This window comes from Microcoleus sp. BR0-C5 (genome assembly GCF_036705045.1).
Classification (GTDB): domain Bacteria; phylum Cyanobacteriota; class Cyanobacteriia; order Cyanobacteriales; family Microcoleaceae; genus Microcoleus.
The window spans coordinates 3,883-52,930 of record NZ_JAUBTR010000050.1 but is presented as its reverse complement, the minus strand read 5'-3'; the positions used below and the strand labels follow the sequence as shown (position 1 = coordinate 52,930).

The window sequence follows — 49,048 nt, the reverse complement described above, 5'->3', positions numbered from 1 at the left end:
CGTGCTTGGATGGCTCCGACTGACCAACCCCACGAAAACTTCATCTTCCCTGAAGAAGTTCTGCCTCGCGGTAACGCTCTGTAATCAGCGCGAAATATCAAAATTTCCAACATTTTAAAAGGGTAAGATAAAGCAGTTTAGGCTTTACCCTTAATGCTTAAAAAGCTCCCGCCACCAGGCAGGAGCTTTTTATTTCCAGGATTTGATCGAATTAGCGCCCTAAAAAAGTTGATTTTTTACAAAAACCAACTCTGCCTGTAGCTAGAACAACTCGTGTCTATATATGGTGAACTCTCCATCTGGCAAGAAATCGATCGACCTTTCCCCGCCGCCAGAGTGGCCATGCACCTGATAACCGCACAGCCAGGATTCTGAAGAACATATGGGCAAATGGCTGAAACTGCGATCGCCCGATTGCTGTAGAGATCGATCGAAGACCTTGCTGCTGCAGTAATTTCCCCTGATCTCACAAAAATCTCTATTTGCATCCCCCACTTCTAATTCCTTGTGTTATTCTAATAATTGTGAATACTAGAACGATACTCAGAACGCAAGTTCTTCTGGTAACGCTGGCAATGGCTAGCGCACAAATCATCACCTTAAATCTTGTATTTAGGTGATGTGCGTTCCAATATTAAGCCATTTAGCTAAACCTGGAGGTGATGCCCATGATAGAAAGTAGTAAACGCATGGGTCATCAGATTGGAAACTACCGGCTGTGCGCCGGGGCCGCTCACTAGCAGTCAGCCGTCGTCTCCAACGGGAAACGACTTCCACGGGGAACCAGGCTGAGCTAGGGATTCTCCCGGCAGTCAGGTTCTAATCTGAAGACCCGCTAGACCGCTCTCACCTCAAATAGTGCTAAATCTTGAGTATTAAAACTTGAGACTAAACGCTATTGGTGAGAGCGGATAGTTTTTGGTCAGGGTTTCTACAGGTGGGCAGTTAATCTGCCATTGCTAATTCCAAAGAACAAAATTATGGCTGACCTACTTAACAATACTGAAATTCAAGAGCGCGCCAGTCAATTGTCAGGCTGGACAATTGAAGGCAAACAACTGCGTTGTACGCGTTTATTTAAAGATTTTATCGAAGCGATAGCCTTTGTGAATAAGTTGGTCGCCCCCTCAGAAGCCGCAGCACATCACCCAGATATAGAAATTTCCTACAACAAAGTTACACTTAACTTGACAACTCACGATGCCGGAGGCTTAACTGAGAAAGACTTTGCGCTAGCCCAAGAGATTTCTACGCTAGATTAAAAGAGTGTCGGCTGGCCCAATAAGAGTCCCCGCTAGAGAAAAGCTCGCAAATAAAAAATCGACTTGGGGTTAGAATCGGGTGCTAAAAAGTCGAGAGGCCAAACGTTCAATGTATAAAAGGCTATTCCCCATCATCCGACCATGATCGTATTTGAAAAGCCAGAGTTCAAGAACGAGTCTGCTGCCGAAAAAACCCATCTGATAGAAAAGCTTTTAGATATTGGCGCGGCTCTGTCGAGCGCCCAAGATTTGGGCGACTTGTTAAACTTAATTTTATCCAAAAGTAGAGAAATTACCTACAGCGATGCTGGCAGTGTTTACTTAGTAGATCACAGCGACGAAAAATCTAAGCTGCTGTTCAAGGTAGCCCAAAACGCTTCTAAACCCAGCCTGTCGTTTAAAGAGTTTGCCCTGCCACTGACAGACAAAAGCTTGGCGGGATACGTGGCAATTACCGGTCAAAGTTTGAACCTGTCTGATGCCTACGACTTACCCCCGGGCGTACCCTATCGGCTAGATACCAGTTTTGACAGGGATATTGATTACCGCACTTGCTCCGTAATGGTACTGCCGATGCAAAACCGACAGGGAGAGACAATAGGTGTACTGCAACTGATCAACCGCAAAACAAAGGCAGATACGGTGCTGACAGCAGACAATGCCTGGGAATCGACGCAGCAGTATTCGGAGTGGGAAGAAAGGATAGTTCGATCGCTCGCTTCTCAAGCAGCAATCTCGATCGAGCGCAATCAACTTCAAGACAGCATAGAAAATTTGTTCGAGGGCTTCGTCAAAGCCTCGGTGCAAGTCATAGAAGCCAGAGACCCCTGTACCTACGGCCATTCAGAACGAGTAGCAGCCCTCACAGTACGCCTTTCAGAAGAAGTAAACACCGTCACCAGCGGAGGACTGCGCTCTATTTACTTTAATAACCGCCAAATTCAAGAACTTCGCTACGCCGCCCTGCTGCACGATTTTGGCAAAATTGGAGTGCCCGAAGCAGTTTTGACCAAACAGAAAAAGCTCTACCCCGCACAGCTAGAAATCATTCGCCACCGCTTTGGCTTAGCTCAGCGGACGATGGAAATGGAATGCGTCCAGTCTAAATATAAATACTTGCTGGAGCATTCGGCTTACCGAAAACACCCGAGCCAGGAGCCAGAGTGCGCTCAATGCCAGGAAATCGAACAGCTAGACACTAAGCTAGCAGAGGCGAAAACCCGATTAGCAGAATACTGGGAAGTGCTGCTAGAGGCAAACGAGCCTCACATTTTGGCAGCAGAACCCCTAGCTCAACTGCGAGAGATTGCTCGACAAACTTACAGAGATATAGATGGGGCAAAGAAACCCCTGCTCAACCCAGACGAGATCTTGCAATTGATGGTGTCGAGGGGCAACCTGACGCCGGAAGAACGATCGGCAATAGAATTTCACGTAACTCACACTTACGAGTTTCTGAAACAAATTCCTTGGACAAAGGATTTAAAAAATGTTCCAGACATTGCCTACGGACATCACGAAAAACTCGATGGCACAGGCTATCCGCGAGGTTTAAACAAGTCAGAAATTCCAATTCAAGCGCAATTGATGACGATCGCAGATATTTACGACGCCCTGACAGCAGGCGATCGCCCCTACAAGCGAGCTCTGCGAACAGAGGCAGCCATGAAAATTTTGCGGCAAGAAGCAGCTCACAACAAAATCAACGGTGATTTGTTAGAATTGTTCGATCATCGCCAAGTCTTTAGCGTCCTCGGACACAGCTTGGAGGTTAAAGTCGAATCAGCCTAGACGAGTCGGGCGTGCTGTGCTAAAAAGTAAATAGGCGATCGGGTGCTATCAATTGTCATCAGTAAAATCAATCGACAGCCCAAGCCTGGTATGGTTTTGACGCAGTTGAGTACAGGTTAAAAAACAGGCTCTCTGCAGCCGTCAGTCACATCTACCTACTCGGTCAGCCCGAAAGAATCAAAAGAAAAAGTGAATTTTAGGTCTCTTTTTAGAGTATGCTAGTGGAGCAACGACTGACCACATAGAAGACTAGAAAAGTTTCTCTGTAATCGGTGTGAGGATGAGAGTGAATATGTCGAAATTTTTGTGGAGTTACTTACTAATCAGCCCAGCAGTCTTAGGAGCTACCCTAGTAGTTTCTTCGAGCGCGATGGCAGCAGACGCTCAGCAGGCTGCTGATGCGCTCAATCCCGCTGTCGCCAAAGCTGAAACCGCTGAAACCTCCGAAGCGAAACTAAATGCTTTAGCTGCTGTTTCTGAAACAACTGCTGCCTCCGAGCCAGTAGAAGAAATTTCCCAAGTCGCTGGCAGCGAAACCCACGCAGCGATTGAAGATTCGGCCACGACTGCAACTGAAAGTGCGATCGTTGGAGCCAACACAGCCCCTGCTGAGGCAGATCCCCAAGCGGCATCACAACCTACAAGTGAATCTTTAGCCGCAGTTGAGCCAACAGTCGCTCAACCAGTAGAAAATTCTGCCCCGGCTGCCCAACTAGAAACTCCAGCCCCGGCAGCTACCGCTCTCCCAGAGCAAATCGGTGCAGTTCAATTAGAAACTCCAGCCCCGGCAGTGGCCGAGTCGGCAGAACAAAGTTTGCCACAACCGGCTGAATCTTTAGCGCAAACTGCCGCACCACAAGAGCAAAACCCAGCCGCCACATTAGAACAGCTCAACCAGTACACCACCGAAGGTACTGTCGGCAGCGAAACTGAAGGTCAAGTCACCTCTGTTTCCCAACTTTCCGACGTGCGGCCCACAGACTGGGCCTTCCAAGCACTGCAATCCCTAGTCGAGCGCTACGGCTGTATTGCCGGTTATCCCGACGGCACATTCCGCGGCAACCGGGCAATGACTCGCTACGAATTCGCAGCCGGTTTAAATGCTTGCTTAGACAAGGTGAGCGAGCTAATTAGAGGCGGCACGGGCAACTTCGCTACGAGAGATGACTTGGCGGCCCTCCAACGGCTCCAAGAAGAATTTGCAGCGGAACTGGCAACCCTGCGCGGTCGCGTTGATGCTCTGGAAGCTCGGACAGCCGAACTCGAAGCCAACCAATTCTCCACCACTACCAAGCTGACTGGGGAAGCAATTTTTGCCCTCAGCGATGACTTTAGTAGCGACGTTAGCGTTTTTGGCAGAGACGGCGAAAGAATCGGCAGCAACAATAATGAAACTGTCTTCCAACAGCGGGTGCGTCTCAATTTAAACACTAGCTTCACCGGCAGAGACTTGCTGCTGACCAGGCTTCAAGTCGGCAACGGTCAAAGATTTAACCTTGGGGCTACCAGCGAAGGCACTCAAACTTGGAATGTTGTCGGCAGAACCGACAACGTTGTGGCCCTCGATACCTTGCTGTACAAGTTCCCCGTCGGTCAGCGACTGAACGTTAGCCTGATAGCCAACGCTGGCGTTTGGGACGACATTATGCCGACTGTCAACCCTTATTTTGAAGACTTTGACGGCGGCAACGGGTCATTGAGCACCTTTGGACAGCGGAACCCGATTTATCGCTTGGGCGGTGGCGCAGGTATCGGCTTTGACTATGCCTTCGGTGGCCGAGGCTTGCTGGGCGGCGTGTTCGGCCCGACTTCTCTGTCCTTCGGTTATTTGGCGTCAAATGCAGCCAGTCCGGCTAGGGGTGCAGGCTTGACAAACGGCGACTACGCGGCGATGGGTCAGTTGACTTTTACCCCCGGACGCAACTTGCAAGTTGCATTCAACTACAACCACGGTTACTTTAGCAGAGGTAACTTTGGGTTTGACAATGGTTTATCGAATGGGCCAGGCAGTCTCGGCGGTTTCACAGGTACCGGCGTAGCTAATTCTCTCAACGGTTTGAGCGAAGGCTTTGATGGCTTCAATGCTCGCAAAGTTGTCAGCAACTCCTACGGTGCTCAGGCTTCGTTACGACTGAGCCCGAGATTTATCCTTGGTGGCTGGGCTGGTTTAACCAATGCCCGCATTCTCGGCATCGGCGATGCGAGAATCTGGAACTACGCTGTCACCTTGGCTTTGCCTGATTTAGGGAAAGAAGGCAACTTGCTAGGGTTCGTGGTAGGTCGTGAGCCTTACTTGGATAAACTTGAAGCTTCGAGGAGTTTGCGGAGCTTCCGCAACGATGATTCCTATCACGTTGAAGGTTTCTACAAGTTTCAGCTCTCGGACAACATTTCTGTTACTCCGGGCGTGATTTGGGTGACAAATCCTAATCAAGATGACCGTAATGATGACATCATCATTGGTACTCTGAGAACTACTTTCACGTTCTAAGAGCGGGTTAGAAGAGGCAGGGAGGTTATACCCTCTCTGCTGGCCACTCTAAAGGCCAAGTTTAGCCCTGCCTAGCGCAGGGCTTTTTTGTTTGCGGGACGAAGGGTGCGCCAAGAATATATTAAAAATTAAAAATTATCAGTCATAAAGGCAGACAACCCGTTTCTGGAGGTAAGGCTGTGGTGGAAGCGGAGGGAGTCGAAACGAGAAACTGGGTTTGTTGGGTTCAGATTGCCGATCGTTCCAAGGATGCAGTGATGAAAGTCGCTCAAGTTCAGTGGAAAACCGGGGTATAATAAAGGGTAAAGTTAGGAGTTAGAATTTGGAACTCAACATTGATGAGAATTTTAACATCTGACTTAGGAGTTGATAATTCTGATATTTGAAGCAATTATGGTAGAACTCTCCTGTAAAAGCGAATACGCAATCTTAGCTTTGCTGGAGCTTGCCGATTGCTACGAAGAAGGCGAGCCTCTGCAAATTCGCCAGATAGCGGCTCAGCAAAATATTCCCGATCGATATTTAGAGCAGTTGCTGGCTACCATGAGACGCTGCGGGCTGATTCGCAGCCAGCGAGGAGCTAAGGGAGGTTATATATTGGCGAGGGAACCCTGGAAAATTACCCTCCTAGAAATTATCAACTGTCTCGAAGGCTCAGAGTTCGATCGCTCTGAAAAAGACTCGCCCGCTCAAACTGTAGAAAGTGCGGTGATTTGGGAAGTTTGGCAAGAAGCTCGATCGATTGCCAACTCAGTTTTGCAAAAATATACGCTACAGGATCTGTGCGAAAAGCGCAATGGCAGACGGCAGCTCGATATCATGTATTACATCTAGTTAATATTGCCAACTAGGAATTAACATTTACTTTCAACCACAAACTGACAAAGATTATGCGTATTGCTGGCGACATTACAGAATTGGTAGGGCGGACGCCCTTGGTGCAACTCAACCGCATTCCCCAAGCCGAAGGCTGCTTGGCTCGGATTGTGGTAAAACTCGAAGGCATGAACCCGGCAGCATCGGTAAAAGACCGGATCGGTGTGAATATGGTCAATCAAGCCGAGGCCGAAGGGCTGATTGCTCCGGGAAAAACGGTTTTAGTGGAACCGACTTCTGGCAATACCGGAATTGCTCTGGCAATGGTGGCGGCGGCTAAGGGCTACCAGTTGATTTTGACGATGCCGGATACGATGAGCACGGAACGCCGATCGATGCTGCGAGCTTACGGGGCCCAACTAGAACTGACTCCCGGAATTGAGGGCATGAGTGGCTGCATCCGCCGCGCTCAAGAGATTGTGGACAAAACTCCCAATGCGTATATGTTGCAGCAGTTTCGGAATCCAGCAAACCCGCAGGTTCACCGTTCGACAACGGCTGAGGAAATTTGGGAAGATACAGACGGCGAAGTGGATTTCCTGATTTCTGGGGTTGGGACTGGCGGTACGATTACGGGTATCTCGGAGGTGATTAAGTCCCGGAAACCCGAGTTTAAGGCGATCGCCGTTGAGCCGGCCAATAGTCAGATACTGTCGGGCGGAAAGCCTGGGCCTCACAAAATTCAAGGTATCGGTGCTGGTTTTGTGCCGCCGGTGCTGAATGTGGATTCGATCGACGAAATTATAGTTGTTACCGATGACGAGGCGATCGCCTACGGCCGTCGCTTGGCCAGAGAAGAAGGACTTTTGTCCGGTATTTCCAGCGGTGCGGCACTATATGCAGCGGTGAAAGTCGGCAAGCGTCCCGAAAATGCAGGGAAATTGATTGTGATGATTCAGCCTAGCTTCGGCGAACGCTATCTCAGCACTCCCTTGTTCCAAGATCCAGAACTCAATCTGGCGATGGCCCTCAACTAAGCTAGCCTCCGGCCCAAGTCGCAAAAATAGAGAGCAGGGCGTACAGTTTACGCCCTGCTTGGCTTTTTAGTAGATTAAAAAATGACGATAGATTGTAGCTCCCTCGATCGCGATCGATATCGTTTCCGGTTGCATCGGAATGATTTAACCGCAGAGGGCGCAGAGAACGCAGAGGGAGAGAATACAGAGAGGAATAATTCCGATGCTACCGGATTTGATATGATGCCGAATTTCTGAAGGAGCTTTTTTTTGAACTAACCGCTTTCGGCGTGTTAGCGAAGCGGGCGCTGAGCGCTTTTGTGGCGAAGGAAGAGCAAAGAAAAGAAGGGCTAACTGTTGGCGGGAGCAGCGCTATAGGAGTCCTCAATCTCGATCGGCTTACCACTTCCAAAGCCTCAATGTTTTTCTAAAATAGATTTATGATAAGTTGAAAACTGAGGTTTTTTACTGGCAATTATTGACATTTATATCAGATAAAAAATTAAAATATTAGCAAGAAATGATATTTTTGTCAAGCACTTTCTCACAGATAATCCAGATTTCAAGGAAATAACAGCGTGTCTTCCGTTATCAATCACTACAAAACCCTAAAGATTAGCCCAACCGCAACACAAGCCGAGATTAAACAAGCATACCGCCGTTTAGTCAAATTATTTCATCCAGACAGCCGCAGCGACACAGCGGGTCACGAAGAGATTGTCCGCCTCAATGCAGCCTATGAAATATTAGGAGACGCCCAGCACAGACAATCTTACGATCGCCAACTTTCCCCACAAAGCGAAGAATTGCGATCGCCCAGCGCGTCCAACTTCAGCCGCCAGCGACAACAAACAGCGCGGGATGCCGACGAACAAATGGAACAGTGGCTGATTAAAGTATATAAACCAGTCAATCGAATGCTCAACAACATTTTGAAGCCGCTGAAAAAGGAAATAAACGAATTGTCAGCAGATCCGTTTGATGACGAACTGATAGAAAAGTTTCAACTTTATATCGAAACCAGCCGCGAGTTCCTTGAAAAAGCTCATAACTTTCTCAGATCGATGCCCAATCCATCTAATGTAGCCGGAGTTGCTGCCCATCTCTACTACTGTATCAATCAAGTCGGCGATGGCATAGAAGAATTGCATTTATTTACCCTCAATTATGACGATCGGCACTTGCACACCGGTCAAGAACTGTTTAGAATTGCCGCTAGACTGCGGCGGGAAGCACAGGATGAATTAAAAATTAAAAGTTAGTTAGTCAAGGAGAGGGGGAGAGGCAGGGCGGTTTCATTCTTGGTAGGGGCCGTGCCAAGAGTGCCGGCCCTTTTGGCCTGAAACCCCCATTCGATGGTTGGTGGCGGGGGTAGGCACTCTTAGCACTACCCCTACAAAAACCTCGTTTTTGGTGAGAATGAAACAGCCCTGGGGGGAGAGGGGGAGAGCGGAGAGTGGGAGAGTGGGAGAATTGCCCAATGCCCAATGCCCAATGCCCTCAGCATTCATCCGTTAAATCCGTTAAATCCCGTACACTGCGCGTTGCCGAACTTCCTTCTTTCAAATTCCAAAAAGAACTTGAATGCGCTTGCGAATTTTAATAAAAGGAGTTTGTTCCAGAGATTCGCCATCTAACAATCCCAAATTTCTCAAAGCTTGCTGGCGTTCCGACAATTTTTGAGCAATCTGATCGGCTAAATTGGGTTGTTCTCTTAAAAGTTTTTGTAAATCGTGGCGTTCCACCACAAACAAAATTGCATCTTCGCTAGTTTTAACAGTCGCCGTTCTTGGAGTTCCCAATAGCAAAGATATTTCCCCAAAAAACTCGCCCTCATGAAGCGTAGCAATATACTGACCAGCTTTTTGAGAAAGAACTTCTACATTACCGGAAAGAATAATATAAAAAGAGTCGCCAGGGTCATTTTCTTTACATACAACCTGTCCCGCTGGAAACAGTTGTCGGTAGCCGTATTCAATTAACTGTCGCAGTTCTAAATCCGTACACTGTTCAAAATAAGTTACTCGCCGCAACAAATCTCGCAGCGTCCAATTATTAGGGGATTTAGGCCCTGGATTTTTATGTTCAGAAACGGGGAGATTAGATTTGAGGTCGGCTGAATGTTTGGCATTTTGCGGAAAAACTTGGCCGTTGGAATTATTGTCTTTGTTATTGTGAAAAAGTTGAGTTAACTCTTGCGGATTTCGCAGCCACAAATCCCGCTGGGGAAAAGGAATTTCGATATTTCGGTGGCGAAATTCGTAATCTATTAAAAAATTCACTGCACTTTTAATAGCATCGCTTTCCTGCGGCTGATCAATCCAAACTAAAAGTTCAAAATTTAAAGCGTTATCTCCAAAACCGCAAAACCATACTTTAGGAGAAGGGTGGGACAAGACATTCGATTCCATCCGGGCCGCAATTAGCAGCGCTTCCGTAACTATTACTGGGTCAGAGCCGTAAGCAACGCCGACGGGGATGTGGAGGCGACATCGGGGGTCTCTGTAACTCCAGTTAATAATGTTAGTTTCGACAAACTTAATATTTGGTATAATTACAAATAGTCCGTCAATTGTTTTAATAATTGTAGAACGGATCGAAATTGTTTCTACTGTTCCTAATAAATTGTCTATTTCAATAAAGTCTCCTACTCTAATTTGGTGTTCAAATAGCAGGGTGAGACCACTGATAAAGTTGCTGGCTAGATTTTGCAATCCGAAGCCGAAACCAATGCCGACAACGCCCGCTAAAACGGTGAGAGAACTGAGGTTGATGCCGGCACCTTGCAGGACGAATATACAGCCAAGCGTTGCTAAAATATAGCTAATGATGGTGGAAATTGCTTCTCGACTACCGCGATCCAATCCCATCCGAACTAGCAGGCTGCGCTTGATTCCTTCACTGATAATCTTAGCTATAATCAAGGCAAATATAGCTAAAACTATCAGTTTGACGATCGCACTGAGGGACAGATGAGTGTCCCCGATATAGAAGAGGGGGGTTGTCATCGCACCCGACCAATTTTCAAAAAAGCGATCGGCTCGTGCAGTAATCCAATTCATTAATATTTGGTAATGGGTAATGGGTGATTAGTTTTGAGCGCAACTGAACCGCAAATTGTTAACTATTGCAGAGCTTAGGCGAAAAACTCGAACTGTGGAGTGTCCTGTGTGGCAAAAAGGTCGATTCCCTACCGCAACGGGCCCGCTTCGCGAACGGGATAGATCCGCTTCAGGCACTTTCTCAAATGCTCGTAACTGATGAGTTAGCAACTGATGGCGAGAAACTGTTTTGTAGCGGTATTTTCTGCCGGATATCTGTGTTGTGGCGTAAAATGGGCCCTGGAGCTCGAACAGCGACTTGTTGCCAATATCTGGAAAATTGGTAGAAATTCATTGACAGCACCCTCAAATTATTGAAAAATTCCAGCAAAAATTAGTTTATCCTTAAGAAGCGAGTCCTTTACAGAACTTAACAAGCTTACCCTACTTGACTTTTATGCAGTGCATCATCAATCGTCGGGCACAGTTTTCGGCGAGTCACCGGTACTGGCTGCCGGAGTTGAGCGAAGCCGAGAACTTTGAGCGGTTTGGCCCAACTGCCCGCGCACCGGGACACGGACACAATTACGTCCTTTACGTTTCCATGATAGGAGAACTCGACGAGTACGGCATGGTGCTCAACCTGTCTGATGTCAAGCACGTCATCAAGCGGGAAGTTACCAAGGAGCTCGATTTTTCCTTTCTCAACGAAGCGTGGCCGGAATTTGAGCAGACTCTGCCAACTACCGAAAACATAGCACGGCAAATTTGGCGGAGGCTAGCCCCTCATTTACCTGTGAGCAAAATTCAATTGTTTGAACATCCCGAACTTTGGGCTGAATATTTAGGAAACGGAATGGAAGCTTATTTAACTTTGTCTACTCATTTTAGCGCGGCCCATCGGTTGGCTCGTCCCGATTTGAGCTTTGAAGAAAACTCGGAAATTTACGGCAAATGTGCTCGTCCCAACGGTCACGGTCACAACTATCATTTAGAGGTGACTGTTAAAGGAGAAATTGAGGCGCGGACTGGCATGATTGCTGATTTGGGAGCTTTACAAAAAGCCGTTGACGATTATGTTGTTGAACCTTTCGATCACACTTTTTTAAATAAGGATATTGCTTATTTTGAGAATGTTGTGCCGACTGCGGAGAATATTGCTGTTCGGATCGGCCAATTATTACGATCGCCCGTTCGGGAATTGGGCGCCCAGTTGCACAAGATTAAGCTGATTGAAAGTCCGAATAATAGCTGTGAAATTTTCGGTGCTGATTTAGAGGAAGTGGCCGCTGAACGTCAGCAGCCAGAAGCAATTGTAGCTAGGGTTTAAAGCTAAAAATTGGGTCTGTTGGGGCGGGTTCACCCGGATATTGGGCTAATTGTGCAGATTGGTAAACCCGCCCCGATGATTTCGAGGGTTATTCAACCGGATTAGGCGCGAGAATATATTTTAGGACAAAAGTTACACAGCCAGAATTACTGGCAGTTTTCCTGAAAAGTCAGACTCCGCCCGTATTTTGGAGATAGTAAGTCAGCATTCCTCATGTCAGCTATTCTAACTGCTGAGAGTATGAGGTCGATCGCCCGATCGCTGACAACCAAGCACCAATTTCTCCTAAATGAGTTGACGTTTATGCGCGTCTCTAATCTAGCTCTCTTGAGTCTGGCTGCCCTCGCATCCCACAATTTAACTGCTAATACTAGCACCAATCCTGCTGCACCTCCTATTTCTCCTCAGACACCGCAGGCTAGCAACTTTGTTGATGCGGTAAATAATACTGAATCGCGTCCGGCTGAGTCAATTAGCGAGCCTGAGACGATCGCCCACGAACAATTTTCCCCAAATATTACCCTCTCCCGTCGGGCTGAGTCAATTAGCGAGCCTGAGACGATCGCCCACGAACAATTTTCCCCCCGAATTGCTGTAAAATCGCCGACAGGTTTGCTCGTAGCGGCCGCTCAACCCGATGTATCTCCTAGTGCAAAAAGCAAGGCGAATACTCCTGCTGCATCCGGCGATGAACTAACAAAATCTTTACAAGAAACCTGGCTGGCTAAATTAATCGAAACCGGGGCTGAAAGCAATCCTCAAGTTCGCGAGGTTTTCGCTTTCATCTCCCCGTCTAGTGGCAATTCTGAATCTGGATATGGTTTTAATAGTACCATAACTTTGCTCAATATTTTACTAATTCTGGGTACTGTATTTCCACCAGTGACAATTGCCTTTTTTTGGATGATGCGACGGCTGATCATCAAACACTTGGTTGCTGATGCCAATAAACGATTGCAGGGCATTGGCGTGTTGGAATCAGAACTCATAAATTCTAGCCAACTCACTCAAAAATTGAGGAATGAATTAGAAGCGCAAATGAGTGCAGCTAAACAATCCATTGATTTTTTAACTAGAGAAACTGAACTTTCCAAGTCATCCGTAGAGCACATTGAGACTCTTAAATCTCAATTCATCCTGCACTTGCAAGTTTTGATGAGAGAAGTTGACGAGAAAAAATCTCAAATTGTTCAAGAAATTTCCCAAGTTCCCGCAGTTGTTGCCAAAGAAGCTCTCAAACTCACACCTCAACCGGCTTTAAACAATTCCCAAAATTCGCAAACGGCACCTGCTAACGACGAAAAATTGATTGCTGACGATTATGTCAAGCAAGCCGAAGGGCTTTATTTTCAAGGCAATTATGAGGAAGCATTAGGGTGCTTGGAAAAAGCTGTTTTAGCGAATAAATTTTTGAATGATGCTTGGTATTGGCGCGGAAATGTGTTAGTAAAATTGCAGCGCATGGAAGAAGCACTCGCCTGTTACGACCAAGCAATATTAATTAAACCGGATAACTACGAAGCATGGTATAATAAAGGGAGTTTGCTGGGCAAATTGCAAAAGTACGAAGAGGCGATCGCCTGTTACGAGCGAGCAAGTTTGAGCGAATCTAGAAAATACGGTTGTTGGCACAGTATAGCGGCTTTGTTGGGTCAATTGCAGCATTACGAAGAAGCGATCGCCAGTTACGATCGCGCCCTCGCTATCAAAGCAACCGACAGCGAAATTTGGCACAACCGAGGCGCGATGCTGGGTAAAATAGAGCAGTACGCAGCAGCAGTCGAATCTTACGATCGCGCTCTGGCTTTCAATCCTAACAGATACGAAACTTGGTACAATCGAGGCAATATGCTGTGGAGACTCCTCCGCTACAGCGATGCTATTGATTCTTACGATCGGGCGATCGGCATCCGGCCCGATAAATACGAAGTTTGGTACAATAGAGCTGCTGTGCTCGGAAAATTGCAGCGATATCAAGAGTCGATCGAATCCTACGACAAAGCAATAGCCGTTAAACCGCAGGATTTTGAAGTGTGGCACAACCGAGGCGTAGCTTTCGACAAACTATCGCAGCACGAAGCAGCAATTGCCTCTTACGAATCAGCAATTACCCTTAATTCCGAGTGTTACCAAGCTTGGTTTGGTAAAGGCGAATCTTTGGCCAAATTGCAGCGCAATGAAGAAGCGATCGCAGCTTATGAGAAAGCGATTGCTATTAAGCCCGACTCCTACGATGCTTGGCACCACTTGGGTACAGCTTTGTCAGAATTAAAGCGGTATGAGGAAGCAATGGCAGCTTACGATCGAGCTATTGCCATCAAACCAGAAAATGCGGAAGCTTGGCGCGATCGAGGCGCACTTGTATCAGAATTAAAGCAGGATACAGAAGGATTTATTGCCGGGGAAAAAGATACTCAGAAACAGCCACAATCCGATCAATCTTCGGACAGTTAGTTATATCAAATCCGTTAGCATCGGAATAGTAAATTCGACTTCACTGTTCACTGTTGACTGTTCACTGTCAACCGTCAACAGTGAACAGTGAACAGTGAACCGTCAACATCATTCCGGTGTTACCGGAAATGATATCACAGCGCACAATGATGGATGAAGATACCCGACATTATATCAAGCTGACAGCGACAAGACAGGAGACTCCTGCTGAAGCGGAATCTCAATAGTAAACTCTGTTCCCCCGCCTGGTGCAGAAATACACCCCAAGCTTCCCCGGTGTTTTTCCACTACAATTTGCCAGCTAATCGACAACCCAATCCCTGTGCCCTTACCGGGGGGTTTTGTCGTAAAAAACGGGTTAAATACGTGGCGACGAACTTCTTCCGAGATCCCTGGCCCATTGTCCACAATTCTGACAGCTACGCAATTGCTGCTTGTTACTTCTGTGCTAATCCGAATCACGCTAGGATTCGCTTTAACTTCTTCTAGCGATCTCTGCGTGTTCCACTCGTCAATAGCATCGATCGCATTTGCAAGTACATTCATAAATACCTGATTCATTTCTCCCCCATAACAGTCCACTTCGGGCAGGTTTGGGCAATAGTCCCGAACCACTTCAATCGAGGGGCGGTCTGAGTTAAATTTTAGTCGGCTCTGTAAAATCATCAGCGTGCTGTCCATGCCTTCGTGAAGGTTGACCGCTCTCATTTCATATCCTTCTTGCCGTGCGAATAGGCGCAAAGATAAAACGATTTCGCGGATGCGATCGGCTCCTAAATACATCGATTTGAACAATTTAGGCAAGTCGTCTTTGAGATAATCTAGCTCGCTTGCTGCGATTTCTGCTTGTATATCTGGAGCCGGATGAGGATAGTGCTTTTCGTAGAGGTCAAGGATAGTGACCAAAGCTTTTGAATATTCCAGAGCATAGGAAAGATTTCCATAAATAAAATTAATTGGATTATTGATTTCATGAGCTACGCCAGCTACGAGTTGGCCTAGCCCGGACATTTTTTCGCTCTGAATGAGCTGGCTTTGCACGTGCTTGAGTTCGTGCAGGGAATTTTCGAGCTGTAGGGCTTTGTGCCGCTCTCGCGCTTCCGATGCTTGCAAAGCTGCTTCTGCAAGCTTGCGTTCAGCAGCCTCCTGCTTGAGGCGTTCATTCGTTTGGGAAAGTTCAGCGGTGCGCTGTTCTACTCGCGTCTCTAGCTGTTGTGCCAAAACTTGTAGGTCGGCTTGCGCTCGCTCGCGCTCGACAATTTGCGCCTGAAGCTTTTTAGTTAGATTTCGCAGATTCAGGTGCGTGATAGCGCGAGCTAAAACTTCTTCGTGTTGAAGGGGCTTAGTGATATAATCAACTCCCCCCACATTAAAGCCTTGGACTTTGCTTTCTGTATCGTCCAGCGCGGTCATAAAAATGACTGGGATATCTTTAGTTGAGTCATTCGCTTTCAGTTTTTGGCAGGTTTGAAATCCGTCCATCTCAGGCATCAGAACATCCAACAAAATTAAATCCGGCTGGGAATATTGCACTTTTTTGAGAGCGCTAGACCCACTGCGAGCTACCCAAACAGTGAAGCCAGATGCGGTCAAAAAATCCAATACTGAACCCAGATTAGTGGGCGTATCATCCACAATTAAAATGGTGCCTCTGTCTAAAGATTCGCTAGTCATTTTTATTCCTCATCTAAACTGTTGAACAAATTCTACTAATTTGTCTTCTTCAAAGTTTTTGCTTAATTCAAGCAACTGATTGGCAAAAGGTGCATAACGCATATCTATTGCCTTCAGCTTGCTGGCTCGCTGCTCAATACTGAGGAGTTCACCTTTCATGGCTAAATCGAACAGAACTGCAACTTCTTCCGAAGGGGGAGCAATCAGTTGTTGGTCTTGGATTTGGGAAGGGAGTTCGGTGAAGATACCTTCTGAACTGAAAGTTGTTCGCTCCTCATAAATCCATTCTAAACCTAAATGGTTGCCCAAGCATTCTAATAACTTTTCAGCCCGAATTGGTTTGAGGAGAAAAGCGTTGCAACCAGCCTGGAGAATGCTGTGGGGATCGCCGGATAAAATGCTAGCAGAAGTTCCGATCGCGATTACATCCTTCAATGGAGGGATTTTTCTGATCCGCCTCACCGCTTCAAAGCCGTCCATCACTGGCATTACTAAGTCAATTATAATACAGTGCGGTTGAAATAACAGCGCTTTATTCACACAGTCTTGACCGTCCGTTGCCTCCATTAATTCAAACCCAATGGGAGCTAAAAGATTAACTAGGACAGAGCGATTTTGCCAGCGATCGTCAACGACTAAAATTTTCCGTCGCTCGCCTGAGAAACTCCTGATAATTTTTTCCGGGTCTTTTTGATACCCTTCCCAGCTTTCGGTAATAGGCAACTCTAACTTAAACCAGAAAATACTGCCTTTACCTAAAGAGCTTTGTACTTTCAGTTCGCCGCCCATCATCTCCACTAATTGGCGACTAATTGCCAGCCCTAATCCTGTTCCCTCAATCTGGCGAACTGAACCGCTGGCTTGCTCGAAAGGCAAAAATATTTTTGAGAGTTCGTCCGGCGCGATGCCAATGCCTGTATCTTCTACTTGGAAAATAAATTTCGCTGTTAGGGATTGGGAATTGGCGATTGGTGATGAGAAAGATTGCTGAGCCTCAAGTCTGTATACTTTGAAACTAACGCCTCCTTTTTCGGTGAATTTTACGGCATTGCCGAGTAAGTTGATGAGAATTTGCCGCAACCTTTTTTCATCGGCTTGGACGCAAGTGGGAAGTTGAGTTAGCGGTTCGTAAATCAAAGAGATTCCCTTCTGTTGGGCGCGAATCTGGCAGATTTCAGTAATGCCTTGGAGAAAGTCTGACAGGTGAAACTCGGTGAGGTAGAGTTCCATTTTTCCGGCTTCGATTTTGGAGAGGTCTAGAACGTCATTGATCAGAGTTAGGAGGTGTTCGCCACACTGATGAATGATGTTAATACCAGAAATTTGCTGACTGGTTAAACCTGTGTCTCGTTTGAGGATTTGGGTATAACCTAAAATGCCGTTGAGCGGTGTGCGAAGTTCGTGGCTCATGTTGGCGAGAAATTGGCTCTTGGCGCGGTTTGCGGCTTCGGCCGCTTGCTCGGCTCGGTGTCGCTCTTGAATTTCTACTTCTAGGCTCGTATTTTTGGCTTTTAATTCCTCGGTTCGCTCTTCTACTTTGACTTCTAAAGTGTGATAGAGGTTGGCATTTTCTAAGGCGATCGCAGCTTGTCCCGATAGCATCCGCAACACTTCTACCCGCTTCGGCGTGAAAGCGCCAGCAATCACGTTGTTTTCTAGGTACAGGATGGCACTTAACTTACCTTGAGATAGAATAGGCGCACACAAAATGGATTTTGGTTTGTGTTGGGTAATGTAGGGGTCGGCGTTAAATATTTCCTCGATGCCGGAATCATTTAAAACGACATCTTTCTGAGTTCTGGTGACGTAATTAATTACCGAGATAGGCACTTGCCCAGAAGTTGATACTGGTAAAGATTCTAGCACTCGGACTTGATCTTTAGTCCCCGCCGCTTCTATAACAAGTTGACCATCTTTTGAGAGAATAAGCGCTCCAGTTTCAGCGCCTGCGTTTTCTATCAAAATTTTCATTAACTTGGTGAGCAAGTTAGGTAGAACAATTTCGCTAGAAATGGCAATAGATGCTTTCATTACAGTTGCCAAGTCTAGCAACTCTGTTTGACCGCCTGTAATGGTGAAAGGAGGAATTGTCATCGTAGGGTTGAAAGGGGTTTCGGTGACGACAGAGGCTCGCGCTATTAATTGCGGGTATTTTTCTTCTAGATGTTTAACTTTAGCTAAAGCTCCCCAGTGCATATAGGCATAATAAGCATCGGTCATGTAGGTGCGGGCAATCTTTTCTTTACCCCATGACAAATAGAATTTAGCAGCGAGTTCGTGAGCTAGTGCTTCTTCGTTGATGTACTCGTTTTCTTTAGCAAGAGCGATCGCTTTGTCGTACATCTCGATCGCTTCTACTTTGTCGCCTAAAACACGATGTTTTTCTGCCTCTACCAAATAGAATTTATGTAAATGATTCATGGGGGCATAATGCGCCCATTTTTGCAACTTTTCTTGATTAGCTTGTACTCGGTTAAGAATGTCCTGCTGGTCGGACTGCGAAGTTTCAGAATACACAGCTAGCCGTACTAGAGAATCGTAGAAATAGAAGATAACAACAGTTAGCTGCCCTGTAGATGATCCGAAAGAACTTTCTACTTGAGGGATATTTTTTAAGGCTTCCGCGTAATAGTCAAACACATAACAAAGCGCAAGTTTGTGCAAGTATAAGTAATGAATTGCCAGTTGGTTGTTAGTTTGCTGATACAGCGGCAGCATTTTCTCTTCGTCGTAAACTTCCCCCTTTAACAGGCATGAATTTTCGCTTCTTCCCATCATGTTTAAGACGGCTTGCCAACAGATTTTTGTATTATTAAGCGCGGTTTCTTGGCTGATTTTATGAATTGCATCTGCGTAAGTGGCTATCTCTCGTTCGAGTTGCATTAGTTGCTTGCCCACAAAAAACGAGTAATGACTCCACACCATGACGGCATAGCCAGCATATTCTAAATCTCCAGTTTCCAGCCCGCTAGAGAAAGCGGACAGGAAAGGTTCTAAGGTATTGCGGACGTGTTCTTTCCAATGCTGAACGGCTGCATACACTAAGTGGCAAGTCTTGACTTCGATTTCTTTGGCATTTAACTTTGACACTAGACGTAAAGCTAATTGGCCGAACTCATAGCCCCGCTCAATATCTCCTACCGCCCCGCAAAGAAGAAGACTATATACCGCATATGCAAAGGGAGACACAGAAGCATTGCCATATTGAACGGATAAATCGACCTGTTTGCACACTGTTAAAGGCACCAGTGCGGGCATCCCAGAATAGCAAGCAGAAAATATACTTGACAAAATCCTGATCGCTGCTAATTGATAGCGATCGGTCATTTCAGGGAGATCGATTAAGTCCTCAATTCGGGTTCCGCTCAAAATTGCCGCAGTTTCCCCCAGCGCCTGCCCAATATCAGATGGGTTTGGCGAGTCGGGAAACTCTACCTCCAACTGCTTTAAGACTTGCAGCCCCGTATTCAATGCTTCTAGCAGCTTGTTCTGCGCCATATAAGCTTGAATCTGGACTTCGTACACTTTTACTATGTCCAATAGCGTTTTGGCGCATTTTTGTACTATCTCAACGAATCGCTGCATTCGGTCAAAATCACCACTCAAATATGCTGACTCTGCTGCTTCTTCATGCAGCCTTAATGCCAGTTCATACTGATTGTCCCAACTATCTACCGCTAGCAGAGATAAACCCACTTGCAAATATTTGACGGCGGAATCGTGGGCTGTAGCAGCTTTCGCTTTCTGACCTGCAATCAGATTCAATTGAGCTAGTTCATATTTTTGGGATTCAGTGCTAAGTAAGTCAGTACCATAATTGAGTTGGTTAACTAAAGCGAAAATATTTTCTTTTCGGTCTTCGGGCGTTGTACTTTGCAGCAGCAGTTGACCGATTTTTAAGTGGGTCTCTTTTTTTAGCTCGTCTGGAATCAAAGAATAGGCAGCTTGCTGCACTCGGTCATGTAAAAACTTGTAGTCAACCTTCACATCAGTTAAGGCAAAACCGCCCGATTCTTCCTGACTAAATACCAGGGGAATTTTGTATTCATTGCTCAAAGGTAAAATCAACCCAGCTTGAAGTGCGGCCCACAATTGCGCCGCCGTGACTAAGGATGATTCCTGATTAACAATTGCCAAAACTTCTAAGTTAAAAGTGTTGCCAATACAAGCAGCAAATTTTAATACTTTTTGTGTATCTTCTGGCAATTTGCGGATGTTTCTAGCAATCAGTTCGACAACATTGTAATCGGTGATGCCGATTGCTTGAATTTGCTCGATATTCCATTGCCAAACGCCAGAATATAAATCATAAGTCAACAAATCTTCTTGATAGAGAGTTTTTAGGATCTGACTTAAGAAAAAAGGATTGCCCTGGGTTTTATTAAAAAGTAGAGACGCGAAATTTCGCGTTTTTACAGACAGGCATTCCGAACCGCCAGATTCATTTAAAGTATCCGCAATTAATTCTTCGACATGAACCAGGTGTAATGGTTGAAGGACAATATTATTCACCGCCGCACCACTTTGGCGAATCTTGTCAATCGTTTGAATAGTCGGATGAGTTGGAGAAACTTCGTTATCTCGATATGCCCCAATCAGCAATAAATACTTGCTATCAGAATCAGTGATTAGCAATTCAATTAATTTCAACGATGCCGAATCCGCCCACTGCAAGTCATCGAGGAAGATAACTAAGGGATGGTCAATAGTCGTAAATACGCCAATGAATTGTTTAAAGACGCGACTGAAACGGTTTTGAGCTTCAGTTGCCCCTAGTTCTGCTACGGGTGGCTGTTTGCCAATAATTAATTCGACTTCAGGGATAACATCAATAATGACTTGTCCGTTATCGCCTAAAGCGGATAACAGTTTTTCTTTCCAAGTTTGGATTTCTACTTCGCCTTCGGTTAGAAGTTGCTGAGTTAAGGATTGGAATGCTTGAATTAGGGAAGCATAAGGAATATTGCGTTTGAACTGGTCAAATTTACCCGCAATAAAATAGCCTCGTTGTCGCACAATGGGTTTGTGAACTTCATTGACCAAAACTGTTTTGCCTATCCCGGAATAACCGGAAACCAGCATTAATTCGGTGGTACCACTGGCAACGCGATCGAAAGTTTCTAGAATTTTTTCAATTTCTTGGTCGCGACCGTAGAGCTTTTGCGGTATATTTAATTGCCCTGCTTTATCCGCACTTCCAACAACAAAGTTGGAAATATATCCGCTAGCCTGTAATTTTATCAAGCAAGTTTCTAAGTCAAATTTTAGTCCCTCAGTGCTTTGGTAGCGGTCTTCAGCATTTTTAGCTAATAACTTCATCGCAATCGCTGAAATTTGTGGTGGGATTTCAGGATTTAGCTGGTGAGGGGGAATGGGAGTTTTGGCAATATGGCTGTGTACCAATTCCAGCGGGTCTGTGGAATTAAAGGGCAACTCGCTTGTGAGCATTTCATAGAAGGTAACGCCTAGTGAATAAAAATCAGTGCGGTAGTCTATTGACCGATTCATCCGGCCAGTTTGTTCTGGCGACATATAGGCGAGTGTGCCTTCGAGCAAATCTGGATGGCTGAGGGTCGAATTTTCTCGCTCCAGGCGCGAAGCGATGCTAAAATCAATAATTTGAACTTTTTCAGTGGCTGGGTTGATGATAATATTTGGTGGCTTTACATCTTTATGAATAATGTTATGTTTATGAATTTCGGCTAAGGCAGATACAAGCTGGAGACCCAAAGAAAGAAATTGAATGATTGTGAGTTTTTTACGCTTCATCCAATCGTTGAGAGACTCGGAGCCTGAATCTTCTAATATTAGTGCTAAACCGTTTTTATAGCTTTCTAAACTAATGGCTTTGACGATCGCTTCTACGTTCAAGCTGTGCAGAATTTGATATTCGTGCCGCAAGCGGGTGATGTCAGAAAGAGTGGGATACTCAGCCTTTAGCGTTTTGACGATCGCGCTAGAAAAGTCCGAATCTTTCCGAGCGCGATCGACTGAAGTTCTGATCCCGCTGTGGAGGGTTTCAACGAATTGATAGCCAGCTAAGTTGATAGTCATGGTTATTCTAGCGATCGCAAGGTAATTGAGCGTGAGGTTAAGGCCGCTTTTAAAACTTAATTATTATTGGAGCTGATTGTAACATAGTAATTTACTCAACAATTAGCCTGGTTTTTGCCGGGACTTTTCTACAAAACGTAGAGGAGCCAAGGGCAGCGAGTCAGAAAGGCTTTTTATACAACCAAAAGTTCGCTATGTTAGAAAGGCTATGCTTGCTTTTAGCGAACTATGCCGGTCTATCTAGGATGCACTAAAAATTTTAAAAAATATTAAAGCTTAATAAAGTGTAATTTATTTAGTGGCTTTACTCTCCTTGGCTCCATCGGATTGCGCTCAAACGGACATCATTTAATTGTATTTTTGTATCTATCAGTCAATAAAATTTAACAAATTTTTAAAATAATTAAAAAAATAAATTCACAAAGCTTCAAATGAGTTTCAGGACTTATACCAAGTTCCTAAAATAGTGCTATAGTTAGTAGATGTTATTTTTGTGAGTTACTACCCAAATATAAAGAGCGAAAAGGTCAGGAGTTGTCAAGATGAAGATTCGGGAAACAGAATCAGAACTGAAAGCTCTCGCTCTGAGTTAAAGATGCTCACCGACAAGAACAACAGCAATCTCTGTATTTGCCCAAAACCCAAATGGTATAAACGGTATCGTCTTCTTCTGTGCGACTAGGGAAACTTCGTACCTAGCCTGCAATGAAAGATAATTGTCTAGCTATCGTCAAGGGGGAATGGAATAATTATTATCCCAAAAACCCGGTTCGGGAAGACAAAGAATAATCAATCGTGAAACTCAGGAGAAATTAGAGAAGGAATTGCCAGGATCAGAAAAATTCAGTATTATGCTCGCTCTGCGACTAAGCAAGTATGGTTGTGGGATATTGAGGTTAATTGTTTAGAATTTTACCGCGATCCGACGGCAACTGGCTATAGTTCTTTGCAAAAGTTTGAGCGCGGCGAACAAGTTTAGCCGCTGGCTATTCCCGAGTTTACAGTGAGTATTGATTTAATTTTGGGTTAGGGCGATCGCACTTTTTGCAAACATATAACTTACAATTCCGACCTGGAACCCTACAGCAATTCCGTCATTATTTACTGCATTGATTTTCCATCAACTCAATTACCTTAATAGCCCGATCATAGTAACTTTTTATCTGACTGTAGCTGATTCCAACTGAACCACCATGTGCAATCTGATTCCTGTTATTGGCAATACTATCAACTGCATCTTTTAGTTCACCTTCTGTTTCGCGCCTCAGATCATTTTCCCACTCTTTGCTAAACAACCCTGTTAATTGAAGAATTTTCTCCATCTTAGGATTCTGAAAATCCTCTAGCTTCCCCTCAACAAAGTTAGCCACTTGTGGTATGGCTTTATTTCTAGCATACTCTCTATAAATTATACGCACAGAAGTCTCTAAAAATCCAGATACTAAAATACATAAATATCTAGCCCAATGAGATTGAAGATAGGTATCTTCCGAGCAAGCGGTAATTTTTTTAAACAAATGGTCAAGTTCCTGCTTATTGCTGATGATTTCTCTATTCATTACAATGCAGCAAAAGCTTGGGTAGCAATTTCAATTCTACTATTAACAGCATCCTTCTCAGTAGTACGTGCTGTGTCAACTGTAAAACGACGGAAATTTTCTTCCTTTAAAAGGTTTTGATATATATCTTTTAATCTTTCACTATTGTCAATTTTACCTTTTTCTAATCGGCGGGCTATACCTATCATTACAGCATCAAAAACAGCAGCATTAATCATTTTATTTGGTTTGAAAGCTTGATTACCTAAAGATTGATGAATAACTTCAATAGTTGGCTCAAATGATTGTCTTAATTGATGCTGTAAGTCTAAGTTCAAACCTTGATTTTTCCCCATAAATTGATTAAGAAATTCTTTCATTGGCTTGTGATAATTATTGCCATTAAAATACAGTGCTAAAAATCGAAGAATAAGTTCTTCATCCCGCATTCTTGGGTCAGATTTTCCAAAAATATCTCGCCATGAATTATTTTGGTTAAGTTGTTGAAGTAAATCTTTGAATTTCCCATGATAAATACAGGATCTAATTTCTTGAGAGGCAAGTATTTTACCTCCTGTATTCAACCGTTCAAAAATCTGATAGATGCTACTGTTATCATCAGAAGGCTCATCTTGCTTGACAATCGTAGCGTGTAATATCGAATCATCCAAACTCCGCCGATATTCTGATGGCAAAGACTTGTAGGTAGCCCCTTCAAAAGTTGACTTCACATCTTTTAGGGCAAACTCTTTTTTGGTAGGTGCAAAGATTCCCTCATAGAAATACTGAAGTGTACGCAACCTCTGCAATCCGTCAATTACTAACAATTTCTGCGTGTCTTGCTCTTTTGATAGGAATATTCCTGGAACCGGAAGACCTAGCAAAAGAGATTCGATAAAACGGGAAGCCTCCTGAATTTTCCACACATAAGCCCTTTGGAATGAAGGGACATATATGCTGCCGTCTTGGATGCGTCTAACAAGACTATCAAGGGTATAGTCAGCTCCATAACTGGTGATAGAGTATCTGAAGATAATTTTTTCATCAGCCTCCTCTTCCACAGTATTTTCAATGAAGTTTTCCTCGTCCATAGTTTCTTGCTCTTGTCTCGTAATTGTCTGACCTTCATCTGACATACTGCTTTACCTACTCTCATTAACTCTTATTATAGCAAATCTTCTTTCACCCTCGATCGCTCCCCTCATCTATCTCTCAATATTAAGATTTCCTTAGTTGCTGCCGTGGCGCACAGAAATCGGTGATACAATCAACAGCTTAGCTAGGGGTGCCCGAATATCCGGGCTGAGAAAACACCCTTAGAACCTGAGTCTGGGTAATACCAGCGGAGGGAAGCTGTTTATCAAGGAAATTAAATATGCGTACCGAATGGATCGCGAAGCGTCAGGGGCACACCAATGTATCTCAAATGCACTACGCCCGTCAAGGTGTAATTACTGAGGAAATGCACTTTGTTGCTAAGCGAGAGAATCTCCCGCCAGAACTGATCCGCGCGGAAGTAGCGCGGGGACGGATGATTATTCCGGCTAATATCAATCACACGAATTTGGAACCGATGGCGATCGGCATTGCCTCTAAATGCAAAGTCAATGCTAATATCGGTGCATCTCCCAACTCTTCCAATATGGAAGAAGAAGTTGACAAGCTTAAACTAGCAGTGAAATACGGCGCTGATACCGTGATGGACTTGTCCACCGGCGGCGGCAATTTGGATGAAATTCGCACTACGATTATCAAAGCTTCACCGGTGCCGATCGGTACTGTACCAATTTACCAAGCTTTAGAAAGCGTTCATGGTAATATGGAAAGTCTGACCCCCAATGACTTTCTTCACATCATTGACAAACACGCTCAACAAGGTGTTGATTACCAAACTATTCACGCCGGAATTTTGATTGAGCATTTGCCGTTAGTAAAAAATAGACTAACTGGGATTGTCTCTCGCGGCGGCGGCATTTTGGCGCGGTGGATGCTGCATCACCACAAACAAAATCCCCTCTACACTCACTTTAACGACATCATTGAAATCTTCAAAAAATACGATGTTTCGTTTAGTTTGGGAGATTCTCTGCGGCCAGGTTGCACTCACGATGCGTCGGATGAAGCTCAATTAGCTGAACTCAAAACTTTGGGACAATTAACTCGCAAAGCTTGGGAACATGACGTGCAGGTAATGGTGGAAGGCCCCGGCCACGTGCCGATGGATCAAATTGAGTTTAATGTCAAGAAACAAATGGAGGAATGTTCGGAAGCACCCTTCTATGTTTTGGGGCCGTTGGTGACAGATATTGCGCCTGGATACGACCACATTACCTCAGCTATTGGGGCAGCGATGGCTGGTTGGTACGGTACTGCAATGCTGTGTTACGTGACGCCGAAGGAACACTTAGGATTGCCGAATGCTGAGGATGTCCGAAACGGGCTGATTGCTTACAAAATCGCGGCTCACGCTGCAGATATTGCACGGGGCCGTCCGGGTGCGCGCGATCGCGATGATGAACTTTCCAAAGCGCGTTACAATTTCGATTGGAACCGTCAATTTGAGCTGTCATTAGATCCAGAACGGGCAAAGGAATATCACGACGAAACTTTGCCGGCGGATATCTATAAAACTGCTGAATTCTGTTCAATGTGTGGGCCTAAGTTCTGTCCGATGCAGACTAAGGTTGATGCCGATGCTTTGACGGAATTAGAGAAGTTTTTGGCTAAGGAACCTGTAGCCCAAAGCTAATTGGATTAATTCCTAGGGTGCTGATGGCGCACTTTACTTAATCGTAAAGCGGTTTCGTTTGTTGTGGGGCGGGCATCCTGCTCGCCCAAAACTAGGGTGCTGATGGCGCACCTTACTTAAGGTTATATTAAAAGGAGTTCCGCAAAGGAGAATTGCTATGTTCCCTTGCAGGTACTTTTTTGTTACCAAGGAATCCAGAATTTTATCGAGATTGGGATGAAAAAAAAAGTAGCTATTTGCTCTTTAGCTAATAGCTTGCCATCTTGGTCATGCCCAAATTATTTATTTCGCCTTTTCAATATAAAACTCTTCATCAACTCAATTTCGTTTAAACTGCACTCGCCCCGCAAACCCAGTTCCCAAGAATGAAGAGAATTGCCACCGCTATAGTCAATTAGCCGCCTACCCTTTACTGGTAAACTAACTGAGCGTCGGGATTGATTTCGCTGCGAGGCATTTCGTTTCCAGATTCAAGGAACCAGCGGCGGATTCAAGCGCTAATCTCATGCCGCCTATTCCTGAGAATAAGTCAATAAAACGGATTTTTTTCAGGGCCATTAAGCCGGCGGTAAAAACTCATATTTTGTGCTATTTTTTAATGGAGGCAGAGCCTCTAGATATTCATTACCAGGCAGAGCCTGGTAACGATAAAATTTCAATTCGTAGGGTGCGTTAACGCCGTGTAACGCACCGCCAGCCTCATGCACCATTTGAGCTAGGTAAAAGATTTACCTGGATATGTTAGCTTGCGCTGTCTGTTGGCACTTTGAAAGAATGCGCCGATCGTTTGAGCTAATTGTGCGAATAGAATGCAGATTTGTTAACTGAGTATTGACTTCAACTGTTTGAACTTTTCCGGCTGAGATTGCCTTCCCGTAGAGTGTATTTCCCTGAATTTTACCAGTGAAGCACGCAAAGTCCGATCGCGGCGCGTAGATTGCACCAACGACGCGATCGTTCTGGCGTTGAAACACGATATAGTTTTGAAGAACTTGGTTGGGCTGTGGCGAATCTCCGTACAGGTAAATACCATCTGGCAAAGCAGCAACATTAGTCTTAGATGGATTTTGTTGTGCTTGAAGCGGTTGTTGCTGAATGCCAACACCAATTAGTGTCAGAGGACAAATAAAGGCTGTTGCCAGTAGTTTCCATTTCCTTTTAATAGATGCAGGTAAAATCATTACTGCTTCTCCTTGCGCGTCATCTAACATTTTAAAACAGTCTTCTCTAGTTAATATCTCACTCAGGTTATAATTTCGATCTGCTAAAATAGGCCTATTGGTAGAGACTCTCCACCTGAAAGCTTGCGCTTGTTTAGCATGGAAAACTTTATTTTCCCTTGTCCTCCAAGTACCTGAGCTGATTTTGATAAAATTATAGCGGGCCTAGTTTCTAATCCCACCCAATAAAACACCGATCTAAGGTTGATGCCGATGCTTTCACGGAATTAGAGAAGTTTTTGGCTAAGGAACCTGTAGCGCAAAGCTAGTTGATCTGGTGGGCGGAAATACTCGGCTCACTCTTCCCAATTCACCAGGAGCTAACTTTTTGTTTGGTAGAACACAAAACATTCTGGATAACTTCTAGAGCAACAGCTTCAACTACATTAATACTTACACTATTACCCAGTTGATGATAAGCTTTATCATCATTAGGATGCAGAATAAAACTATCGGAAAAACCTTGTAACCGCGCCGCCTCGCGGGGAGTAATCCTGCGGACTCGGTTATGATAGTAAACTCCTAATCTATTAGCATCACTGGCAACGATTGTTACAGAAATTTTCTGCGGATCGAGAAATTTATAGACTTCAAAGGAAAAGTTACCGGATACAGGTTTGTACTGATTGTTGTTGCGTTGCAGGTACTTTTTTGTTGCCAAGGAATCCAGCATTTCATCGAGATTGGGATGAGGAAAAAAAGTAGCTATTTGCTCTTTAGTTAATAGCTTGCCATCTTGGTTAGCTCCAAATTCTTTATTGCGCCTTTTCAATATAAAAAGATTCATTAATTCAATTTCGTCTAAACTGCATTCGCCTCGCAAACCCAGTTCCCAAGAATGAATCGAATTGCCGCCGCGATAGTCAATTAGCCGCCTACCGTGCAAGCGATTGAAATCATTGTTAACTATTATTTGTTTCAATGCCTTAACAAATTCTGGCGAACAATCATATTTTGGATCTGGATTGTCTTCCAAAATATCTGCAACTGTGACAGGTTGACTTAACGGGGAAAAGAACGATAGCTGTTGATGGCTAGAGGAATGCGAATCTTTTGGGCCTACGTCGGTAATTAGCTTAAATTGGGGCGAAGCATTTAAAATTCCTACTAGGTAAACTCGGACACGGTTCTGAGGTAAGCTAAAGTTAGAGCTGTTGAGCAAAAAATAATCGAAGCTGTAACCTCGGCTTTTAATTTCGCCCTTAATAGTTTCGAGGGTTCTGCCGCCGTCGTGACTGACAAGCCCCCGCACGTTCTCAAAAATAAATGCTTTAGGTTTAAAGGTATCAATTAACCTTGCAATCTCAAAAAACAGGGTGCCTCTGGTGTCTCCAAAGCCCTCTTTTTTGCCAGCATAGGAGAAAGACTGACAAGGAAATCCCGCTAGTAAAATATCATGTTCTGGTAATTGGTCAATTAGTCGGATGTCGCCTAAAGGTGTGTCGGCAAAGTTTTTCTGGTAAACTAATTGAGCGTCAGGATTGATTTCGCTGCTTAATACGCATTCTGTTTGCAGATTCAAGGAATGAGCGGCGGATTCAAAGGCTAATCTCATGCCGCCTATTCCTGAGAATAAGTCAATAAAACGGATAGTTTTCATAGCCTTAAACTGGCTGGTTAAGATTGATATCTTGCACCATTATTAACATGAGGCAGAACGAAAATATCTGCGTTACCAGGTTCTACCTGGTAACGAGGGGAATCGCACAAACTGCTATTTTTTGCTACTATAGCAATCCTAAATCAGTTTCAATAACTGGTTAACTGGTTCCCAGGTTCTGCCTGGGAATCGATGTAAGCGAGGCTCTGCCTCGGCCCAGACTATGGAGGCTCTTCCTCCGGGTATGCGTTACCAGGCAGATCCTGGTAACGAGTATAATCATTTAGGATTGCTATAAGCTGTTACGCATCTAAATTGTATTTTTGGGCGGGCGGGACGCCCACGCCACAAGAATTTGCTCGAATTTGATTGTCAAATTTAGATGCGTTTCAGCTTAATCCATTCCTTAAGATCCTGAATGGTAAAAACGGCTTGAAAATCTAATCCCGCCTCGCGATATAATTCCCCTCCACCTTGCTCCCTGTCAATCAGAGACAAAATACGATCGACTTTATAACCCGCATCTCGCAACCGTTCCACCGCCTGCATCGCCGACTTACCCGTCGTCACCACATCCTCCAAAACCGCCACATTCGTGCCCTCTGGCAACAGCGGCCCCTCAATATACGCCATTGTCCCGTGTCCCTTCGTCTCCTTTCTGACAATTAGCGCCGGAATCGATCGACCTTCGAGAGCCGAAACCACACTCACAGCAGTTACAATCGGGTCAGCACCCAAAGTCAAACCGCCCACAGCTTCCACATCCGACGACAACATCGACAACAACAAACGTCCCGTTGCCAAAGCACCTTCAGCGTGCAGCGTCACCGGTTTGCAGTTAATGTAATAAGAACTTTTCTGCCCCGAAGACAGCACAAAATCACCTTCGCGATAGGCAAACTCGCACAACAAATCTAGAAGTCGATCGCGCAACACCTTTAAATCCGCAGCATCCATAACTCACACCGTGTAAAAAACACAAATAATCCGTCGATAATCAGTTTATATTGGAATCGGAATTAATTAAGGAGGCCCAAATATATGAGTCAAAAGTTAAAAAGCCTGAGCGGCGCGTTGATTCTCGCTGTCGCCTCTGTCGCGATGGCATACGTCAAACCAGCTCAAGCACAAACAGAGCGATTTCATCCAATTGCCGACGACTTCAACCGACAATTTTTTCAAGCTTCAGGAGACTTTTACCACAACGTCAGCTTGCAAGGTTACTTTGGGGACTATTTAGGCATCGGTTCCCCCAGCGGCGTCGTTGCCTTTCCCGAAAAAGAAATCGAGCGGGATTCCAGTCGCGTCAACGGCCTCTACCGACGAATAATGCAGCGACAAGTTTCCAGCGACCCGATTCTCCGCGTCCCAGATGCAGTTAATCCCTTCGATGCCTCAGTCATGGCACTGCCTGCAGCTTGCCAGCTAGCACCTCAACCAAGCGGCTGTTTCCCTACTCCCGCCGGACTCCAAGATCAGTTTACACTTCCAACACAGCAGCAAAATTCACCGACTGATGCAGGGCCCGTTAGAGGACTTTATCAAGTATCGCCCCCTAGCAAAAATTAATTGATCGACAGTTGCGAGTTTTGAGCCGAGGCGGGTTTACTAAATCTTGGATTTGTATTTTAGGAATGAGAATTAAATAACTTCCACTCTTGAAAGTGGGATGGGCGGGACGCCCGTCCTTTTTGGACGGGCGTCCCGCCCATCCCACAATAACAATTAAAATTGTAAGTTATTTAATTCGCGATCCTTAGATAAAACCTCAACCCGCCCCAGAAGCTCATGTTTTGGCAATCGTTGCGGTAAACGCGCAACTAGCTTTTTTTTAACTATCGCCCTTATTTTACAGGACTAAATATTATCCAATATTTATCGAACAATGCTGCCGTCAGGCATGATTGTTTCTTTCAAAATAGCTTCGCCCAAATTCGCTCCCGCCAAGTTCGCTCCCCGGAGATTTGCCCCAGTCAAATTAGCCCCTCTCAAATCAGCTTTGCCAAGGTTTGCCCACCGGAAATCTGCCGCGCTCAACTGTGCAAAACAGAGATTTGCCCGGAAAAGATATGCTCCAGTGAAGTGAGCTTCCCCGAGGTTAGCTTTAGAGAAATTAGCTGCATAGCAATGTGCTTCAATCAATTCAGCTTGAGTGAGATTTGCTTGACTGAGATTAGCAAAATTGAGGTTCGCCCCCATTGCATTAGCTCGAAACATCACCGCACCGATTAAATTCGCATCACCGAAATCGGTTTGTTGGAGATTAGCAGCGGTGAGGTCAGCTCCAATTAAATTAGCACTGCTCAAATCAGCTCCCCTGATGTCTGCCGCTCGGAGGTTGGTTCCAGTTAAATTAGCTTTAATTAAATTAGTTTCGAGCAGTTGCGCTCCGGCCAGATTTGCTAAACTAAAATTAGATTCGGCGAGGTTTGCCGAAATTAATTTAGCCTTAAACAAATCTGTTTTAAAAAGGTTCGAGCGCCCAAGATGCGCGCCTCTGAGATTTGCTTCGGCGAGGTTAGCTTCGCTGAGATCCGGTTCTATATTTGGGTTGAGACTTCTCCATTCAATCCAAGTAACTGCACCTTTTTTTAACAGCGCTAAATGCTGTGTATTTGCCATAATTGCATCTCCTTTAACGGCTATTCCTTGCGACCAAAAATTGTTGGATTTTCTCGACCCGTCACGCTTTCCACCGCCGCAATTGCTGCCTGGGAACCTGCTATAATATCTCGTTCTGCGCCGCCGAGGTAAAGCCGTCCGAAACTGCCTACAGCCTGAACCTCTAAGATGTTAATAGATGCGCCTTTTTCTGCTTCATTGGCCGCCAGCGCTGCATAGGCTGCTGGTTCTACTTCTAAGACATAAAGCGTTTGTCCCGCCAGCAGCAACTGTCCGCGGCGGGTGCGGTTGATTAATTGTGTTTGGTGGGGGTCAATGTTGCGAATAATTTGACTGGAAATCACTCGCGGTTTGATACCTTCTTCTCTGCGGACTCCGATGAATTCTAGAATTGCTTTGCCTGCGGCCCGAGTTTCCCCCTGCTGGCCCGAGTGTACTTCCAGAAGGCCGTACAAGCGTTCGACTATCTGGACTCCGGGGCGCACCGAGGCAGATTTGAGGGCGACATCGGTAATTCGGTTAATTTCGATACCGGGCGAGATTTCAATCCACAGCGACGCATCCCCCGGCAGTGGCAAGAATCCGGCGGCGATGGTGCCGATGTATGCTGCGTGCTGTGGCTGCAAGTTGTCTAGAAATACGTAGCTGCGTAACTCTATTCCCAAAAGTTTTGATCTCCGTCGATCGAGTTCCAACACTTATCTGTGCAATATCTGAGTTTACCTTTTTTTGTCAACCACACCTTGTCTATTGTCGAGAGTGCCTCGTGCCTCACAAGCGAGTGAGGTGTCAGACCCGCGATTTCTAGTGCCGGAGTGCCTTTGCGAGCAATTTTTAATTTTGTGCGCCTGCTAAAAATTTGATATCAATCTGTAGTTATACGTGGAACATAACCATCTTTACTGCTAGAGGTGGATTTAACTTTAAAAGCCAATTGATATAGTTTTGATAGTTAAAGATTTTAGCCAACAGAGAGCATTTGAATTATGAAACGTTCTGATTTATCCAAAGCAATCGGTGCAGGTATTATAGCTGCTGGTTTAGCCATCGCACCAGCTCATCTGCCTGCTTCAGCTCAGACAGATACAACTGGCGGTACTAACAACACTACCACCACAACCACTCCTCGCTCAGATGTCTACAATGCTGAGACCGATCGCGATTTTGATTGGGGATGGTTGGGATTGCTAGGCTTGTCTGGTTTGTTGGGCTTGATTCCCCGCAAACGCGAAGAAAATGTGCGCTATACAACTACAACGAGTGATCGCGAGCCCGCCGTGCGAAGTGACTACCGCTAAGAATTGAGTCTTAGGGCTGTGGGCATTATGCAGGGACAGGATGTTTTAACCTGTCCGACTAGCACCAATAATCATCAAAAAACCTCCATCTGTGAGGTTTTTTTGTTTGATATTATGTGCGATCAAACTACAATAAAATTGCTTACACCTGAGATATTGCACCATTTTCATGAACAGGCTTTCCACCCTGTTCCACAAAAAGTGAATTTTCTGGTAAACCTTTACTCCTCGCGAATCAATAAAACGCTGATTGAAAAGGGTGCAATATCTCAGATATAACCGGAATTGAGATTATTAACTTCTTCCTATCTTCTTCCCTTCTTCCTTCGCGTTCTTTGCGTCTTCGCGGTTCATTAAATAAAGACTTTTCAGACACAAAAAGACCTTAAACAATGTTTGGGCCCGATCGATCGAGCACCTCCCCAATCGCCTGCACCAACTTGTCAGGGTCTAAAGGCTTAGCAATGTGTCGCTGGAACCCCGCAGCCAGGGCCTGCTGATAGTCAATTTCTCCAGCATAAGCCGTGAGGGCGATCGCCGGAACCAGTCCCCCTTGGTCAGGCGCCAGAGCCCGAATTTGTCGCATCAACATATAACCGTCGGTGTCGGGCATTCCAATATCGCTCAACAGCAAATCCGGCACAGACTCAGTTAAAACCGCCAAGGCATCGGTGGCGTTAGAAACTGCTGTAACGCTGGCGCCACAATCCTCAAGCAGAAAAACCACCAAATCTCGCGCATCGGCATCATCATCCACCGCTAACACGTTGATACCGCTCAAATTGAAGGATTGGGCCGGCGACGCAGTTCCCGCAGGACTTGTCTGAGATTGCACGGGCATCAGAGGTATCCTGACGGTCAAGGTTGCACCTTTTCCTTCGCCGGGACTGTCGGATTTCACCGTGCCGCCGTGGAGTTCGACGAGATGGCGGACGATCGCCAATCCTAAACCCAATCCGCCAAACTTGCGCGTCATCGAGCTGTCAGCTTGCCGGAAGTAGTCGAATACATAGGGCAGAAAATCAGGTTCGATACCTTTTCCCGTATCAGTTACAGTAATTTGGGCCAAGGTGTCCACCCGATCGAGAACTACTTCAATTCTGCCTCCCGGCGGGGTGAACTTGACGGCATTTGACAGCAAATTCCAGACTACCTGCTGAAGTTTGCCCGCATCGCCCAACACCGGGCCCAGATGCGGTGCAAATTGAGTGCTGATTTGAATCGATTTCACTTCCGCCGCCAGACGCACCGTTTCAATAGCAGCGCCGATTACCCCAGCTAAATCCACAGGTGCTATATTCAAGCTAACCTTGCCTTGCAGAATCCCCGACACATCGAGCAAATCTTCAATAAGCTGGGTTTGCAGTTTGGCATTGCGCTCGATCGTCTCTAAGGCATAACGCTGTTTTTCCGGTGTCAGAAGATTCGATTGAAGCAGCTTCGCCCAGCCCATAATCGGGTTTAAGGGAGTCCGCAATTCGTGGGACAAAACAGCCAAAAATTCGTCTTTGACGCGGTTAGCGCGTTCGGCTTCTTCCCGCGCTGCCTTTTCCCGTGCTAACAGGCGTTCCCGTTCCGCTTCTGCAACTTTGCCATCGGTAATGTCAGTGTTGGTGCCACACCAGCGCAGTACCTTGCCTTGATCGTCGCGAATCGGCACGGCGCGGGAGAGAAACCAGCGGTACGATCCGTCTTTGCCGCGCAAGGGGAAAGTATCTTCCCAGAGTTCGGCTGTTTCAATGCAGCGCCTAAATTTTTCGACAACGCGATCGACGTGTTCCGGGTGGTGTACCAGTTGCCAGCCCCAGCCCTGCATTTCCTCTAGGGTGGTGCCGGTGTACTCAAACCATCGCTGGTTATACCAGAAAATTCCCCCAGCAGCATCTGTCATCCACGCCAACTGAGCGATGTTGTCCGCTAGAGCGCGGAACCGAGCCTCGCTTTCGTGCAGCTCATGCAGAGCTCGCGCGTGCAGGATCACCGTCCAGAGGCGAGCCACCACTTCTTGCATCAGCCAAACTTCATCTGGCCGCCAGTGCCGCACAGCCTTTGATGTCACCAGCAAAAGAGCCACCCAGCGCCCTTCCTGAAGGCAGGGAACATCGACCAAAGCACGAATCGACACGGCACCGTAGTTATCGAATAAATGCGCTGTATGGGGGTGATTAGCGATATCTGAGATGACAAGGGTTTGACCTGCCATAGACAGAGCTTTCAGTTCTGGCGTCTTAAAGTCTGAGATTTGATAGGTGCCGACTGTGCTTGCCAGGTCGGACTGGTGCCAGTCTTGGTGGACAATTGCCCGATCGGCTTCTAGATCGATTTCGTGCCAGATGCAGCGATCAACCTTTAAATATTCTCCCAGACTGTTCATCGCTTCCCACAACATTTCTGCGGGGTTGAAGCGCTGTCGCAAGCGGACTTCGAGATCCGAGAGAAACTGCTCGTTGAGTTGGGCTTGTTTGCGATCGTGAATATCGGTGTTTGTGCCGATCCACTCAACAATTTCTCCCCCAGCGCCGCGAATTGGGATGGCGCGGGACAAATGCCAGCGTTCCATTTGGTCTACTGCCCGCCGGAGGCGCAGCTCAACTTGATAAACTTCTCCGCTGATTAGACATTCTTCCCAGCGGGCCCAAGATTCTGCCAAATCCGAGGGCGGGACTAGGGATTCCCAATTGCTTTGAGCGGCTTCCTCGTAAGACATTCCCAGATATTCCAACCATTGTTGTTGATTGGTAAAGCGAATTTCCCGGCCGGAGCTTACGTTCCAAATCAGGTGGGGCAGCGACTCAGCCAGGAAGCGGAAGCGGCGGTCGCTTTCTGCTAAGCTTTCTTCGGTTCGTTTGCGATCGTCAATATCAATGCCGATTCCGGCCCATTGCAGCACCTTTCCCTTCCTGTCTTTGACGGGTACAAGTCGCGCTAGATGCCAGCGGTAGGTGTTGTCAAACCGCAGCACCCGACACTCAAATTCGTAGGATTCCCCTGCTTCAATCGCTTTGGTGCGCGTGCCGACAACTGCTGGCAGATCATCAGGATGAAATAATTGCAGCACCGGCGCAGCCAGTGGCAATTGTACTGGCGTGATACCCGTGTAGTTTTTCCAGTGTTGGTTGCAAAACTCTAACCTGCCGTCGGCGGTGTTGATCCACATTAATTCCGGGACGCCATCGGCGAGGGTGCGGTAGAGATTTTCACTTTGCCGCAGTGCTTCTTCTATTTGCTGGCGCTCGGTTTTGTCCTGCATGATTTTCAGGAAACCTTGCATCTCGCCGGCTGCGTCGCGCAGAGGCATTACCAGCCCGCTGCCCCAAAAACGGCTGCCATCTTTGCGGACGTGCCAGCGCTCGTTTTCTGCCTTTCCCTGAGTCAGGGCGATGTGCATTTCTGCTTCCGGCTTTCGGGCAGCAGAGTCTTCTGGGGTGAAGATGATTCGTCCGTGCAGCCCGACGATTTCAGCTTCGGCATAGCCCAGCAATCGCTCTGCGCCTACGTTCCAACTGGTAACCTGTCCGTCGGTGTCGAGGGTGAAGATGGCGTAGTCTTTGGCGCTGTCGAGAATCAACAGCAGGTGGGTTTCACGATCGCGCAGTGCAGCTTCTGCTTGTTTGCGCTTGGTAATGTTGCTGGTGAAGCCGACTATTTTGGTCACTTCACCTTGCTGATTGCGGATCAAACAGCCGCGTTCCCAAACATCGATCCAGCGCCCGTCTTCGTGCCGGACTCGGTACTCGACTTCGTAGCGCTCAACAGTCAAGATTTCTTCCATCTCGGTCTGGAGCCGTGCCAAATCGACGGGATGGATGCGTTCTCTCCACCACTCTGGTGTTGCGGGTGCATCCTCTGGGCAGACACCGACGATCGAGCACAGTCCCTCGGAACGGTAAACTGAGTTTGCTGCCAAATCCCACTCAAACACCATGCCGTCGATCGCCCTTGTAGCTAACTGAAAGCGGTTGTGGCTTTCTTGCAAATCGAGTTCGGCTTGTTTGCGATCGGTAGCATCAAATAATACTCCGATAAACCGCACTGCTTCCCCTGCGCCGTCGTAGAGATAGCGCCCGAACGCGCTCAACCAGCGGATTTCTCCGTTGTCTGCCCGGATGATGCGGTATTGGGGGGAGTAGAGCGATCGCGTTTGCCGAGCTGTTTCTATTTCCTGTAGGACTTGCTTTAAGTCGTCTGGATGCACGCAGTTTTGCCACACAGCTACGCTTACTTCGCCGTCTGGTACTGGTTCGCAGCCCAAAATGCTGAAATGGGTCGCCGACCAAATTACTTGATGTGTTCGCACGTCAAAATCCCAGGTTGCCATGCCTGAGCCTTCGATGGCGACGCTCAAACGTTCTTCGCTTTGTTTTAAGGCAATTTCAGTTTGTTTGCGATCCGTGATATCTGTCAGGGAACCTACGGCCCGCAGGGGATTGCCTGACTCGTCCCAAATTGCTCGCCCTCTGGCTAAAACCCATTTGTAGCGGCCGTCGGGACAGCGAACGCGGTACTCTCCGCAGTAATGTGAGGTTTCTCGATCCAAGTGTTGCTGCCAATTGCTTTGCATTCTCTCCACATCATCGGGATGAATGTAGCTCAAATATTGGCTGAAGTCCTTGACTTCTTCGGGCCCACGTTCCAAAATCTCTAAAAAGCGATCGCTCAAAACAGGGCAATTTGTTTGCAGGTTGTGATCCCAAATGCCGTCGTTGTTGCCGGCACAGGCTAGCTGCCAGCGTTCTTCGCTTTCTCTGAGGGCTTCTTTGGTTTGATTGGCGCGATCGATTTGTATGGCGGCAACGGCAAAGTCTGCTAGGGCGATCGCGATCTGCAAGTCTTCGGCATCGAACTGGCGATCGTCCTCGTGAGATACAATCCATATTGCCCCCAGCGGTTGATTTTCGGCTTGTAGCGGCACAACTAACGCTTCGGCGATCGGCAATTCTAGCTGCTGTAAGTCGGTAAAGTATTGTTCGGGAGCGAAGTAAAGCTGAGGAGTTTGGCGATCGATCGGGGTTCCCGACAAACGCAATTTCCGGGGTGTGTTTTTATGTTCTGCTGCTTCCCAGGCTCCCGCCAAGGCTTCCCAGCGAAATATTTGTTCGGAAGTTGCATTTTCTTCTAGCAAGCAGACTCCGACACTTCCTGCGCCGCACAAATCTTTAGCGATCGCAACGAGTGTTTTGAGCAGCCTGTGCGGTGAGGTTGCCAATTGTCGAGCCAGCGTTTGCAGCGCTCGGTTTTCTGCTTTTTGATCGTGCGATCGAGGGATGCGGCGCGACAGTTCCTCGGCGATCGGAATGTCGGTTAAATTAGTTTGTGGGGTTTGCCAAGCTTCCATCAATTAGTCATCTCTACGTCTTTCGGTCTGAGCTGGCGAGCGTCTATCAGCACGCTGTTAAAGCATCTGCTATATTTATATATTATCTACCCACATAGAGAATATGTGAGCTATCTTGGAAATTACTTTTTAGTTTTCAGGCTAGTTGATTGCCTTGGTTGCCTCTGCTCTTGCCGCCACAATATGCACAATTTTATTCCAGAATCACGCTTTTTTCCATATCTGACTTGGACAGAAATTCAGTCTATGCCGGATAAAGAAAATACTGTGATAATTCAGCCGCTAGGTGCGATCGAACAGCACGGCCCCCATTTGCCTTTAATTGTAGATGCGGCAATTAGCGCGGCAGTTACAGGCAAAGCCCTGGCAAAGTTAGAGGCAAATATTCCCGCCTATGCTTTGCCACCTTTGTACTATGGCAAGTCGAACGAACACTGCCATTTTCCCGGTACAATTATGCTCAGTGCTCAGACACTTTTAGCAGTAATAGGCGAAATTGCAGACAGTATTTATCAGGCTGGATTTCGGAAATTAGTGTTAATGAATGGTCACGGCGGACAGCCGCAGGTGATGGAAATTTCGGCGCGGGATATTCATCAAAAATATCAGGATTTTTCTGTTTTTCCGCTGTTTGTTTGGGGCGTTCCTAATGTTGCTGCTGAATTATTAACTGCGAAGGAGTTGGAGTTTGGGATTCACGCTGGTGATGCAGAAACGAGTTTGATGTTGTCAATTTTGCCCGAACAGGTGAAAATGGAACTGGCTGTTTGCGAGTACCCGCAGGGTTTACCAACAGACAGTTTGCTGAGTATGGAAGGGAATTTGCCTTTTGCTTGGCTGACGCGAGATTTGACTGAAAGCGGTGTGTTGGGCGATGCGACGGCGGCGACGAAAGAAAAGGGCTCTCGTATTCTCGAATCTCTCTCTGACGGCTGGGCACAAGTTATCAAAGATGTGTACAATTTTAGACAGCCGGGAAGTAATTAAGAATTAAGAATTAAAAATCAAAAATTCTTCTAATTTGTGTCAAAATGAGTCTAAGAAATTTTTTGAGTTGGAAAACTAACGATGAGTGTAAATTCTAAATTGCAGCGCGCTTTTGAGCAAGGTCGCGCCCTGAAAATTATCAGCGGTTTAAATAATTTTGATGCCGCCAACGTTGCGGCTGTCGTCAAAGCAGCGGATCTCGGCGGTGCTTCCTTTGTTGATATTGCTGCCGATCGAGATTTGGTATTGATGGCCAAACAGTTGACAAATTTGCCAATTTGTGTATCGGCGGTGGAACCGGAAAAGTTTGTGCCTGCGGTAGAAGCTGGCGCTGATTTGATTGAAATTGGCAACTTTGATGCTTTCTACGCAGAAGGCCGCCGCTTTGAAGCTGAGGAAGTTTTGCAGTTGACTCGCGAAACTCGATCGCTATTTCCAAATATCACTCTTTCTGTGACAGTTCCCCACATTTTGACACTCGACAAACAAGTGCAGTTAGCAATTGAATTAGTCAAAGCTGGCGCTAACATCATCCAAACCGAAGGTGGCACCAGCGCCCAACCAATTCACGCCGGCACCTTGGGATTAATTGAAAAAGCAGCGCCTACTTTGGCCTCCGCCTTTGAAATTTCCCGCGCCGTATCCGTCCCCGTACTCTGCGCTTCCGGTATCTCCAGCGTCACTGCACCCCTCGCTATTGGAGCCGGTGCTGCGGGTGTTGGTGTCGGTTCTGCTGTTAGCCAACTTAATAGCGAAGTGGCGATGATTGCGGCTGTTCGCAGTTTAGTTGAAGCTTTGGCTTTGGTTTCGCGATCGCACTTGCCGGTTTCTATTTAATTAAGAAGGAAGAAGAAGGAAGAAGGAAGAAGGAAGAAGGAAGAAGTAGGAAGAAGGAAGAAGGAAGAAGGAAGAAGGAAGAAGGAAGAAGGAAGAAGGAAGAAGGAAGAAGGAAGATTTTTCCCATCCCCCACTCTCCCACTCTCCCCTTCTCCCACTCTTCCCCTCTTCCCCTCTTCCCATCCCCCACTTTTCCACTTTTCCGCTCTTCCTTAATAATTGAGAAACCACACGGCATAATCATCTAATAACTGATTGTTTCGGGAGATTACATCAACTGATTCTAACTCGAATAAAGGCAACATAAACTTTTGGCGATCGCCGACGCGCTGCACTTCCACAAATATGCCTTCTTCCTGAACCACCAAATCCTCCAACCGATTAATTGTGAATTTATCAGTATAAGAAGGTTGAGTTTTTTTGAGCCTTGCATATTCTTTTTTGCTGCCCGAACCCATTGTATATTCTTCTTCCCATTCAAACTCTTCTATGCCGGTAACGTGGCAGGGAAGTTGAATGTTTTGCTTGATGTACTCTAGGTATTTGACTGAATTTTTTAGAGTACAATCAATATTTTTAGAACCCAAAATTTTGCTAATTTTAGTTTCAAATTGGTTGGTATTAAATGGGATATTTTTATCGAGATGCGCTAACATTTCTGGATCGAACCCCGCTCTCAATTCGGATAATTCCTCCAGCAGGCTCTGAAAGTCGTTGACCGGTTTCGGTCTTCTGCCTGCTACAATGGTTTCATCAAGCTGAACTGGAGGAAGTTCGGATTGTGAAGGAAGGGATTGGCTTTGATCGGGGCGATCGTCCACTTTAGACTTGTTAACTTTAGACTTGTTAACTTTAGGCTGGTTAAGTTTAGGCTTGTTAAATTTAGGCATCGCTCGGTCTCGCTGGCTCGGTTTATCAATAAAGTATATCTTGGCAGAAGTACATTCGTGTCTGATAGGAGGAATCTGTAATGCAACTACTGAAATCGCCTGATGAATCGCCAGTCTATCAAGGACAATTCGGCGAATTTACGATTACTCAAAACGATCGCACGGGAGTGTTGATTTACCGCGCTGGATTGGGGGTGGCGGCGCTGTGTTTTGCGATCGGCGCTACTCTGGTGCTGCAACAGGGCGACAACCCGATGGCAATCCAAGCTGTAACGCCTGTTTTTGCTTGTTTCTGGATAGCTTTAGGCGTCAGCTTGGCAACTATTCACATTTACATGATTGCGCTGCACCGAACACTACAGGCGTTTTGGGCGATCGGCGGCGCAGCAGCACTTTTTGTCGCCGTACAAAGCAGCGAACCCTTAGCTTTAGCAGTGTACGAACATCCAGCCACGTTGTGGGGAATTGGCTTTACTTTTGCAGCCTTAAATGGCATTTATTTTAAGGAAGCATTCTGCTTTAATCGCCTAGAAACTAAGTTTTTGACTCCGGGAGTCCCGCTCTTAATCTTAGGACATATTTTCGGCTTTTTGTCAGCGGAAAATGAACAATTTTTGCTGGCATTTTGGGCTGCTTTGTTTATCATCTTTGCTGTGCGTAAGTTTTTTCAACCAATGCCGCAGGATATCGGGGATAAAAGCGTTTTTGAGTATCTGAAACACCAATAATTTGGGAATGGGGCATTGGGCATTGGGAAATTATTCACTTTCCCAGTATTTCCCTCTTCCCCAGTCTCGCCGAATCTGCCTCCATACCCGAAAATATCTAGATCGAGTTAAAATGAGAATTCGTCTAATCCGTCGTCGAGAAATGTGGGTAATTACCAGGGAAGGTTGGGTAATTGCAAGCACGGGATTGATAATTTTAATGCTCTTAATTATTACAAGTATCCATCCATTCTTGGCGGTCAATGCGCCGATTAAAGCAGATATATTGGTTGTCGAAGGCTGGTTGCCGGATTATGCGATCGAAAGTGCGATCGCCGAATTCAAAAAAGGCGAATACCGCCAATTAGTTACCACAGGAGTTCCTTTAAGTAAAGGCTACTATCTTGCTGAATATAAAAATTATGCCGAACTAGCTGCCGCGACTTGTATTGCGCTAGGATTTGATAAAAACAAAGTAGTAGCAGTACCAGCAGCGAGTGTTCTCAAACACCGCACTGCTGCTTCTGCGATCGCCCTTCGAGATTGGTTTTCTACTTCAGGTTTAAAAGTTAACTCAATTAATCTTTATTCCTTTGGCCCTCACGCCCGCAGAAGTTGGATTGTTTTCAAAGAAGTGCTGAATCCTGACATTAAAGTCGGGATTATAGCGGCGGAACCGCAAGATTACAACTCACAAGAATGGTGGAAATCGAGCGAAGGTTTTCGGACTGTTATCGGAGAAATTATTGCTTATATTTACGCCCGTTTCGTAGATTGGAAAACCTAGCCAGTAATTGTCAATTTTTCTCTTAATTCCCTTCGCGTTCTTCGCGCCTTCGCAGTTTGTAAAAAAAACATTTATATAACAGTTTTAAATCCGTGGAAATACAGAACACGGCAGTGCCGTTTCCCTACCCTGGCATCTGTGAAAATACAGGACACGGCAGTGCCATTTCCCTACCCAAGGAATACAAAACACGGCAGTGCCGTTTCCCTACTATATTCAACCAAAAATGATAAAATTATTCTCAGATAAGTTGAGGGCAACTCATTGTTAGAAGAACGCGCTTACTGGTTAGCATGGTCGCAAATTAACGGAATCGGGCCGATTTTGTTGCAAAGATTGCACCAAAATTTCAATAGTTTGGCAGAAGCTTGGACGGCAAAACCAGTAGATTTAATGCGAATCGAGGGGTTCGGGAAGCAGATAATTGAAACCATTGTGCAAGAACGCACTAAACTCAATCCCGAAGAATTTATCGAAAAACATCTTATAAAAAATCCCTGTTTTTGGACGCCTGCCGATCCAGATTATCCCCGCTTATTATTGGAAATTCCCAATCCGCCACCAGTGTTGTATTATCGTGGTTTAGTTGATGTAAAAGAGAATCAAGGAATTACGCCTACTGTGGCAATTGTTGGTACTCGCAGCCCTTCGGAATACGGCAGAAAGTGGACTCGCAAATTTAGTACGGCTTTGGCTAGAAGCGGTTTTACTGTGGTTTCGGGATTGGCTGCGGGCATTGATACAGAGGCTCATACAGGCTGTTTGGAGGCGGGAGGAAGGACTTTTGCAGTAGTGGGGACGGGAGTAGATATTGTATATCCTAAACAAAATGAGAGGTTGTGCGATCGCATCTTGCAGCAGGGATTGGTAATTAGTGAATATCCGGCGGGCACTCAACCGAATAAAACTAATTTTCCCCGCCGAAATCGGATAATTGCTGGCTTAAGCCGTGCTACAATTGTGATAGAAGCTCCGCATAAATCGGGGGCGTTAATTACTGCTTATCAAGCGAATGATTTTTGCCGAGATGTGTATGTTTTGACGGCAAGATTGGATGACGAGCGTTCGTTTGGGTGTTTGGAATTGCTGAGTAAAGGTGCTCATCCGATTCTGCCGAATAGCGATCGACTCTTAAGCGAAGACAGGTTGTTGGAAATGCTCGGAGCTATGCCAAAATTGGATAATGCCGAGCAGTTGTCGCTATTTCCTCCAAATCTGACGGTTGAGAAGCAAGGGCCGCCGTTGGAGCCGGAGTTGGCGATGGTGTTAAGTGCGATCGCATCTGGCCCGATTTCTTTTGATGTAATTGTCGAAACAGCGGGATTAGAAGCGGGGACGGTTTCTAGTATACTTTTGCAGTTGGAATTGTTGGGATTAGTTTCGCAGTTGCCGGGAATGCGATATCAGCGATGCTGATGTGAAAAAAAACTGGGCGGTTGAAACCGCGTCTACACAGACAAAATCCGCCTGCGCGGATTGAAGATTATTCGGCGGTTGAAACCGCGTCTACACAGACAAAATCCGCCTGGGTGGATTGAAGGCAACAAAGGACACGGCATTGCCGTTTCCCTAACCCAAAATAATCTATTTTCCTCGCTCGGATGTAAGCATCACGCGATCGATTGTAGGGACATAGCACAGCCGTATCCTGATTTCGGGTAATGGGTAAAATCAACCGGATTGGATGATGAAATTGCCCGATTGGGCGATCGGATATAACGATCGAGAAAACGGCAATTGAGGACACGGCAACAGCGCAATTGGTGTCAAATTAAGGTAAAACCGATACTCCGACAGGGAATGAATTCCCTGTCTCAAAGCTAAAGTCCTCTGAAGAGGACTGAAGAACTCATTAGTCCTCTTCAGAGGACTTTAGCTATTAGACAGGGGTTTCAACCCCTGGCGGACTGACGGATGAGCGAGAAGACTAACGGACTAAAAACTTAAGTTGACACTAATGGGCAATGCCGTTTCTCTACGCAATCTTAAAGCAATCCGAAATTAACAGCACTAATACTGCTAGTAGAAACTCCACTGAGAGAAGCTAAAATCTCCCCTGTTTGTGCCAACCGGATTAAAGTCGAACCGCTATCTTGAGCAATTGCCAATTGCGAGAAACTCAAGCCGTTACCCAATACTAACAAGTCTTTACCGACTTCAAAATCGGTAATCGTATCAGTACCGGAATTGGTAGAGAGTAGGAACTTATCTACTCCCATTCCTCCTATCAAACTATCAATTCCCAAACCGCCATTCAGCAAATCATCGCCCTTACCTCCGTAAAGAATATCATTACCATCATCGCCGTTCAAAATGTCAGTACCACGGTTGCCAAATAAAGCATCATCACCGCTACTTCCCAGGATGGTATCGCTACCTTTGCCACCGAAAATAGTGTCATTCCCCAGAACTCCATCGAGGGAATCATTGCCCCTCATGCCCATCAACACATTATTCCCGCTGTCGCCCGTCAGGATATCGTCGCCATTAGTACCGAGAATTGCATTCGGGGAATTGCTGCCCAAATCAGCATCGCCGCTGACTACAGGAGTTGCAATCCCAGCCGGCAATACTACAGCTTCAATTCTGCTATCTAAAGCAGTACCTGTATTGTCAGCAACTAGCTGAGAAATAGGTTTATTTCCGCTACCAACTTCTTTGAAGTCTTGAGTGGTAGGGCCCAAGGCTACTTGTTGGAGGCGGGCAAGTGATTCAGGAATTGATGTTGCTGTGGGGTTGGAGACAGCGCTATCAATGCGTTGATTGGCTGTTGCCATTACAGTCGCTGCTTGCGATGTAATTTGGCTGACTTGTTGACTGTTGAAACTGGGGTCTATTTGCTGGATTTTCCCGGCAGCTTGCTGAATGATTGGTTCTAAGGCTGCTGCATTGCTGAGGTTTAAGACTGTACCAGATTCAATTTGATTGGTAATTGAACTGACAACAGCCTTGACAAGATCGTGACTAGCTGCACTGGAAGCACCATCAATCAAACCGCTAGTTTGGGTGATGAAGTTTTGGACTTTCACCATTTCGGATAAGACTTGGACGCCGCCGGGTACGTTGTTGTTGGTAGCTTCTATGGGATCGAAGCTAGTTAGGTCAACATCGGCGGGGAGAGAAAGGGCGGCTTTGACTAAAGATTGTGCTTCTTCTGGTGCAATTCCTTTGTCGATTAAGTCGGCGATTAAGGTGGTTAGGAGGGTGACGACACTCGCATCTGGTGGTGCGGTGACTGGTGTTTCTAGGGGTAAGCCGGTGGCGGTGTCAATGCCTCCAATTGCAACTAAATTGCCTTCTTCTGGGTCGATTTCTCCGTTTTTGTTGGTGTCGAATGTCTCGAAGGGGATGTTGAGATTGAATTTACCGTTGGCGTCGGTAGTTGTTGATGGTTCGTTGGGATCTTTGATGCCGTTTTTGTTGGCATCGAGGAACACACTTGCACCCGATATGTAGCCGTCAATGACAGTACCTCCAAAGCTGCTGTCATTCATAATCAGTCTGATCATATCGCTGGCAGTGGCACCGGCTCTGTCTTTTGCTGTTAACTTAATATTGAAATCTTGAGGTTGAGAATTTGTGCCATTGAAAGTGCGAGTATCTGGATCGAAAATGAGCCAATCAGGTAAAGGATCGCCATTTTCAAGAGTTGCTGTGTAGGTAAGCGTGTCACCTAGATCGGGATCTGTGAAAGTGTTAGACGGAAATTGGTAGTTGAATGTGGAGGGGTCGTTGCTTACAGTTTTGAACTCGTAATGCCAAGGGGTTGTATCGGGGCCGTAGTTGAGGACAGGCGGGTTGTTGCGCTCGTTGTCCGCGATCGTCACAGTAGCAGTAGAGGGCTCGCCTACCTTTTGGGGGTAGGCAGTATTTTCTAAGGTGATAACTACTTTTTCGTCGCCTTCTACTAGGCTGTCATCGCCGACATTGACAACCATATTGACGCTGCGTTTACCCGCTGGAATGGTGACAAAGTTGTAGTTGCTGGACAGGTTACTGGGTAACGGCTTAGGGGGTTCGGAATCTGAAACCAATTCATAATCTTGAGCACCAAAAGGATATGAACCTGGTAGAGCAAGGTTGTTTTGATTACTATATGATTCATCTGACACATCGAACCCCTTGAACCTGTAGGAGACACCCAGCGGATCAGCTAGGCTGCCACCAGTACGGGTAATAGTGAATTTTCCGGGATTCGCGGTCGTGGGTCCATCCCAACGTGTTTCCGCTGCATTAGCATCCGTAGCGGTGATGGTGACGGTTGGTTGGAAATTGCGATTGCTGACTGTAAAAGGTTGTCCCTCGACAAACGGTGAACCCGCCCAAGCACTGTCGATCGCCTGTACACTCCAGTAATAAGTTTGTCCAGGGATTAAGTTATCTGGTTTTAACAGCCAATTAGGCCAGTAGGAATTGGTGGGGCTGTTGGGGTTGCCTTGATGGACATTTCCCAACTGCACTACTTGCCGAGTCCCGTCATCACTGGACATTGGGCCAACAATGTACTCTTTAATAGGGTCGCCACCGGGAGTGGGATTGGGACGAGTAGTCCAAACTCGCAGATTGTAGCTTAAACCCTGATTTGGAGTTTGATCGTCGATCGGATTCCCCCATCCTTGGGGCAAACTTAAGATAACTCCTTCCTGAGTAATCAGAGGATGAGGAGAATTTAAAACTTGAGGTGCAGAAGGTGGCGTGTTCGCATCAGGGGTGTTGTTGCGGTAGATTTTGACAAAGCTGCCACTGCTAGGTGAATTATCTTTTGTCGTGAGTGCAATATCTAGTCTGCCGTCCTCGTCATAGTCTCCCCAAGAACTCGGGCTGGAAACATTATTAGGCAGCCCTGTATTGGTGATGGATGTAAAATCGCCATACTTATCTTCGCGATTTTTATCTTGTTGGTAAACTTTGGCGATGCCACCCAAATTTTCCCATTCATTTAGCAGGATATCCAGCTTGCCATCGTTGTCGTAGTCTCCCCAAGCACCGAAAGCAGCACCCGGCCCCGATGGAATCCAACGTTCCTTAAACGTAGTAGTATTCCATTCGCTCTGGAGCACTGTGGTAAAGCTAAAGGGCGACAACCCAACCTTTCCACCTGTTAGCAAGATATCTAGTTTGCCATCGTTGTTGGAGTCTCCGAATGCACCGTAATCAATAGGGTAGTGAGGGATTTGATTTGGCAGCAGTGAATTGCTCTCTTCGGTAAAGCCATTGCCAGTGTTGCGATACAACTTTGCGACGTAAATTGCTAAACCGTTGTCCCTTTTTAAACCGGTGTCGCCTGCCAGCAAGATATCGATTTTGCCATCGTTGTTGTAGTCTCCCCAAGCGGCATTGCCAATAACACCGGGCAAGCTAGCCCCAGTCTCTTCCTCAAAATCGTTACCGAAGGAAAAGACACTACTGTCGTTAGAGAAACTAGAGAAACTACCGTTGTTGCGGAACACTTTGGCGATGTAGCCTGAAGTTGTGTCGCCTGTGAGTAGGAGATCCTGTTGGCCATCGTTGTTGTAGTCTCCCCAAGCTGCGGAACCGTTGAAAATACCAGGCAGCTTTGCCTTGCTGCCTTGAAATATAGAGTCCGTCTGTGGAACCCAGGACGGATTGTTATTAATCTTTTGGTTAACGTACAGTCTAGTGATGGGGATGTAGCTCGGCGTAGCATAGGGGTTTGTCTGTGTTGGATCAGTTATTACCCCTGTGAGCAAGATATCGAGATCACCATCATTGTCGCTGTCTCCCCAGGTAGCAGAAGGTTTGGAATCATGATTCTTCCCATTTTCCTGGATCTCGCCTCCATAAACGGTAGGGAGATTTATATCAATTAGTTTAAAGCCTTGATCACGTTCGTTGCTGTACACTTTCGGGATGTATTGCGATCGGGGAAAAGAAACTGAGTAGTTTGGTGAACCAAGTTCTTCCATCACCAACAGATCCAAATCGCCGTCATTGTCGTAGTCTCCCCACGCATTAGGGCCGACATAACCAGGTATCGTCTGATCGGCGAGTTCGGTGAACTTTGGGGCCGACGCCACTAGATCGACAGTTCCGCCAGATTGAGGTAGATCGTTAGATATCGGTATTCCGAGGGGAGTTTCGTTAGAGCTCGGTATGGTGTTACCCCTGTTAACAACAGTGGCATCCGGTGCATCAAGGCCGTTGTAGTTACTATCCGCACTCACAGCAGGGGCAGTCACAATCTGATAAGTCTTATCGCCGTCAAATACTCGATCGTCCACCCCCGTTATCGTAATAGTCTGCCACTGATTCCAATTAGCAGAATTGAAGGTAATTGATTCCGTCGAAATTACTCCCTCTGCCTCATTGCTGCTACGCAAACCAATCGTTACATCCGCAGTAGGTTGGCTGTTGAGTCTGATGGTGAATTGGTCTGTGCCACCAGCTTCTGTAGTTACTAATCCCGATGCCGGACTAATAACAATGCCAGGACTTCCTACTGGCGGATTGACTACTGGCGGATTGACTACTGGCGGATTGACTACTGGCGGATTGACTACTGGCGGATTGACTACTGGCGGATTGACT

The 49,048-nt window shown here is 46.2% G+C and carries 31 protein-coding genes and 1 riboswitch; of the genes, 17 read left to right on the top strand and 14 right to left on the bottom strand.

Annotated features, from left to right (window positions below; genetic code table 11):
* The first annotated feature begins 980 nt into the window (after positions 1-980).
* The 7 genes from QUB08_RS21550 (at position 981) to QUB08_RS21520 (ending at position 8,638) form a co-directional block, all read left to right on the top strand.
* Positions 981-1,262, top strand: coding sequence for a 4a-hydroxytetrahydrobiopterin dehydratase (locus QUB08_RS21550; protein ID WP_333157534.1), 282 nt, complete (start codon positions 981-983; stop codon positions 1,260-1,262).
* A gap of 141 nt (positions 1,263-1,403) precedes the next feature.
* Positions 1,404-3,053, top strand: coding sequence for an HD domain-containing phosphohydrolase (locus QUB08_RS21545; protein WP_333226940.1), 1,650 nt, complete (start codon positions 1,404-1,406; stop codon positions 3,051-3,053).
* A gap of 292 nt (positions 3,054-3,345) precedes the next feature.
* The gene (locus tag QUB08_RS21540; protein WP_333226938.1) at positions 3,346-5,544 is read left to right on the top strand and encodes an iron uptake porin; all 2,199 of its coding nucleotides are present in this window, start codon (positions 3,346-3,348) and stop codon (positions 5,542-5,544) included.
* Positions 5,545-5,937: 393 nt separating this feature from the next.
* On the top strand, positions 5,938-6,378 hold the full coding sequence (locus tag QUB08_RS21535; RefSeq protein ID WP_242716025.1) for an Rrf2 family transcriptional regulator: 441 nt from the start codon (positions 5,938-5,940) through the stop codon (positions 6,376-6,378).
* Between the two features lie 56 nt (positions 6,379-6,434).
* Positions 6,435-7,397 (top strand): cysteine synthase A, encoded by a 963-nt coding sequence (cysK, locus tag QUB08_RS21530; protein WP_333226936.1) that lies wholly within the window; start codon positions 6,435-6,437, stop codon positions 7,395-7,397.
* 81 nt (positions 7,398-7,478) lie between these two features.
* Positions 7,479-7,634: a hypothetical protein gene (locus QUB08_RS21525; RefSeq protein WP_333226934.1), complete on the top strand. Its 156-nt coding sequence runs from the start codon at positions 7,479-7,481 to the stop codon at positions 7,632-7,634.
* 320 nt (positions 7,635-7,954) lie between these two features.
* Positions 7,955-8,638: a DnaJ domain-containing protein gene (locus QUB08_RS21520; RefSeq protein ID WP_333226932.1), complete on the top strand. Its 684-nt coding sequence runs from the start codon at positions 7,955-7,957 to the stop codon at positions 8,636-8,638.
* 300 nt (positions 8,639-8,938) lie between these two features.
* Here QUB08_RS21520 and QUB08_RS21515 read toward each other — a convergent pair whose 3' ends face one another.
* Positions 8,939-10,438 carry a cyclic nucleotide-binding domain-containing protein gene (locus tag QUB08_RS21515; protein ID WP_333226930.1) on the bottom strand — a complete coding sequence of 500 codons (1,500 nt, stop codon included), beginning with the start codon at positions 10,436-10,438 and terminating at the stop codon, positions 8,939-8,941.
* A 436-nt stretch (positions 10,439-10,874) separates the two neighbouring features.
* On the opposite strand from QUB08_RS21515, the gene QUB08_RS21510 reads away from it, so the two are divergent.
* Positions 10,875-11,747, top strand: coding sequence for a 6-carboxytetrahydropterin synthase (locus QUB08_RS21510; protein WP_333226928.1), 873 nt, complete (start codon positions 10,875-10,877; stop codon positions 11,745-11,747).
* 213 nt (positions 11,748-11,960) lie between these two features.
* Positions 11,961-14,201: a tetratricopeptide repeat protein gene (locus tag QUB08_RS21505; protein WP_333226926.1), complete on the top strand. Its 2,241-nt coding sequence runs from the start codon at positions 11,961-11,963 to the stop codon at positions 14,199-14,201.
* A gap of 174 nt (positions 14,202-14,375) precedes the next feature.
* Here QUB08_RS21505 and QUB08_RS21500 read toward each other — a convergent pair whose 3' ends face one another.
* The 4 genes from QUB08_RS21500 to QUB08_RS21485 all read right to left on the bottom strand — a co-directional run bounded on the left by QUB08_RS21500 (position 14,376) and on the right by QUB08_RS21485 (position 24,603).
* Complete coding sequence (locus QUB08_RS21500) at positions 14,376-15,875, bottom strand: response regulator (protein WP_333226924.1); 1,500 nt, start codon at positions 15,873-15,875, stop codon at positions 14,376-14,378.
* Between the two features lie 9 nt (positions 15,876-15,884).
* On the bottom strand, positions 15,885-21,929 hold the full coding sequence (locus QUB08_RS21495; protein WP_333226922.1) for an AAA family ATPase: 6,045 nt from the start codon (positions 21,927-21,929) through the stop codon (positions 15,885-15,887).
* 1,097 nt (positions 21,930-23,026) lie between these two features.
* The gene (locus QUB08_RS21490) at positions 23,027-23,488 is read right to left on the bottom strand and encodes a HEPN domain-containing protein (protein WP_333226920.1); all 462 of its coding nucleotides are present in this window, start codon (positions 23,486-23,488) and stop codon (positions 23,027-23,029) included.
* A complete protein-coding gene (locus tag QUB08_RS21485; RefSeq protein ID WP_333226919.1) occupies positions 23,488-24,603 on the bottom strand; it encodes a DUF262 domain-containing protein in 1,116 nt (371 codons plus the stop codon). Before QUB08_RS21485 ends, QUB08_RS21490 begins: the two co-directional genes overlap by 1 nt.
* Before the next feature lie 135 nt (positions 24,604-24,738).
* Positions 24,739-24,835: riboswitch (TPP riboswitch) on the top strand.
* 7 nt (positions 24,836-24,842) lie between these two features.
* On the opposite strand from QUB08_RS21485, the gene thiC reads away from it, so the two are divergent.
* Entirely contained in the window at positions 24,843-26,216 is a 1,374-nt protein-coding gene (gene thiC, locus QUB08_RS21480; protein ID WP_333123374.1) for a phosphomethylpyrimidine synthase ThiC, read from the top strand.
* A 420-nt stretch (positions 26,217-26,636) separates the two neighbouring features.
* On the opposite strand, the gene QUB08_RS32195 is transcribed toward thiC, so the two are convergent.
* The 4 genes from QUB08_RS32195 to pyrE form a co-directional block, all read right to left on the bottom strand.
* Positions 26,637-26,774, bottom strand: coding sequence for a DNA cytosine methyltransferase (locus QUB08_RS32195; protein WP_445300942.1), 138 nt, complete (start codon positions 26,772-26,774; stop codon positions 26,637-26,639).
* 170 nt (positions 26,775-26,944) lie between these two features.
* Positions 26,945-27,427: a hypothetical protein gene (locus QUB08_RS21475; RefSeq protein ID WP_333226917.1), complete on the bottom strand. Its 483-nt coding sequence runs from the start codon at positions 27,425-27,427 to the stop codon at positions 26,945-26,947.
* Positions 27,428-27,746: 319 nt separating this feature from the next.
* Positions 27,747-29,036, bottom strand: a complete 1,290-nt coding sequence (dcm, locus tag QUB08_RS21470) for a DNA (cytosine-5-)-methyltransferase (RefSeq protein ID WP_333226915.1) — start codon at positions 29,034-29,036, stop codon at positions 27,747-27,749.
* Positions 29,037-29,414: 378 nt separating this feature from the next.
* Complete coding sequence (gene pyrE / locus QUB08_RS21465) at positions 29,415-29,993, bottom strand: orotate phosphoribosyltransferase (protein WP_333226913.1); 579 nt, start codon at positions 29,991-29,993, stop codon at positions 29,415-29,417.
* A gap of 84 nt (positions 29,994-30,077) precedes the next feature.
* Between pyrE and QUB08_RS21460 the strand changes: the two genes are divergently transcribed.
* Positions 30,078-30,605 (top strand): hypothetical protein, encoded by a 528-nt coding sequence (locus QUB08_RS21460; protein ID WP_333226911.1) that lies wholly within the window; start codon positions 30,078-30,080, stop codon positions 30,603-30,605.
* A gap of 306 nt (positions 30,606-30,911) precedes the next feature.
* On the opposite strand, the gene QUB08_RS21455 is transcribed toward QUB08_RS21460, so the two are convergent.
* On the bottom strand, positions 30,912-31,658 hold the full coding sequence (locus QUB08_RS21455) for a pentapeptide repeat-containing protein (protein ID WP_333226909.1): 747 nt from the start codon (positions 31,656-31,658) through the stop codon (positions 30,912-30,914).
* 20 nt (positions 31,659-31,678) lie between these two features.
* Positions 31,679-32,323 carry a hypothetical protein gene (locus tag QUB08_RS21450; protein ID WP_333226907.1) on the bottom strand — a complete coding sequence of 215 codons (645 nt, stop codon included), beginning with the start codon at positions 32,321-32,323 and terminating at the stop codon, positions 31,679-31,681.
* 321 nt (positions 32,324-32,644) lie between these two features.
* On the opposite strand from QUB08_RS21450, the gene QUB08_RS21445 reads away from it, so the two are divergent.
* Entirely contained in the window at positions 32,645-32,956 is a 312-nt protein-coding gene (locus QUB08_RS21445; protein ID WP_333226905.1) for a WGxxGxxG family protein, read from the top strand.
* 385 nt (positions 32,957-33,341) lie between these two features.
* Here the strand turns inward: QUB08_RS21445 and QUB08_RS21440 are convergent, their stop codons facing one another.
* A complete protein-coding gene (locus tag QUB08_RS21440; RefSeq protein ID WP_333226903.1) occupies positions 33,342-38,291 on the bottom strand; it encodes a PAS domain-containing protein in 4,950 nt (1,649 codons plus the stop codon).
* 183 nt (positions 38,292-38,474) lie between these two features.
* Here QUB08_RS21440 and QUB08_RS21435 point away from each other — a divergent pair, with 183 nt between their 5' ends.
* On the top strand, positions 38,475-39,278 hold the full coding sequence (locus QUB08_RS21435; RefSeq protein ID WP_333226901.1) for a creatininase family protein: 804 nt from the start codon (positions 38,475-38,477) through the stop codon (positions 39,276-39,278).
* Positions 39,279-39,359: 81 nt separating this feature from the next.
* Positions 39,360-40,115: a DUF561 domain-containing protein gene (locus QUB08_RS21430; protein ID WP_333226899.1), complete on the top strand. Its 756-nt coding sequence runs from the start codon at positions 39,360-39,362 to the stop codon at positions 40,113-40,115.
* A 212-nt stretch (positions 40,116-40,327) separates the two neighbouring features.
* On the opposite strand, the gene QUB08_RS21425 is transcribed toward QUB08_RS21430, so the two are convergent.
* Positions 40,328-41,005 carry a calcium-binding protein gene (locus QUB08_RS21425; protein WP_333226898.1) on the bottom strand — a complete coding sequence of 226 codons (678 nt, stop codon included), beginning with the start codon at positions 41,003-41,005 and terminating at the stop codon, positions 40,328-40,330.
* Between the two features lie 80 nt (positions 41,006-41,085).
* Here QUB08_RS21425 and QUB08_RS21420 point away from each other — a divergent pair, with 80 nt between their 5' ends.
* The 3 genes from QUB08_RS21420 (at position 41,086) to dprA (ending at position 43,915) form a co-directional block, all read left to right on the top strand.
* Positions 41,086-41,733, top strand: coding sequence for a DUF2301 domain-containing membrane protein (locus QUB08_RS21420; RefSeq protein ID WP_333226897.1), 648 nt, complete (start codon positions 41,086-41,088; stop codon positions 41,731-41,733).
* Between the two features lie 112 nt (positions 41,734-41,845).
* Positions 41,846-42,499: a YdcF family protein gene (locus tag QUB08_RS21415; protein ID WP_333226895.1), complete on the top strand. Its 654-nt coding sequence runs from the start codon at positions 41,846-41,848 to the stop codon at positions 42,497-42,499.
* Between the two features lie 264 nt (positions 42,500-42,763).
* Positions 42,764-43,915 carry a DNA-processing protein DprA gene (gene dprA / locus QUB08_RS21410; RefSeq protein WP_333226893.1) on the top strand — a complete coding sequence of 384 codons (1,152 nt, stop codon included), beginning with the start codon at positions 42,764-42,766 and terminating at the stop codon, positions 43,913-43,915.
* Positions 43,916-44,484: 569 nt separating this feature from the next.
* Here dprA and QUB08_RS21405 read toward each other — a convergent pair.
* Positions 44,485-49,048, bottom strand: a 4,564-nt coding sequence (locus QUB08_RS21405; protein WP_333226891.1) for an FG-GAP-like repeat-containing protein, incomplete at its 5' end; no start/stop codon positions are given.

Bases quoted from the DNA above. Each gene is read 5' to 3' on its own strand.
- QUB08_RS21510 (WP_333226928.1), top strand. From the start codon at position 10,875: ATGCAGTGCATCATCAATCGTCGGGCACAGTTTTCGGCGAGTCACCGG.
- QUB08_RS21475 (WP_333226917.1), bottom strand. From the start codon at position 27,427: ATGTTAGATGACGCGCAAGGAGAAGCAGTAATGATTTTACCTGCATCT.
- QUB08_RS21525 (WP_333226934.1), top strand. From the start codon at position 7,479: ATGACGATAGATTGTAGCTCCCTCGATCGCGATCGATATCGTTTCCGG.
- QUB08_RS21545 (WP_333226940.1), top strand. From the start codon at position 1,404: ATGATCGTATTTGAAAAGCCAGAGTTCAAGAACGAGTCTGCTGCCGAA.
- QUB08_RS21440 (WP_333226903.1), bottom strand. From the start codon at position 38,291: ATGGAAGCTTGGCAAACCCCACAAACTAATTTAACCGACATTCCGATC.
- QUB08_RS32195 (WP_445300942.1), bottom strand. From the start codon at position 26,774: ATGGCCCTGAAAAAAATCCGTTTTATTGACTTATTCTCAGGAATAGGC.
- QUB08_RS21435 (WP_333226901.1), top strand. From the start codon at position 38,475: ATGCACAATTTTATTCCAGAATCACGCTTTTTTCCATATCTGACTTGG.
- QUB08_RS21490 (WP_333226920.1), bottom strand. From the start codon at position 23,488: ATGAATAGAGAAATCATCAGCAATAAGCAGGAACTTGACCATTTGTTT.
- QUB08_RS21505 (WP_333226926.1), top strand. From the start codon at position 11,961: ATGTCAGCTATTCTAACTGCTGAGAGTATGAGGTCGATCGCCCGATCG.
- QUB08_RS21445 (WP_333226905.1), top strand. From the start codon at position 32,645: ATGAAACGTTCTGATTTATCCAAAGCAATCGGTGCAGGTATTATAGCT.
- QUB08_RS21485 (WP_333226919.1), bottom strand. From the start codon at position 24,603: ATGTCAGATGAAGGTCAGACAATTACGAGACAAGAGCAAGAAACTATG.
- QUB08_RS21540 (WP_333226938.1), top strand. From the start codon at position 3,346: ATGTCGAAATTTTTGTGGAGTTACTTACTAATCAGCCCAGCAGTCTTA.
- QUB08_RS21460 (WP_333226911.1), top strand. From the start codon at position 30,078: ATGAGTCAAAAGTTAAAAAGCCTGAGCGGCGCGTTGATTCTCGCTGTC.
- QUB08_RS21455 (WP_333226909.1), bottom strand. From the start codon at position 31,658: ATGGCAAATACACAGCATTTAGCGCTGTTAAAAAAAGGTGCAGTTACT.
- QUB08_RS21550 (WP_333157534.1), top strand. From the start codon at position 981: ATGGCTGACCTACTTAACAATACTGAAATTCAAGAGCGCGCCAGTCAA.
- QUB08_RS21515 (WP_333226930.1), bottom strand. From the start codon at position 10,438: ATGAATTGGATTACTGCACGAGCCGATCGCTTTTTTGAAAATTGGTCG.
- QUB08_RS21495 (WP_333226922.1), bottom strand. From the start codon at position 21,929: ATGACTATCAACTTAGCTGGCTATCAATTCGTTGAAACCCTCCACAGC.
- dcm (WP_333226915.1), bottom strand. From the start codon at position 29,036: ATGAAAACTATCCGTTTTATTGACTTATTCTCAGGAATAGGCGGCATG.
- pyrE (WP_333226913.1), bottom strand. From the start codon at position 29,993: ATGGATGCTGCGGATTTAAAGGTGTTGCGCGATCGACTTCTAGATTTG.
- cysK (WP_333226936.1), top strand. From the start codon at position 6,435: ATGCGTATTGCTGGCGACATTACAGAATTGGTAGGGCGGACGCCCTTG.
- QUB08_RS21535 (WP_242716025.1), top strand. From the start codon at position 5,938: ATGGTAGAACTCTCCTGTAAAAGCGAATACGCAATCTTAGCTTTGCTG.
- thiC (WP_333123374.1), top strand. From the start codon at position 24,843: ATGCGTACCGAATGGATCGCGAAGCGTCAGGGGCACACCAATGTATCT.
- QUB08_RS21420 (WP_333226897.1), top strand. From the start codon at position 41,086: ATGCAACTACTGAAATCGCCTGATGAATCGCCAGTCTATCAAGGACAA.
- QUB08_RS21425 (WP_333226898.1), bottom strand. From the start codon at position 41,005: ATGCCTAAATTTAACAAGCCTAAACTTAACCAGCCTAAAGTTAACAAG.
- QUB08_RS21415 (WP_333226895.1), top strand. From the start codon at position 41,846: ATGAGAATTCGTCTAATCCGTCGTCGAGAAATGTGGGTAATTACCAGG.
- QUB08_RS21430 (WP_333226899.1), top strand. From the start codon at position 39,360: ATGAGTGTAAATTCTAAATTGCAGCGCGCTTTTGAGCAAGGTCGCGCC.
- QUB08_RS21500 (WP_333226924.1), bottom strand. From the start codon at position 15,875: ATGACTAGCGAATCTTTAGACAGAGGCACCATTTTAATTGTGGATGAT.